The organism is Sphingobium sp. CECT 9361 (assembly GCF_918741285.1).
Taxonomy (GTDB): domain Bacteria; phylum Pseudomonadota; class Alphaproteobacteria; order Sphingomonadales; family Sphingomonadaceae; genus Sphingobium.
Map to the genome: position 1 here is coordinate 173,015 of NZ_CAKKNC010000005.1, position 56,797 is coordinate 229,811.

Sequence of the window (56,797 nt, forward strand, 5' to 3'; positions counted from 1 at the left end):
CCTTGTCGATCTTCTGCCCAACGCCCGGCTGGCGGAAGTGCCGGGAACGCATATGAGTAGTGTTACTGAAAAAGCACTTGGAGAAACAATGGCGGCATTTCTGACGGCCTGAACTTTCTACCAAATATCCGTTCGAAATATGGTGACACTACACAGTTAATCCGTAAAACCCGTCCGCGAAGCTGCGTTGCACCATAACGGGAAGTTACAGAACTGCCGTGAACCCAAATCTTGTCATCTTGTCCGTTCTGTTTTTCAGTAGCGCCATCATGTGTTTCACGCTGACATTGGCGTGGCAACATTTCGGGCGGCAGCGACATGTGATGTTCTGGGCATTGTCTTATGGCATTGCCGTTGTGCAGTGGATTTTTAATACATCGGGGCTCTTTCTCAAAAGCCCTCCGTTGATATTCATTGCAGCCGTATGTGTGCTGGCCAGTAGTTCGCTGGTCGTCATGGGCGCGCGCGTGCGCGCAAACATGCCTGTTCGCTGGCCGCAATTTCTGGTTGGGGCGGGGCTTGCTGTCATCGGCTGCGCAGTGGCCCATAGTCCTATAGGCACGCGGGCAATGCAAAGTGGCATCATCAGCGCCTATACGGGGGTGATGATGGCTGCCGCTGCAGTCGCGATATGGCCGAGAGGGAGGTCGTTCACGGCCCCCGAAAAGGCATTCTTCTCGATGCTGATCGTCTTCGTCCTGTTCGAAGGTCTGGTGACAGTCATGGGGCTGGCTTTGCCGCCGGAAGGCACGGACGCCGCGGTGATGGCATATCGGTATACGCTGGCGCTCGGTTTGCCCGCTATTTATGTCGCAATGGGCGTGACGGCGATCGTCGTTATTGCCGGCGATCTTTCCCTTCAGCTTCGGATGCTGATCAGCAACGATCAGCTAACCGGCTTGCTGAATCGCGGGGGTATCGATGAAGCCGGGGCGCGCGCCATTGCTTATGCAAAGCGGCATGAGCGCAATCTGGCCGCCGTGATGTGCGATATGGATAGCTTCAAGGACGTTAATGACGGTCATGGGCATATTGTCGGCGATGCAGCCTTGCGCGCCTTTTCGCGGGTTCTCATGGGTGCAATCCGCCAGGGCGATCTTGCTGCACGGTTCGGCGGCGACGAATTCTGCGTCCTGTTGCTCGATGCGTCGGAGGCAGAGGCCGCCGAAGTAATGGAGCGCGTGCGTGCGGGTATTGAAAAGCTGGCCGTCGACCGAATGCCCCCGGGCAGCATCAGCGCAAGCTTCGGTGTGACCGCCTTGCGGCCCGGTGACGTAAGCCTGGATGACCTGGTCGCGCGCGCCGATCGCGCATTATACGAATCCAAACAACGCGGCCGCAATCGGGTGACCATTTGGCAGGGGGGGCAAAACGCCCCTAACCAACCGCACCTGGTCCAGGCGTCCGTATAAAATTTATCGGAAGGGCGGCTCGTTGAACGCGCGTAGCTTGCGACTATGAAGGCGCGCTCCCTGTTGTCTTAACAATTCGCACGTTTCCAATCCCACTCTCAGGTGACCGGCAATCGCCTCTTCATAAAAGCGGTTGGCTTGCCCCGGCAGCTTCAATTCGCCATGGATTGGCTTGTCGGACACGCACAGCAGCGTGCCATAGGGCACGCGGAACCGGTATCCCTGAGCCGCAATCGTCGCGCTCTCCATGTCTATCCCGACGGCGCGCGACAGGCTGAAGCGCAACGCCGACTTCGAATAGCGCAGTTCCCAGTTACGGTCGTCGGTTGTGACAACGGTGCCGGTACGAAGGCGCCGCTTGAAATCGTCGCCGCTTCCCAGCACCATTTCAGCGGCATCGGCCATCGCCACCTGAACCTCGGCAATCGCCGGAACCGGTATTTCGGGGGGCAGGACATCATCGAGAACATGGTCGTCGCGCAAATATGCATGGGCGAGAACATAATCCCCAATCCGCTGGCTGGGGCGAAGGCCTCCGCAATGGCCGATCATCAACCATGCTTCCGGGCGCACCACCGCCAGATGGTCGCAGATCGTCTTGGCATTCGAGGGGCCAACGCCGATGTTCACCAGCGAAATACCACTGCGGTCGTCCGCAATGAGATGATAAGCTGGCATCTGGTGCCGCCGCCAGGCGCTGTCCGCTATCATCCGCGCAGGATCGGCGGTTTCGGATGTCACATAGACACCGCCGGCACCGGAAAGGGCGACATAGCGACTTCCCGGCTTCTTCAATTCCGCGCAAGCCCATGCGACGAACTCATCGACATAGCGATGGTAGTTGGTGAACAGGATATACCGCTGCACATGCTCGGCCGGCGTTCCGGTATAGTGCTTCAGTCGAGCAAGCGAAAAATCGGTTCGCAACCCATCGAACAGGGCGAGGGGGCGCTCGCCGCCAAGGCCGGGCAGGAACAAGCCATCGGCTATTTCGTCGCCAATCTCTGCAAGCTCAGTCGCCGGAAAATGGCGGGCCAGTTCTGTGGGCGGTACGCCGTCCAGCGCACTCATATCCAGACCGTCCAGAACATAAGGAAACGGGATTTCCTGATTGCTCAGGCCGACTTCGACTTCGACCCCGTAATCCGCGACGAGCAAGTCGATCTGTTCGGCGAGATAATCGGCAAACATCGCCGGGCGTGTAACGGTCGTGGCGTAGTCGCCCGCATGCGACAAACGTGCAAAGGATCTGCCGGGCGGTGGCGCATCGCCTTCACCCTGATAATGTACGCGAAGCTGTGGGTAGCAAAAGCGGCGATCGACCTTGGATTGCGGCCCTGGCACGGTCCCTGTCCGGGCATATTCCTGCATCGCGTCGCGCAGGGACTGTATCGATGCCTGATAGATGTCGTCCAGTTGGGCGACGATGGCGGTGCCAATGCTCGGTGAGCCGATGATTCTTGTCATCGCGTCCTGTTACCGCGAAACCCGTCGAAACGGAACAGAGTATGTAAGCTGCGCCCCTGTCACGAGGACAGAGGCGCAGATATGATTACAGTTGGCCGAGCATATGTTCGGCGCTGGAGACCTTGAAATCACCGGCGGCTTCCACGTTCAACTCTTCGACGATGCCGTCGTTTACGATCATGGAAAAGCGCTGTCCCCGCGTTCCCAGACCGAATTTGCTCCCGTCCATTTCCAGGCCGACAGCCTTGGCGAAGGCGCCATTGCCATCCGCCAACATGGTAACGGTGCCGTCAGCACCGGCAGACTTTGACCAGGCACCCATCACGAAGGGATCGTTCACCGCCGTGCAGGCAATTTCATCAACGCCCTTTGCCTTCAGATCGGCGGCCTTTTCAATGAAACCGGGCAGATGCTTGGCCGAGCAGGTCGGCGTAAAAGCACCGGGAACGGAGAACAGTGCGACCTTCTTACCGGCGAAATAGTTTGCGCTGTCGACAGGCTCTGGACCATTCTCGGTCATCGTGACGAAGGTGGTTTCGGGCAGTTTGTCGCCTTTTGCGATGGTCATCGAATAATCTCCTGTTGGTGGATGAGCGGAAACGTGACCGGGAGGTCGTGCCTGGATGCGCGTTAGTCAAGCATTCGCGGCAATTAAAGCCAATGAGCGCCTTGTGCGTAAATCTTGTTAAACCGAGCCATTGGCGACCCGGTGAAGCGTCCCTATAGTCGGGGCATGGATCTGCCTCCCTACTATGTTGGAAATTTGCTGCTCGCCATGCCGGGCATGGGTGACCTGAATTTCGACCATGCGGTCATTGCGCTGTGTGTCCATGACGCCGATGGCGCGATGGGTGTCGACGTCGGTTCGGAGATCGGCGGGCTCGGCCTGCGGGAATTGCTGTCGACGTTCGATCTCGACGGCAGCAACGTACCCGACACACCGGTCCTTCGCGGCGGCCCCGTTGAACCGCAGCGCGGTTTCGTCCTCCATTCGCTGGACTGGGGCGGTCAGGACATGGTGCAGGTGGACGATCTATGGGGTTTGTCCGGCTCCCTCGATATTCTGAAAGCCATTGCCGAGGGTCGTGGCCCCAGTCGGTATCTGGTGGCATTGGGATATGCAGGCTGGGGCGCGGGACAGCTTGAAGCGGAAATGACGGGGCATGGCTGGTTTCTTGCGCCAGCGCAAAGCCGTCTCCTGTTCGATACGCCGACACGCAGTCGATGGTCGCGCGCCTTCGCCGCCAGCGGCATCGATGCAGCGATGCTGACAAGCGCACCGGGACAAGCCTGAAATCCAACCAATATAAAGAAATCTTTATATTGCCTTGATTAGTTGCGATGCGATTGGTAGGGAACCTGCATCCGTCGCCATGCCCGCACTTTGTCGGACTTGGGGGCGCCCATGATCAGGAGATTTCTCAGTGGCCACCGCCCCAGCCCTTAACCCGGCCGACTACGTCATTCAGGACATTTCACTCGCTGACTTCGGTCGCAAGGAAATGGACATCGCTGAAACCGAAATGCCCGGCCTGATGGCTCTGCGCAAGGAATTCGGTGCTTCGCAGCCGCTCAAGGGTGCGCGCATCACCGGCTCGCTGCACATGACGATCCAGACCGCCGTTCTGATCGAGACATTGACCGCGCTGGGTGCGCAGGTCCGTTGGGCCACGTGCAACATTTATTCGACGCAGGATCACGCCGCTGCCGCCATCGCCGCCTCGGGCGTGCCGGTGTTCGCGATCAAGGGCGAAACCCTTGAAGAATATTGGGATTATGTCGAACGCATCTTCGATTGGGGCAATGGCGAAACCTGCAACCTGATCCTTGACGATGGCGGCGATGCCACCATGTTCGCGCTCTGGGGCGCCCGTGTCGAAGCAGGCGAAGACCTGTTCACGCCTTCGAACGAAGAAGAGGAAATCTTCGTAAAGACGCTCCGTCGCGTGCTTACCGAAAAGCCAGGCTTCCTGACTAAGACGGTTCAGGCGATCAAGGGCGTTTCGGAAGAAACGACCACCGGCGTGCATCGGCTTTATGAACTGTCGAAGAAGGGCAAGCTGCCTTTCCCCGCCATCAACGTCAACGACAGCGTGACCAAGAGCAAGTTCGACAACCTTTATGGCTGCAAGGAATCGCTGGTCGACGCGATCCGCCGCGCAACTGATGTCATGCTCGCCGGCAAGGTCGCCTGCGTTGCCGGCTTTGGCGATGTCGGCAAGGGCTCGGCCCAGTCGCTTCGCAACGGTGGCGCGCGCGTCCTCGTGACCGAAGTCGATCCCATCTGCGCGCTTCAGGCCGCGATGGAAGGCTTTGAAGTCGTCACCATGGAAGACGCGGTAAAGCGTGCGGACATCTTCTGCACCGCCACCGGCAATGCCGATGTGATCACCGTCGATCACATGCGCGAAATGAAGAACATGGCGATCGTTTGCAACATCGGCCATTTCGACAGCGAGATTCAGATCGGCGGCCTGAACAACATGAAGTGGGTCGAAATCAAGCCGCAGGTCGATGAAGTCGAATTCCCCGATGGCAAGAAGCTGATCGTACTGTCGAAGGGTCGCCTCGTGAACCTGGGCAATGCTACCGGCCATCCCAGCTTCGTGATGTCGACCAGCTTCACCAATCAGGTGCTGGCGCAGATCGAATTATGGACCAACCGTTCGGCCTATCAGAACGACGTTTATGTCCTGCCCAAGCACCTCGACGAAAAGGTCGCGGCGCTGCATCTGGAAAAGCTGGGCGTAAAGCTCACCAAGCTGACCAAGGCACAGGCCGACTATATCGGCGTCCCGACGGAAGGCCCGTTCAAGCCGGATCATTACCGCTACTGATCTGCGGCTGCAGGCTATTAAGAAAGAGGCGTCGGGTTATCCGGCGCCTTTTTCATATGGTTTGCAGAGAATTCAGGATCGGTGAGCGCAACCGCTTCACGCCGTGCAATCTTTGCGATAGGCGGGGAGTATGAAGAGGATCGGTCGAGCAGGGGGAGATAGGCACTGATGCTGTCGCTATCCCCCATTGCCATGGTTCTGATCGGTGTAACGGTGGCACTGTGGCTGGCGGGCGGCGTGTGGGCGGTACATACCGGCCTTAAGATGCGTCGCGAAGGCGCTCATGCCCGCGCGCAGGCGGATCGCCTCGGTAGCCTGCTGCAATCGGCCCCTGCGCTTCCCGTGATGATCCGGCCCGACGGACGCATCGAAACGCCCGAGCGGCTTGCCAATTGGCTGGGGCGGGAGCGTGTGCCTGCCTTCGCTTCCGAACTTACGGCGGCAGACGGCGGGTTGCGGCCGGAAGACGGCGCACAGCTCGCAACAGACATCGCCTCGGCTCAGCGCGCAGGCAAAAGCTTCTCGCGTCCCGTTCGCGCGGTAGGGTCTGCCCGCTCGCTTCTCGTGCGCGGTGCGCCTGCTGGCCCGAGCATGGGCGCACCGGGCAGCGTCATCCTCTGGATATTCGACGCGACCGACGCCCAGGCAGAGATCCATGGGCTTCAGGCGGATCGCGATCAATTGCGCGCGGCGCTCGAATCCCTATCCGGACTGATCGAGGCAGCGCCACTGCCCATGTGGCACCGCACCCCGGACTTGCGCCTCGCACTCGTCAACAGCGCGTATGTCGCGGCGGTAGACGCCGAATCGGCGCAGCAGGTCATCCGTGAAGGCATCGAGCTGGTCGAGGCATTGGACGGCAAAAGCCCGATGGCAGCCGCAGCGCAGGCCGCGGAAAGCGCAGAGCCGCTGGCCCGCCTCGTGCCGGCGACCATCGATGGCGCGCGTCGGGTTATGCGCGTTGTGGACGTTCCGCTTGGAGACGCGGGTATCGCTGGCTTCGCCATCGATATGCATGAGCTTGAGCAGGCGCGCGCTGAACATCGGCGATTTGAAACAGCCCAGCACGACTTGCTCGATCGCCTGTCCGCGGGCGTCGCCCAGTTCGGTGCAGATCGATCGCTGCAATTCTGGAACCAGCCTTTCAGCAGTCTTTTTGGTCTCAAGCCCGAGCATCTGGCGGACACGCCGGAATTCGAGCGGGTACTGGACCGGATGCGCGAAATGGGCCGCATCCCCGAACATCGCGACTTTCCCGCGTGGCGCGCCGAGCGCCGCGACTGGTTTTTGTCCGCCGATGCGCAGGAGGAAAACTGGCTGCTCGCCGATGGCACGCATTTGCGCGTTTTCGCGCAACCCTTGCCCGACGGCGGCTTGCTGCTGATTTTCGAGGATCGCACCGAACAGGTTCAGCTTTCCAGCGCCCGAGATACGCTCCTGCGCGTCCGCACGGCAACCTTCGACAATCTGTTCGAGGCGATCGGGGTATTCGCCTCGGACGGGCGCTTGCACCTTTGGAACAGCCGCTTCCGCCAGATATGGGGTGTCGAGGAGAGCCTCCTCGGCTCCCATCCACGCATCGACGAACTGATGCAGAAGGTAGCGAAGAACCTTTCGAAGCCGCAGCAGGCCAGCCTCGTTCGTGAACTGGTCCGTGCTGCCACTGTAGAACGCAAGCAGCGTGGCGGGCGCGTCGCCTTCGCCGATGGCCGGGTATTCGATTTCGCTGCCATACCGCTGCCCGATGGCAACGCGCTTTTCACGATGCTCGATGTCACGGACAGCCGCCGCATGGAACAGGTCCTGCGCGACCGGAATGAATCGCTCATCGAAACCGACAAGCTGAAGACCGCATTCCTTTCGAACATGAGCTACGAACTAAGGACGCCGCTCACATCGATTTCTGGCTTTGCCGAGATGATGCAGGCAGGGTTCGCAGGTGTGTTGCCCACAGCCGCCGCGGAATATGTCGACGCCATCATGCAAAGCACCGGGCGCCTCGCAGTATTGATCGACAATGTGTTGGATCTTACCCAGGGAGAGGCTGGCGCGCTGCCGCTGGAAAGCCGTTCTGTCGATTTGGCGGCGGTTGCTCGGGAAAGTGCGAAGCGCGTGGCGGATGCTGCCAAGGAAAAGGGGCTCGATTTCGTGATCGATATCAAGCCGTCTTTGGGCCGCATCCAGGGCGATGCGCGTCGCTTGGGGCAAGCGCTGGATCGTGTCCTAGACAATGCCGTACGCTATTGCCCGGCGGGCAGCAGGGTGCTGGTGTATGGCGATGGCCAGCTTCGTACTGCGCGTCTCATCGTTTCGGATAATGGTCCGGGCATGGACGCCACAGCGCAATCGCGCGTGTTCGATCGCTTCAGTCGTGCCGATCAGGCAAAGCGCGGCGAAACGCTCGGTCTCGGCTTGCCGCTCGCCCGACAATTGGTCGATGCGCATGGTGGCACGCTGACTTTGGTGTCCGAGCCGGGGCAGGGGACGCTCATCACCATCGATCTCCCTCGCGAAAGCGCGCCGAGTGCCTGACATGATTGTCGTGGATGATGCCGCGATGCGCGTCCTTGGCGCACGCCTTGCCACCGTCGTTCGCTCGGGCGATGTTATTGCGCTGAAGGGCGGGCTCGGCGCGGGTAAAACCACCTTGGCGCGCGGACTGCTCTCTGCCCTTGGGTTGGAGGAGGACGCGCCTAGCCCAAGCTTCGCTCTCGTTCAGCCATATGACGTGCCGCTGGTGCGACTACCCGTTGCCCATGTCGATCTCTATCGCCTTGAAGACGATGCGGATGTGCAGGAACTGGGGTTGGACGATTACCTGACTGATAGCCTCCTGATGATCGAATGGCCTGAGCGATTGGGCGCGCGCCTGTGGGATCACAGTCTCGTTTTGTCGATTGAAGTAACGCCCGATGGCACCCGCCGCTTGACAGCATTGGTCCCGGACGCTTGGAGAGACCGATGGCCTCCCCAATGACTCCGCCCGCAGCTGCGCCCGCCTTCCTCGCAAGAGCAGGTTGGGGCGATGCGCAGATCTTACCGCTTGCTGGAGATGCCTCGTTTCGGCGCTATTTCCGCATCCACGATACCTCGCGGCAAGCTGTGCTGATGGATGCGCCACCTCCGCATGAAGATCCTCGCCCGTTCTTGCTGATGGCCGATCATCTCATCGCGCAAGGCTTTGCCGCACCTACAGTTTTTGCGCGCGATCTGGACCACGGCCTCGTCCTGCTGGAAGATTTTGGCGATCTCCGCGTCCGTGAATATCTCGATGCGTCCCCGCATGAGGAACACAGCGTCTATACACGTGCCGTCTCTTTGCTGGCCGACCTGCACAAGCTCCCTCCCGCCGCCGTGCCGCCGTATGATCGGTCGGTCTATCATCGCGAAGCTGCGCTGTTGACCGAATGGTTTTGCCCGGCGGTCGGCCTAACCGCGGATGAAGCGGGATACACGAAGGCCTGGGACGCCATTTTGCCGATCGTCGAGAATGACGATGCGCCGAAAGTCACGGTTTTGCGGGACTATCATGCCGAGAATATCATGCTGATTCCCGGTCATGAACAATCGCGTGGGCTTGGCCTATTGGATTTTCAGGACGCGCTGATCGGTCATCCGGCCTATGATCTTGTGTCCCTGCTACAGGACGCACGTCGCGACGTGTCTCCCGAAATCGAAACAGCCATGATCGCGCATTACAAGGCGATTGCTGCCCCTCATGGCGATTTCGACGCCGCCTACGCCGTCCTGGGCGCGCAACGCAATGCCAAGATCATCGGCATATTCACACGGCTCTGGCAGCGCGACGGCAAACCGCGCTATCTCGATTTCCTGCCGCGCATGTGGACATTATTGGAGCGCGACTTAGCGCATCCTGCGTTGGCGCCGGTAGCTGATTGGTTCGCCGCCAACATCCCTACTGACAAACGCCATCAGGCGCTTGCAGGCAAATGAGCGCGCATATCCGCACAGCCATGCTGATGGCCGCCGGTCTGGGCAAGCGGATGCGGCCGCTCACCGCCACTCGCCCCAAACCTTTGGTAAAGGTGGCTGGTAAGGCATTGATGGATCACGCTCTTGATCGGCTGGAGGCAGGCGGCATCGAAAAGGTCGTCGTCAACGTCCACTATCTCGCCAGTACCGTCGAGGCGCACCTCAAGACGCGCAAGGGTTCAATGGAGCTCGTGGTCTCGGATGAGCGCACTAGGCTTCTCGAAACCGGCGGCGGCCTGATGCACGCCAAGGCACTGTTGGGTGACGCGCCCTTTCTGTGCGCCAACAGCGACAATCTCTGGATCGACGGACCGCGCAACAGCGTCGCTCTTCTGGCGGACCATTGGGATGACGCCAGAATGGACGCGCTCCTCCTGATGGTGCCCCACGCCCGCGCCAATTGCCACACTGGTCCCGGCGACTTTCACATGGACACCACCGGTCGCCTGTCGCGCCGCAAACCCGGCCATATAGCGCCGTTCGTCTTTACCGGTGTTCAGATCATGTCGCCACGCCTCCTGATCGACCCGCCCGGCGACGTCTTCTCCACAAATGTCTTCTGGAACCGCGCCATAGAATCAGGGCGCCTCTATGGTGTTTCTCATCAGGGGCTATGGTTCGATGTCGGCACGCCGCAGGCCATCCCGGTAGTGGAAAACGTGCTAGCTCATGGGTGAGCGCACCCGGCCAGCCGTCTACACCATTCCCGCCCACCGGGCATTTTCCGATGCGCTGGCCGCTGGCGTTCTTGCGCAGCATGGCAGCGATCCCATGGCGCTGGCCCGCGGCATCATTCTGGTCCCGACCAACCGCGCGGCCCGTTCCATTTCAGAGGCTTTCGTGCGCCGCGCCGAAGGTGGCTTGCTGCTTCCTCGCTTAGTCCCCATCGGCGACCCGGAACTGGACGAAACGCTTGGCAGTGCGCTCGATCCGATGGGGGCAGGGGCTGACATTCCGCCGGCCATTCCCCCGATGGAACGGCAGATGGTGCTGGCCCGCCTTGTCCAGCATGCGCGCGCGCGCAGCGGTCAGCCAGTCGATGCAGCCGAAGCCATAAGACTGGCGCAGGCCTTGGCGAGTACGCTGGACCAACTGCTGATTGAGCAAGTCGATCCCCGCCGCATCCACGATCTGGAATTGACCCAGGAGCTATCATCGCATTGGCAGAAGTCGCTCGAACTATTTGAGATCATTCTAAATATATGGCCGCAGGTGCTGGCCGATCGTGCTATGATCGACATGGCGGATCGTCGCAACCGCCTGCTGGATCATGTCGCTCGTCGTTGGGCAGAGGCGGCACCACCCGGTTTCGTCATCGCCGCTGGTATCTCCACGACCGCCCCCGCCGTTGCGGCCCTGCTGAAGCAGGTGGCCCGAATGGAGCGCGGACAGGTCGTTCTCGCCGATCTCGATCAGAATATGAATGCGGAGGAATGGGACGCCATCGGTCCATTCCCGCCCGATCCGGTAACGGGGCGCAGCCGCCGTCCGCACGAAACGCATCCGCAATATGCGCTGAAACGCTTGCTCGATCAGATGGGCGTGGCACGCGAAGAGGTCGCGCTCTGGCGATGGGGCGGGGGTCACGACGCCCGCGCCATCCGCAGCCGCAATATCTCGCACGCCATGCTGGTGCCGCAGCTTACTGCCAAATGGCGCGATCTGGAAACGGCGGAGCGTTCTCTGGCAGGCGTAGAGGCGCTCGAAGTCGCGACCCCTGCCGAAGAAGCGCAGGCCATTGCCATCGCCCTGCGCGAAGCGCTGGAAACGCCTGAACGGACCGCTGCCTTGGTCACGCCCGACCGCGCTCTGGCTACCCGTGTCGCTGCGCACCTGCGCCGCTGGGGGATCGATGCGGACGATTCTGCTGGGCAACCGCTTTCGCGCCTTTTGCCCGGCACATTGCTCATCGCACTGGCCGAAGCGGCAGCGGAGCGGTTCGCGCCCGTGGCGTTGCTCAACTTGCTCAAGCATCCGCTCGTCAGGCGCGGGGAAACGCGCTTGGGATGGCTGGAGCATGTGAGGCGCTTTGACCTGTTGCTGCGCGGCCCACGCCCGTCTGCGGGACTATCGGGTGTTGACGCGCTGTTGCTTCCCCGGGAAGATGACCGCCAATCCCACCTTCGCGCGCAAGTCGCAACGTGGTGGCCCGACGCCCGCGCTTTGCTCGACCGCTTGGAGAGCGCCTTCGCTGCGGGCGGCGACCTCGCCACGCTCCTCGCTGCCCTGCGCACGACTGCTAGCATAATGAGCAACGACGCCGTCTGGGCTGGGCATCAGGGCCATGCCGCTGCAGCCTTTTTCGCTGACATGGAAGCTGCCGCCCCGGAAGGGCCGCTCGACGCTTCGCCGCAGTCCATTCCGGCCTTGCTCGAAAGGATGCTGGGACAGGTGGCTATCCGCCCGCCACAGGGCGGCCATCCGCGCATCGCGATCCTTGGATTGGTCGAGGCGCAGTTGCAACAGACCGACCTCATGATCCTGGCGGGGCTGAACGAAGGCACATGGCCCGCATTGCCTGCGCCGGACCCATGGCTCGCACCACGCATCCGACAGGAACTGGGCCTTCCCGGTCTGGAACGCCGGATCGGCCTGTCGGCCCATGACTTCGCGAGCGCGCTTGGTGCGCCGCGCGTCCTCATCACCCGCGCAAGGCGCGATGCCAGCGCGCCTGCCGTCGCATCGCGTTTCTGGTTGCGCCTGAAGGCAATGGCCGGGGCGAACTGGAAAGAGGCGGATCGTTATGTCGCTCTGGCCCGTTCGCTCGACCATGCGGCCACCCATGAACCGGCGGATCGCCCTGCGCCTTGCCCTCCCGTCGATATTCGTCCCCGAGCCATCGCCGTTACCGATGTCGACAGGCTGAAGGCCGATCCCTACGCATTTTATGCGCGCAAAATATTGCGCCTTTCGGTGCTCGATCCTGTTGATGCAGACCCCAGCGCCGCATGGCGCGGCACCGAAGTGCACCGCATTCTGCAGCATTGGGCCGAACAGGATAACCGCGACCCCGCGAAGTTGGCAAAGCGGGCGACGGACATGCTCGCCCGCGCCGATGCCCATCCCCTGATGCGCGCACTCTGGCAACCCCGCCTTCTCGCAGCTATTCATTGGATTGCCGCGCAAGTTGCTGAAGATATGGCCGAAGGTCGAAATATAGGCTTGGTCGAGGCCGCCGGAAAGGCAGTTATCGCGGGTATTACCCTCAATGGCACTGCGGATCGCATAGACCGTCTGCCCAACGGCCAATGGGCCGTTATCGACTACAAGACCGGCAAACCCCCTCGCGCCAAACAAGTGCAGGCGGGCTTCGCAATGCAGCTTGGGCTATTAGGATTGATACTGGAACATGGCGGCTTTGCGGACCGGAATGTGACGGGCATATCCGGATCTTTCGAATACTGGTCACTCGGCAAAAAGGGAGACAGTTTCGGCTATAGGGAAAGCCCCACCGATGCGGCAGGTAAACGCGGAAAGATCGTAACCGCCGATTTTACGACACAAGCGCTCGATCAGTTTGAGGAAGCCGCTGCCCGCTGGCTGACTGGCGCGGACCCCTTCGTTGCAAAACTCCATCCGGAAATTCCCACATATGCCGATTACGACCAGTTGATGCGGCTTGAAGAGTGGTACGGACGTAATGACTAAGCCCGCGACCGCACTTCAGGCTCTCCACGGGGCGCAAGCCATCGCGGCCACGCCGGATAGCCACGTCTGGCTATCCGCTTCGGCAGGAACCGGTAAAACGCATGTGCTTACGGCTCGTGTTTACCGATTGCTGTTAAGTGGCGTCAGGCCCGAAAACATCCTGTGCCTGACGTTTACGAAAGCGGGCGCCGCCGAAATGGCAGAACGCATTCACAATCGCTTGGCGGCATGGGTGCAGATGGACGGTCCCGCGCTTGCAGCCGATTTGCGCGCTCTAGCCGAAGATTACACGCCAGAAGCACAGGATCACGCGCGTCGACTTTTCGCCGAAGTTCTGGAAGCAACGGGCGGCGGCCTGCGCATTCAGACAATTCATGCATTCTGTCAGCAGTTGCTGTCCGCTTTCCCTGTCGAAGCGGGATTGATCCCTGGCTTCCGTCCGCTGGAAGCCCGCGAACAGGCGCAACTGGCGCGGCAGGCATTGGCTGAAATGGTGCTCAATGCCGAAGCGACCGGTAAAGGAGCGCTGATGGGCGCGCTCCAGGCACTGAGCCTACGTCTGGGAGAGGGGGCAGCCGAAGCGTACCTTATGCGCTGTGCGCGCAGATATGACGTCATGACGTCATTGCCTGCAGACATCCGAACATGGCTGTTTCAATCGCTCGATCTGCCCCCCGGCGATGTCGAAGCCGCCATTGCAGCGGAATGCACAGATGATGCCTTCGACATGCACGGCCTTGCGCGGATCGCTGCCGCCAATGCCGCTTGGGGCACAGCCACGGGCTTGGCGGATGCGGACAAGGTAGCCGCCTGGCGTGTTGCGGATGCGGCGGGTCGTGCCGCAGGCCTCGATACGCTACTCAGCATCTTCTGCACCAAGCAGGGAGAGCCCCGCAAATATTCTCCAAAGCTGATTGCAGCAGAAGGCGACTACGCAGGGGTTGCCATCCGGTTGGGCCAAAAATGCCTCGATCTGCTCGCCCTTCGCGAACGCGCCCTTTATGCAGACCTGCTGGCACAGGCGCTCAGCGCGGGACACGCTTTTGCTAAGGCCTATGCCGTTGCAAAGCAGCAAGCGGGCGCGGTCGATTTCGACGACCTCATCGCCCGCGCACAATCTCTGCTCAGCGAACCGGGCATGGGCGACTGGGTCCGCTACAAGCTCGACCAGCAGACCGATCACATTCTCGTCGACGAAGCGCAGGACACAAATGTTCAGCAATGGCAAATAGTTGAAGCGCTTGCTGGAGAGTTTTTCGCCGGAGAAGGCGCCAAAGGCGACAAGGTCCGAACCATCTTTACGGTCGGCGATTTCAAGCAAGCGATCTTCGGTTTTCAGGGGACCAGTCCGCTGGCATTCGAATATGCCCGTCGCCGTTTCGCTGCCTATGCGGCGTCGGCAAACCACAGCTTTCACGACCTTTCATTGGACCGTAGTTTCCGCTCGACCCCAGCCGTTCTGGAAGCGGTCGATGCCACCATCGCTGCTCTCGATCCCGGTGCGCTCGGCTTCGCGTCGGACAGCGTGCACCATGTCAGCGCCAATCGATTTCCGGGTAAAGTCATACTGTTACGACCCGTAGCTGCCGGACTACAGGAGGATGACGAAAGCGAACCAGAGGGCGAGGAAGACTGGCTTTCGGATCAGGACCGCAAACTGGCCGAGAACATAGCCAAGCAGATCCGTGATTGGATCGCAGCGCCCACGATGCTGGAAAGCAAGGGGCGCCCCATGACGGCAGGCGACGTCATGATCCTCGTGCGCAAACGTGGCGATCTGGCCCGCCTAATCGTGGCGCGATTATATGAGGCCGGGGTGCCGGTTGCGGGGATCGATCGCCTGCGCCTCAATGCCCCGCTGGCCGTGCGCGATCTCCTCGCTGCCCTGCGCTTTGCGGTGCAGCCGGAAGACGACCTCAACCTCGCCAACCTTCTTGTCTCCCCCCTGATCGGATGGACGCAGGAGCAATTGTTGGATCGTGCGCACGCGCGACGTGTCGGCTTATGGTCGCATCTGCGCGCAACCGTCCCCGAACCGATCATCCAGCCCCTGCGCGATCTGCTGGCGCAGGCGGACTTCACGACGCCCTATCGCTACCTTGAACAAATCCTGTCCGGGCCGATGCAGGGGCGTCGCGCGCTCATACGCCGCCTTGGCGTCGAGGCGCGCGATCCTATCGAGGAATTGCTCAACGCTGCCCTCGCGTTCGAACAGGATGGCCAGCCCACGCTTCAGCGTTTCGTCGATTGGTTTGACCGGGGCGATGTAGAAATCGTGCGAGATGCCGCCGCGCAAGGCGACGCCGTTCGCCTGCTGACGGTCCATGGTGCCAAGGGGCTGCAGGCGCCGGTCGTGATCCTGGCGGACGCGGCACATGATCCGGACGCGGGCAACCGCACGGATGGGCTGGATTGGGAACTGGCCGAAGGAAAGCTGCCTCTGTTGGCGCCTCGTAAAGCGGAACGCTTCGGCCCAATTGCGGAGGCGTTCGAAGCGACCGCAGCAGCCGACAGGCAGGAACACTGGCGACTTCTATATGTCGCTCTGACCCGCGCGGAAGAAAAACTCGTTATCGCCGGGTCGCTGTCCGCACGGGCCAAAGGCATTGTGCCCGAAGCAAGCTGGCATGCTGCTGTCGAGCGCGGGTTGATCGCCTTAGGCACTGAATGGGAAGCCGATCCGCTATGGAACGCCCGTCGGATCTGGCGAGGTAAAGACGATTTGCCCGCTGCCAAGCCCAGTAAACGGGATGCCACCGTAACCGAAGCCGCGGCAGAGCCGGTGTGGCTTCGCCAGCCTGCACCAGTCGAAGCGCGCCCGCCGCGTCCGCTGGCCCCATCGGCGCCGGTTGAGGACGATACACCTTATCCCCCGCCATCGCCCGCCCAGCGACAGGCTGCCGAGCGGGGTAAGATGCTCCATGCCCTGTTGGAACGACTACCCGATTTGCCTCCCGAACAACGCCGGGAATCTGCGGATCGCTGGCTGAAAAACATTTTTCGCGTGTCGACTTATTCTGACCGATGCACCATAATCGATCATGCGATGTCCGTCATAGACGCACCGGACTTCGCTGACGTGTTCTCGTCCGATGCACTGGCCGAAGCGCCTATTGCTGCTGTTGTGGGTGACATCGTCATCAGCGGAACCGTGGATCGTCTTCTGGTCCGTCCGGACGTCGTTCAGTTGGTGGACTTCAAGACAGGGAACAGGGTGCCGCAGGACGATACCGCCATACCCATCCCACATCTGCGTCAGATGGCCGCCTATGTCGCTGTGCTGTCCGTTATCTTCCCGGGCCGCCGGATCGAAGCCGGTTTGCTGTACACCGCCGGCCCGCGCTTGATCGTCCTGCCCGATGATATGCTCGCTGCGTACAAGCCCGGCTTCCAACCGCCACAGGACAAATTGCTGTGAATAGCCGTTGAGAGCAGCATCCAGACCCCCTAAATAGCTTTTCAACATCAAAGGAGATTTCGCATGGCCACTAAGGCAGTAACCGACGCCAGCTTTCAGTCCGACGTGATTGAGGCCGGTAAACCCGTTCTCGTCGATTTCTGGGCCGAATGGTGCGGTCCGTGCAAGATGATCGGTCCCGCTCTGGAAGAAATCTCCGAGGAATTGGTCGACAAGGTGGATATCGTAAAGATCAACATCGACGAAAACCCGGATGCACCCACAAAATACGGTGTGCGCGGCATCCCCACCATGATCCTGTTCAAAGGCGGGCAGATCGCAGCGACGAAGGTTGGCGCGGCACCCAAGAGCCAGCTCAAAGGCTGGATCGAAGGCGAACTATAAGCGCTCCAGCGCATAGCAAAATAGTGGTGCACCCGACGGGATTCGAACCCATGGCCCCCAGATTAGGAATCTGATGCTCTATCCTGCTGAGCTACGGGTGCGCCACGCAAACCCATAACTTTCGATGCTTTTACGTCAAGGTTTCATCGCGATCGGACCGATGATTACCGTCCGATAGCTGCATTTAGCACAATATTTGCGCGGCCTTGTCCCACATCCGGTGAGAAGACGCGCCCAACAATCCGCGCTTGTTATCGCCAATGATGTAGGGCGTGCCGTCCCGTCGTGCGAGTTTGGCACCGGATTCATTCAGCAGCAACGCTCCGGCGGCATGGTCCCACGGGTGCGAACGTTCGAAGAGGGACACGTCGTTGGTGCCCAGCACCAGTCGGGGATATTGTTCCGCTGCACAACGAGGGATATCGACCAGCGTCAGCTTTCCTTCCGCTTTCACCGCGATTTCCGCGCGTTGTTCGACGGTCAGGAAATACACTGCAAGGGCGGCAATGGGTTTGTCCGCTCCGGTTTCCTTCGCTGCGATCCGTTCCTCATCGATATAGGCACCGCCGCCCAACGCCGCATGGCACATCCGCCCAGTGAGGGGATCGAGTATCCAGCCCGCTTGGATGACGCCATTGTCCACCAAACCGACCATGATCCCGAAAGGAGCGCGACCGGCCGCGAAATTACCGGTGCCGTCGATGGGGTCAATAATCCACTGCAGGCCGTTGCCGACATTATCCATCACGGTGGGATCGGCAGCTACGGCTTCCTCACCAACGACACCCGCCTCGGGCAATATCTTCGACAAACCTTCATGCAGACGTATCTCGCTTTCCTTGTCGGCGATCGTCACATAATCGTCCGCAGCCTTTTCCTCGATCTCCTCGGCAGCAAGGTTCTGGTAGCGCGGCAGCACGATCTCCGCGGCCACGGTTTCCATCAGCGTAGCAACCTGGCGATAAAGTGGGTGCATGGGCGTTAACTCCGATAGTCGGCGTTGATGGTTATGTATCCGTGGGTCAGGTCGCACGTCCAAACCGTAGCGCGGCCTTCACCAAGGCCAAGGTCGACGCCGATATCGATCTCGTTCCCTTTGAGATGCGCGGCCACCGGCGCTTCGTTATAGCCATCCACTGCGAGGCCATCCTTGGCAACTTGCACACCGCCAAAGCGGATAGAGAGCTTGTCCCGCTCGGCGGGTTCGCCTGCTTTGCCGACGGCCATCACGATCCGTCCCCAATTGGCGTCCTCGCCCGCGATAGCCGTCTTGACGAGCGGCGAATTGGCGATGGAAAGTGCCACTTTATGCGCGCTCGCGTCGCTACTCGCCCCTTCGACGGTGACGGAGATGAACTTCGAAGCACCTTCGCCATCGCGCACGACCAGATGTGCCAGTTGCCGACACAGATCGGACAAGGCAGCTGCAAAGGCGTCGCTCCCTGCATCTTCGAAACTGGCCAACGGCACATTACCCGCAGCGCCCGTCGCGAACGCCAAAACGGTGTCGGACGTGGATGTGTCGCTATCGACCGTGATGCACGAAAAGCTGGTGCGATTGGCGGCACTAAGCATCGCTTGCAAGAAAGACGCTTCCACGGCTGCGTCAGTGAAAATATAGCCCAGCATCGTCGCCATATCTGGCGCGATCATACCTGATCCCTTGATAATCCCGACCAGATTGACGGTACGGTCACCGACTACAGCTTGAGTCACCGCTGCCTTGGCGAAGGTGTCGGTGGTCATGATCGTCGAAGCGGCATCTTCCCAACTACAGGGTGCAGCCGCGAAAGCCGCATCCAGCCCTGCCTCGGCCTTATCCACTGGCAAGGGCACGCCGATGACGCCAGTCGATGAAACGAACACGTCGCTTGGCAGGCAATCCATATGATTGGCCACGCGCGCCGCTATCGCTTCGACGGCTGCCCTTCCGCGATTGCCGGTAAAAGCGTTACTGTTCCCCGCATTTACTACGACAGCGCGCGCATTGCCCAACGGTATCGCATCACGGCACCATTCCACTTCCGGCGACGGACAGAGGCTTTGCGTCGTCACGCCAGCAACGGCTGTACCCGTCGCCAACTCGACATAGGTGAGATCGCAACGATCCCACGTCTTGTAGTGCGCCCGTGCCACACGGAGCGTCACGCCACCAATATCAGGCAAGTCGGGAAAAGCGGCCGGAGCGAGGGGGGAGCGGTTTGTCATGCCGTGCGAATAGCGCAATTGCGCGGCGGATCAATGACTCTCCGCATCAGATGTCCTGTGCTATGCGCCCGTAAAGTTCGGGTCTGCGATCGCGAAAGAAGCCCATGCCTGCCCGGTGCGTACGCGCTGCCGCCAGATCGACGGTCGCCACCAGCGCCCCACTTTCGTGAGCGCCAACCTCTGCAATAAAATCGCCCCATTCATCGCTAACGAAGCTGTGGCCGTAAAAGCGCTGCTCTGTGCCGTCGTCTTCGCTTTCGGTTCCGATACGGTTGGCGGCGATGACGGGCATGCAATTGCTGACAGCGTGGCCTTGCATCGCCCGGCGCCACATCCGACTGGTGTCAAGGTCGGCATCATAAGGCTCCGATCCGATGGCCGTAGGATAGAACAGCATCTCAGCGCCCATCAGCGCCATCACGCGCGCGCATTCTGGATACCATTGGTCCCAGCATATGCCGACTCCTATGGTGCCGTATTTCGTTTCCCAAACTTTGAAACCGGTATTACCGGGGCGGAAATAGTACTTCTCCTCATATCCCGGTCCATCCGGGATATGGCTTTTTCGGTATAGACCCATGATCGCGCCGGCATCGTCGATCATTGCAAGGCTGTTGTAATATTGCTGCCCATCTCGCTCGAAAAAGCTGGTGGGGATGTAGACTTCCAGCTCTTGCGCAAGTCGCTGCATCGCAAGGACGGCGGGATGGCTTTCCAGCGGTTGTGCGCGGGCAAACAGCGCCTCATCCTCGACCCGGCAGAAATATGGACCTTCGAACAACTCCGGGGGCAATATGATCTTGGCGCCACGCGCCGCAGCCTTGCGCACGTGCGTTTCAACCAGCGCAATATTCTCGTCGATATCGTCGGTGAAGGCGAGCTGCAGGGCGGCAACGGTCACTTTGGTCATACAGGCTCCGGAAGGTCAGGCGCTCGGCATTTGCTGGCTGGTGCAGTGAAAGCTGCCCCCGCCCGCCAATATGGCATCGCTGCGCAATCCCACAATCTCCCGGCCCGGAAAAAATGGACGCAGCGCATCGAGCGCGGCCTGATCGTTCGGACGACCGTAGATCGGCACGACGACAGCCGCATTGCCAATGTAGAAATTCATGTAACTCGCCGGGATCGCTTCGCCATCTACCAGTACGAGGCCGGGCGAGGGCATCGACGCCACCTCAACCCCATGCGCTTTGGCCCGCGCACGCGCGTCAGCGTAAATCGCCGCGTTGGGATCGTCGGCATCGGTGGCTTCGGGGAGCGCCAGCACACCGGGTGCCACAAACCGCGCCAGATTATCGACATGGCCGTCGGTATGATCGTTGAGCAGTCCGTTGCCCAGCCAGAGCATATCGGACAGGCCCAGGCTTCCCGCCAGCAGCGTCTCGATCTTGCCCTTGTCCAGCGCGGGATTGCGATTGGGGTTCAACAAGCATTGCTCGGTCGTCACGAACAATCCTGTCCCGTCGGTATCCACGGCACCGCCTTCGAATATCCAAGGTGCCTTGGTAAGCGATAGATTGGTCTGTGCGGCCAAACGGGCGCCAACGTCTTCGTCGCCCGCCATCACATATTTTCCGCCCCAGCCATTGAAGCCGAAATCGACCAGCGCGCGCGCCCCGCCATTGGTAACGCAGATCGAACCCGTGTCCCGCAGCCAAACGTCCCCGTGCCTTTCGACCTGCACGACTACGCCAACTCCAACCAATGCGCGCGCAATGGCCGCATTCGCGTCGTCCGCCGCGACCAGCCGCACCTCTTCGCCCTTGCCCCCCGCATGAACAGCATCGGCAAATGCCGCTATCTGCCGTTGCGCATCGGGCAATGTAGCGGACCATTCTTTTTCGTTGCCTGGAAAACCTATCCATACCCAATCATGCAGAGCCCATTCGGCGGGCATGTAATAGGTCATCGGTTAACTCCGGTCGGGATATGAGACTGCCCGCCCTCTACAGGATCACCTCAGTTCAGACAGCCCCAAATTTTAGCAATTCATTGTCGGCCTGCATCATCAATGCAGGTTGCAATATTGGGCCGCGCTCGCAAGATAGGACAACATATGCTCGGGGGAGAAAAATAGGTGCTTCGTTTCGTTACAGGCTGCACGTCGGCTTTATTCATTTCGGCGTCGGCCGCTGCTACGCCCGATTCTCTCGCGGTGGCGTTCGGTGCACGGGAAGGGATCATTTCAGCCAGCATATCGCCGGATGGAAGCAAGATATCGTTGATCGCCGCCGGATCCGGAAGGACCAGCAAGTTATTTATCCTTGATGCCAAGGAAGGCACCGAGCCTAAAGCAGTTCTGACGACAACCGGTGCGCCGGAATCCATGGGCAGTTGCGATTGGGTGTCGAACGATCGGCTGGCATGTCAGGTGTACGGCACAACCCACTATGAAGGCGAAATTTACAATTTCAGTAACGTAGTTGGCGTTGACGCATCAGGCGGACATGTAAAACTCCTTAGCCAGAAGCGCAGCTCGAATTCGTTATGGGCGGATTTCCGTGGTGGCGGCATAGTTGACCTGCTGCCCGAAGAGAACGGCGCCATCTTGATGGCCCGCTCTTACGTTCCGGAGGCCAAAATCGGAAGTCTGGTCGAAAAAAAGCTCGAAGGACTGGGCATAGATCGCGTCGATACGCGAACGGGACAAATAAGCCGTGTGGAAATGCCAAAAACTATGGCCACTAGCTACATTAGTGATGGGTTGGGCAACATACGCATCATGGGCGTTCAAGAAAATGTAGCGGAATACTCAGCAAAAGGTACAACAAAATACTTCTTTCGTTTGAAGGGTAGTCGGGATTGGCTTGATCTTGGCACCTACGATTGGTCCAAGAAAACCGGCTTTTTGCCTGTGGCGGTGGACCCGGCAAAGGACGTTGCATATGGCTTTGAGAAAATCGATGGCCGTTTTGCCATCGTTAGTGCGTCTTTAGGGAGTACCGAAAAAAAGGAGGTTATCTTTGCCCATCCAAAGGTTGACGTCGATGACCTGATCCGGATTGGTCGCCGTAAACGGACTGTAGGCGTAAGCTATGTGCTTGAACATCGCGAAGCTCTGTACTTCGACAAGGGTATAGCTTCGGCAGTGTCGGCGTTGGGCAAAGCGCTTGGTGGGAGAGCCGTCAATGTGGCGGATACCAGCCTGGACGAAAATCGGATGCTTGTTTGGGCGGGTAGCGATCTCGATCCGGGTAACTATTATCTCTTCGACCGAGCAGCCAAAAAACTATCTCCGGTCATGCCCAATCGCCCCTTGTTGGCGAACGTTACGCTGTCTCCGATGAAGGCCGTAACCGTCAAGGTCGCAGACGGAACCGACATGCTGGCCTATCTTACGCTACCGGCCGGGAAAGACCCGAAGGGACTGCCTGCGATTGTAATGCCGCATGGCGGCCCTGAATCGCGCGATGAGTGGGGATTTGATTGGCTGGCGCAATATTTCGCAGCACGCGGTTTTGCGGTTATCCAGCCACAGTTTCGCGGATCGGCCGGATTCGGCGATCAGTGGCTGATGAACAATGGCTTCAGGTCGTGGCGCACGTCGGTCGGCGATGTAACGGACGCGGGGCGCTGGCTGATACAAAACGGCATTGCAGATCCGAATAAGCTTACGATCGCGGGCTGGTCCTATGGCGGATATGCAGCCCTGCAAGCAGGCGTGCTCGCACCCGATCTGTTCAAGGCCATTGTCGCCATCGCACCCGTTACGGACATCAGCGATATGCTTCGCCGCAGTCGCTGGTCGACAACATATGCACTACAAAGAGACTTTCTGGGCACTGGCTCCCAGGCTGATGCAGCATCTCCGGCGCAAAACGCAAAATCGATACGCGCGCCTGTTTTGATGTTTCACGGTACTGAAGACGTAAACGTCGACATAAGCCAGTCGCGTATCATGCAAAGCAAACTGGAAGGCGCGGGTAAGAAGAGTCGACTGGTGGTATACCAAGGTCTGGAGCATAGCCTTGTCGACAGCGATGTACGTGCCGATCTCCTTCAGCAGGCAGGCGACTTCCTGTTAGCTGCCGGACAATAACGGTAACGAAAAAGGGCGGCTCCTGCAGGAACCGCCCTTTCGCATTTCCAGGATCGCGAAACGATCAGCGCGAATAGAATTCCACGACCAGGTTCGGTTCCATCTTCACCGGATAAGGCACTTCGTCCAGCGTCGGAATGCGCGTGTACGTAACTTTGGCGCTGCCATCGGGTGCGATATAGTCAGGAATGTCACGCTCGGCGAGGCCTTGCGCTTCCATGACCAGCGCCATGTCCTGCGCCTTCTTGCCCAGAGTCACTTCGTCGCCGGGCTTCACCAGACGCGATGCCACGTTGCATTTCACGCCGTTCACATAAATGTGACCGTGCGAAACGATCTGACGTGCCGAGAAGATCGTGGGCGCGAACTTGGCGCGATAGACGACAGCGTCAAGGCGACGCTCCAGCAGGCCGATCATGTTCTGGCCGGTGTCGCCCTTCATACGGGCCGCTTCGGTGTAGTTCTTCTTGAACTGCTTTTCGGTCACGTCGCCATAATAGCCCTTGAGCTTCTGCTTGGCGCGGAGCTGAATGCCGTAGTCGGAGACTTTGCCCTTACGGCGCTGACCGTGCTGGCCAGGACCGTATTCACGCTTATTCACCGGGGACTTGGGACGACCCCAGATGTTTTCGCCCATACGGCGGTCGAGTTTGTGCTTGGCGCTTTGACGCTTCGACATATGTATTCCTTAACAATTGCTACAACGTTGGCCGCCTGAAAGGCAGCGTCGATCCCGGTACTCGCTCCGATACGGCAAATGCGTAGCAGGGCCGCTGCTTCACCGGGGTGCAGGGCCAATTGCGAAGGCGCGCGTATGAAGGGGCAGGGGGGTGATGTCAACCCTCGACAGCGTCGCTCCCCTTGCTTAGGGAAGCGGCATGACGGAACCGCTCTTCCCCGCCGATTGCCATACGATGACCGAGGTTCGCGCTGGCGTGGACGCGCTCGACCGGCGTCTTGTCGCGCTGTTCGCCGAACGCTTTGCCTATATGCGCGCTGCTGCCCGGATCAAATCGGAACGCGAGCATGTTCGGGATGAGGCGCGCAAAGCGGAAGTGATTACCAATGCTATTGCAGAGGCAGAGAATTTGAGCATCCCTGCAGAAGCGATTGGCGAAATCTGGGAAACGCTTGTGGAAGCCTCGATTGCCTATGAAATGGTCGAGTTCGATCGGCTGAGGAAATAGACTTTAAGACATTCCTCTGGGCCGGGATTTCGTCAATGCCGACAAAACGCCGCGCAATGTCCGCACTTCTTGACTGTTCCAGCCTGGCTTCGTCAGCACGCTGCGCAAAGCGCGCTTGGTCGCTGGCGTCCGATCAGGGGGAAAGAAATAACCCGACACCTCCAGCATCGTTTCCAGTTGCCCGATCATCCCGTCCAGTTCCTCCTGCGGCGCCGGTTCACCCGGATCATTGAGCGTTGGAGAGACAAGGTCGACTTGCTTCGACCATTCATAAGCGCACAGGATGACTGCCTGAGCCAGATTGAGCGAACCGAATTCCGGATTGATCGGCACCGTTAATATTGTGCGCGCGACAGCCACGTCGTCAGTTTCCAGACCCGACCGCTCCGGCCCGAACACGAACGCGCTCCGCCCTGTTGCGGCATGAATCTCCCGCGCGGCTTCTTCCGGTGTCACGACCGGCTTGGTGACGCCGCGCTTGCGCACCGTGGTTGCATAGACATGCTGACAATCCGCGACGGCCTCCGATAGCGTCTCGAACACCTGCGCGCGTTCCAGCACAATGTCGGCCCCCGATGCGGCAGGCCCAGCGTCAGGATTGGGCCACCCGTCGCGTGGAGAAACGAGTCGCAATTCAGTGAGCCCGAAATTGAGCATCGCCCGAGCGGCCTTACCGATGTTTTCGCCAAGTTGCGGGCGGACGAGGACGATTATGGGGTGGTTATTCTCGACAGGAGCGAACCGAACGGGATTAGGCGTGAGCAACCCTTTCTCTCCCGTTCGGTTCAAGCCACCGTCAAGCGAAGTCGAGACGCGGGGTCGGGAATGGGCTGCCGAATAAACGGCAGTCCAATCGCCACGTATTAGCGCCTCTTTTTTCTTCCGTGACCAGTCCTTGACCTGACGCTCTCGCTCCAGTGCATCGATCTGATCGGCAAAGGTTTCGCTGAACACCAGTTCGACCGGACGACGGTCGTGGGTGTAGCCGGGGAATGTGCCCGACTCATGCTGCGCCACGCGACGCTCAAGATCGTCTGTGTGGCCGGTATAATAAGTGCCGTCCGAGCAACGTAAAATGTAAATCCAGAAGCTCATTTCGTGGACGGTTCTCGACAAGCTCGAATCGAATGGGAGACAAGGCATGGGAATGACATCGGTCGCCGCCCCTCACTCACCCCCGACTTCCTTTACCGTGCTTGCGAAATCCTCAAAATCCCGCGCTTCGCCGAAGTCCTTATAAACACTGGCAAACCGAATATAGGCCACACTGTCGAGGCCTTTCAGCCCCTCCATCACCATCTCACCGATGATCTTGGCTTCGACTTCCGTCTCGCCGCTGGTTTCGAGTTGGCGCTGAATACCCGACACGAGCTTTTCCATCCGTCCCGCATCGATAGGCCGCTTGCGGCATGCGATGCCGATGGATCGTGCCAGCTTGTCACGCTCGAATGGCTCGCGCCGCCCCTCGCTTTTCAGCACCCAGACCTCGCGTAATTGAATACGCTCGAAAGTCGTGAAGCGCGCGCCGCACGCTTCACACTGCCGCCGCCGCCGGATCGCACCGTTGTCCTCGGTGGGGCGGCTGTCCTTTACCTGGCTATCGTCATGACCGCAAAAGGGGCAACGCAAGTCTCAGCCCTCGTAGATCGGGAAACGCGCGCACAAAGCCGACACGCGCTTGCGCACATCGGCTTCCACTGCCGGATCGCCCGCTTCTCCATTGTCGCGCAGTGCGGCGAGCACATCAGCGATCATATCGCCAATGGCTTCAAACTCCGCGATCCCAAAGCCGCGCGTTGTGCCCGCAGGCGAACCTACGCGGATACCGCTGGTCTTGGTGGGGGGCAGAGGGTCGCCCGGTACGCCGTTCTTGTTGCAAGTGATGTGGCTGCGTTCCAGCGCTTCGTCCGCATCCTTGCCGCTAATGCCATAGGGGCGCAGGTCGATCAGCGCGAGATGCGTATCGGTGCCGCCCGAAATTACGTCGAGTCCACGGGCCTTGAGCCGCGCTGCCAGCGCCTTGGCATTCGCCACAACGGCTGCAGAATACGCCTTGAACTCTGGCGTCAGAGCTTCGCCAAATGCAACTGCCTTCGCCGCAATCACATGCATGAGCGGTCCACCCTGCAAGCCAGGGAACACGGCCGAATTGATCTTCTTCGCGATGGCTTCGTCGTCGGTCATGATCATGCCGCCGCGCGGGCCGCGCAGTGTTTTGTGCGTGGTGGTCGTCACGACGTGGGCATGCCCGAACGGCGTGGGATGAACGCCACCCGCCACCAGTCCAGCGAAATGGGCCATGTCGACCATGAAGATCGCGCCCACCTTGTCAGCAATCGCGCGGAACCGTGCGAAGTCGATTTCGCGCGGATAAGCCGATCCGCCCGCAATGATGAGTGTCGGCTTATTCTCGATGGCCAATGCTTCGACGGCATCGTAATCGATCAGGTGTGTCGTCTCATCGACGCCATATTGCACAGCGTTATACCATTTGCCGGAAAGCGCTGGCTTCGCGCCATGGGTCAGGTGACCGCCGGCATCGAGCGAGAGACCCATGATCGTGTCACCCGGCTTGGTCAGTGCCAGCATTACCGCGCCGTTCGCCTGCGCGCCCGAATGCGGCTGCACGTTGACGAAACCGCAACCGAACAGTTGCTTGGCCCGGTCGATGGCGAGCTGCTCGACGGCATCTGAAGGCGCACAACCCTGATAGTACCGCTTACCTGGATAACCCTCGGCATATTTGTTCGTGAAGACCGAACCCTGCGCTTCCAGAACGGCGCGCGAGACGATGTTTTCCGATGCGATCAGTTCGATCTGGCCCTGCTCGCGTTTTAGTTCATCGGCGATGGCGGCTGCGATGGCGGGATCGGTTTGCGCGACCGTGCGCGTGAAGAAGCCTTCTGCTCGGATGGCATCGACGTCGTCGATCGAGGCGTCGGGAGCGGAAGCAAGGGTTGCAGTGCTGCTCATGCGAAAAATTCCTTTCAGAGCGCCAGAGATTAGGAAGCCGGGGAAGAAAGCTTGGCCACGCGATCGGCGTGGCGTCCGCCACCGAAGTCAGTAGAGAGAAATGCTTCAACGCAGGCCTTGGCCATATCGGGGCCGGTCAGTCGCGCACCCATGGCCAACACATTGGCGTCGTTATGCTCGCGTGACAGCGCCGCCGACAATGGCTCGGACACCAGCGCCGCGCGGCAGGCAGGGTTGCGATTGACGGCAATCGAAATGCCGATGCCCGATCCGCACAAAGCAATGCCCCGCTCGGCACTACCACTGGCAATGGCAGCGGCCAGCTTGTAGCCATAATCGGGATAATCCACGCGGTCGGCCGTCATCGGGCCAAGGTCATCGACCTTGTACCCACTCTCCCGCAACCAGTCGGCAAGCAATGCTTTTAACTCAACGGCGGCATGATCGGACGCGATGACGATACGCATGGGATGGGCGATCCTACGGCGGCTATGATTCGGATGCCGTCTCTCTAGTGCCGATCACGGCATTTGGCCATGTTACGATTTTGGGACTGCCGTTTTGGATGGCTGAGACAGATCTGTTTGCAGGCGGCACATCCGTCTTGCCTGATTGTTTCAGGCGTCGAACCTGACCATGCGATGAACTCCCGCTTCGGTTCATCCCATTTGCAGGACATCATAACTATTTGAACAGTATGCATTTTTTACCTGATTTCGGATCGATAATCGGGCAAGGGCGTTCTTTCCGCGAATGAATTGAAAGAAATGTGATTATTTAATGGTCGATCGAAGTTTGAGCAGAAGCAGTGTCATTCTGGAGCTTGAGCGTTGCATGGTTCCCGCGTCCTTGGCTGAGAATTCGTTGCAGGATGATATTCGCTCGCTGACTTTCTATAGTGTCGCTCGCTTACCCCAAGAAACTTTGGAGCAAATGAGCATGCTTCCGCAGCAGTGCCATAACAATGTTCATACCTATGCGAAGGCTGACCCTACGGGCGAATCCAAGGTGGTGCCCGGCTGGTGGAAGCGAGGCGATGTTTTTGTTCTTCACTCAGTCGTTCTATCGCGGGATTTGCTGCACTGTGTAACACCTCATGCAGACGGCGAACCGATATTGTTCGCCCCCGACCCCGCGATTGCTTGGGCGGATGCGGATCAGGTGCTGCGTGATGGCCAGTCTTTCCCGACAATCGTCCGCAATGAGCCTGAAGCCGTCATTGCAAAAGCCAAAAAGGCCAGAGACGCCTTGCTTGCGGGGGCGGATCTTGGTTCTGTGACCTTCCCGTTTTAAAAAGGCCGTGGCGAAGCGTCACCCGGTTCAATGTAAAGGCTTTGACCGTTGATCGAAAACTGACGCTCTTTCCCTATCTCCCGTGCATAGGTATGACGGGTCCATGGTATCTATAACTCAGTCTTACGTGCGTCATTTCCACGTCAAATATAGCGTTCCCGTATGAGCGGGACGATCCTGTCGCTACTTATGCTCGCCGGGCTGGCCTTGCTGGGAGGCGGAACATATCTGCTCTTCAAGAAGCGTGACCGGAAGCAAGCATTGTTGATGCTTGCCGCCGGTGTTGTGATGCTGGGCAATGTAGCGATATGGGCGGTGCCGATGTGATGCCTCCCCTGGTGGGGAGGCGTCACGTTCACCGGATGGGTGAGTCTGGCGAAAGACGCATATCGAGATAATTGTCGACCGACTTCATCAACTGGTCGAGTTCATGTTCGAAAAAGTGGTTTGCGCCACGAATTTCGTCATGGTGGATCGTAATGCCCTTCTGGGTGCGTAGCTTGTCTACCAGCTTCTGAACGGCGCTGGCCGTGACAACTTCATCATTGGTCCCCTGCACAATGATGCCCGATGAGGGGCAAGGCGCCAGAAAGCTGAAATCATACATATTGGCAGGTGGGGCCACCGAGATGAAGCCGCGAATTTCTGGGCGACGCATCAGCAACTGCATGGAAATCCATGCGCCGAAGGAGAAACCGGCAATCCAGGTGGTCTGCGCTTCGGGATGAAAGCTTTGGACCCAATCGAGCGCCGACGCGGCATCGGACAGTTCGCCGATCCCGTTGTCGAACGTGCCCTGGCTGCGGCCAACGCCGCGGAAGTTGAAGCGAAGCACCGCAAAGCCACGCTTCACGAATGTCTTATACAGCGCCTGCGTAATGCGGTCGTTCATCGTGCCGCCGCCCTGCGGATGTGGGTGCAGGATCATCGCCACGGGCGCACGGGGGCGGGGCGGCGGGCTGAAGCGCCCTTCGAGACGACCTTCGGGGCCAGTGAAAATCACGTCAGGCATGGGACTTGCTCTATGTTTTGGGCCGGGGCGGACGGCAGGCGCGGATGCGGTCTGCTTTCGCCTGTGGCTATGGCGGGTTTGCCGCCTATATAGATGTCGCGCCCTTTTTCGCAATCAATGAGTGTATCTTCCCCTTGGATCGTCTCTATCTGGATCACGCCGCCACGACGCCGATGCTGCCTGAGGCGGTCGCTGCGATGGTCGACGCCATGCAAAGCTGGGCCAACCCTTCCAGCCCCCACGCCGATGGGCGCGCAGCCAGAGCGAAGCTGGAGCATACCCGCGCCCGGATAGCAAAAGCGCTGGACTGGCCGAGCCACATCCTTTTTACATCCGGCGCCAGCGAAGCGATCGCCATTGCGCTAACCCGCGCAAAAGCGGAAGCAATCGTAACTTCACCGGTCGAGCACGACGCCGTGTTACGTGTCACGCCCGGGAGCAAGCGGTTGGCGGTAGGGGCTGATGGCTTAGTCATCCTGCCCTCGAATGTTGGAAAGGAAGGACTGAGGGCCATCCAACACGCCAACAACGAAACCGGAGTCGTTCAGCCTCTCGATGACATTCCTCATCTCTTCGCCGATTGCGCCCAAACAGCAGGAAAGCTTTCACTTCCGAACGCCGACATGATCGCGATCAGCGCGCATAAATTCGGTGGTCCGCCAGGTATCGGTGCGCTCCTGATCCGAGACCTCACGGCCATCCATCCCAGCGGCGGGCAGGAACAAGGCTATCGCGCTGGCACAGAGAACCTGCCCGCAATCATGGCCATGGCCGCAGCGCTCGAAGCGCCACGCGAATGGCTCAAGGTCGCCGCAAACCTTAGAATGCAGCTCGACAGCGCCATAGCCGACGCTGGGGGCGATGTGGTGGCCGGAGCGTCGCCCCGCATACCAACCATCGCAAGCTATCGTATGCCGGGCGTCTCGGCCCGCGCGCAGCTTATCCGCTTTGACATGGCAGGCATCTCGGTATCCGCAGGCAGCGCCTGCTCTTCGGGCACGTTAAAAGCCAGCCACGTTCTGACCGCAATGGGCTGGGACGAAACGGCGGCAGGCGAAGTAATCCGCGTCAGCTTCGGTCCGCAAACCAGCGCTGCTGATATCGATCGCTTCGTCGCTACATGGCGGACCATCGCGTCGTGATCTATCTCGATTATCAGGCGACGACGCCCCTCGCGCCAGAAGCGTTCGAAGCGATGGTGCCGTTGCTTCGTGATCAATTCGGCAATCCGCACAGCACCCATCGCGCCGGGCGGCAGGCGGCTGCGCAAGTCGAACTCGCCCGCGACCGAATCCTGATGGCGATGGCTATGCCACTAGGAAAGCTCGTGTTTACCTCCGGCGCAACCGAAGCAATCAACATTTCGCTCATCGGCTTATTACGCTCGGCACCGCCTGCCCGCCGCCGGATCGTGACGCTCGCTACCGAGCATGCCGCTGTTCGCGATACCGTGCTGGCGATGGACGGCTATGAAACGATCCTGCTGCCTGTTGGACCGGACGGCTTGGTCAATCTGGAAACAGCGCGCTCTGCCATCACGTCCGACACTGCGCTAGTTACGGCTATGCTGGTGAATAACGAGATTGGCGTCATTCAACCTGTCGATGCGCTATGTGACCTAGCCCACGCAGCGGGCGCGGTCTTTCTTTGCGACGCCGTACAGGGCTTCGGGCGTGTCCCGCTCCCCCAGCAGGCCGATGCGCTCACGATCAGCGCGCACAAGGTCCACGGCCCAAAGGGCGTCGGCGCGCTTTGGCTGTGCGATGGCATCACAATCCCCCCGCTGCTTCATGGCGGCGGTCAGGAGGGCGGCCTAAGATCCGGCACGCTCTCGCCAGCTTTGTGTGCGGGCTTTGGTGTGGCCGCGGACCTCATGCATCGCCTTCGGGACAGTGACACCCAACATACCGAAATGCTGTGGCAAGCCGCATTGCGCCTGTTCGACGACTGGACGATAAACGGCAGCATGGGTGCGCGTTATCACGGCAATTTGAATATCCGCCGTGACGGAATAGACGGCGCGCGGTTGCTGTCCGAATGCCGCGACATTGCCTTTTCGCTGGGGTCCGCCTGTGCCAGTGGATCGGGTCGTCCCAGTCATGTCTTGCAAGCTATCGGTCTATCCGACAAAGAAGCCCGGGGATCGGTTCGGATCGGCTTTGGCCGGTACACGACTATCGACGAACTGGAGGGTGCAGCGAAGGCGATCACGCAAGCGGCCGAGCGTCAGCTATCGGTCGCCAATGGAGCGCACGGGTCATGACGAAAGTCACATTCATCAGCGCCGACGGCAGGCAGCGGCAAGAGGTGGATGCACCCACCGGCACCAATTTGCTGGATATTGCTCAAGCCGCCGGACAGCCGCTGGAAGGAACATGCGAAGGGCAGATGGCGTGTTCGACATGCCATGTGATTGTCACGCCGGAAGATTTTGCCCAACTCCCCCGCGCCAGCGAGGCGGAAGAGGACATGCTGGATCTCGCTGCATCGGCCACGCGCAATAGCCGCCTTGCGTGTCAGATATTGCTGACCGATGCGATTGCCAGCCTGACCGTGCAAATTCCGCCGGAAAGCCACAACATGCAGGGAATGTAAGGGATATGCGGTACGTTTTCGTGCTGGCAGCCATGGCCGCGACGACCGGCGCGCCGTCGCACGCCCAATCCGATGTAGGCCGTTTTAAGCTCGAAAGTTTAGAGCAAGCCGCCAAACCGGTGGCAGTGGCGAATCCACGTCAGATCGAGGAATCTATTGGCGGGCGCCTGGGCATCGCTCTGGTGGATGCCGAAGGAAAACTGCTCCTTGGCTTCAATCGCGAAGAGCGCTTTGCGATGTGTTCCACATTCAAGGCGCCGCTCGCAGCAGCAGTGCTGATGGGCGCGGAACAGGGTCGCTATGGCATGGATGGCACCCTTCCTGTCGCGCAATCCGATTTGCTCGACTACGCGCCCGTGGTGGCGGCCAATTTGAAAAAGGGCCGTATGCCAATTTCGGAACTAGCGAAGGCGGCCGTTGAAGTCAGCGACAACAGCGCGGCCAACCTACTTCTGCCGCTGGTGGGTGGTCCGGAAGGCTTTACCCGTTTTTTGCGGGCTCATGGCGACGTCGTGACACGTCTGGACCGCACCGAACCCACGCTTAACGAAAATGCCCAAGGCGATGAACGGGATACGACCAGTCCGGCGTCGATGGCAACGGTGATGGCGCGGCTTTTGTTCGAGGATATGCCGACGTCCGCTGCGCAGCAGCTTCGCGGATGGCTGGAAAGCAGTACGACCGGCAAAGCCCGTATCCGCGCCGGTCTGCCCAAAGGGTGGCAGGTAGGGGACAAGACCGGCTCTTGCGGCACGGCTTATAACGACGTCGCGGTGTTGAAATCGCCTGGAGGCAAGGATTACGTGCTGGCGATCTATCTCGACCGTCCGACGGTGGACGCAGAAAATGCTGATGCAGCCATCGCGAGTACGGCGCGCGCCGCTGTAACGATCCTCACTGAGATCGAAAAGCGCGCAGCGCAGTGATCACGGGCTGAATACCAGAATAAGAAACACTGCAAACAAGGTGAGGTGCACTGCGCCCTCCAGCGTAGTGGTCCTCGTTCCTGAAAATGTCAGCGTGTTAAGCACCAGGGTAATCGCCAACAGCACCATGTTGGCCGCAGAAAGACCCAGAACGACGGGTTGGTCTGTAAGCAAGCCGATCAGGAGAACGGCAGGCACGGTCAGCCCAAGGGTCGAAGTTGCCGCGCCAAGGCACAGGTTTATGGCGCGGGTCAACTCGTTCGCCGCCACCGCGCGTAAGGCGGAAATGCCTTCGGGTGTGAAGACGATCATGGCGATGATGATGCCACTTAACGCAGTAGGCGCGCCGAGTTGGCCGATCCCTGCATCCAGCAATTTCGCAAGGCTTTTCGACAGAATGACGATAGGCAGGATGTTGGCTAGCAAAAGGATGACATGCCGACTGACTGGTGCGGAATTTGGGTTGGCATGAGGCAAGGGTGTCGCGCCGGGCGTATCGTTAGCCGCTCCTGCAGCCATAAAGAAACTCTTGTGCCGTCCCGTTTGCAGCCAAAGGAAAAGACCATAAAGCGTGATAGTCAGTATGGAAAACAATGCTGATTGCACTGGCGATAACGTGCCTGCCCCAGTCGAGGTTGTGAAATTCGGCAGCACAAGCGCAATCATCGCCAACGGGATCGTCAATGCCAGATATGCACTGGCTCCCTGGAGATTGAAGCTTTGCTGACCGTGTCGTAGCCCCCCCACGAGAAGGCCCAGCCCGACTACGCCGTTGAGCACGATCATGAGCACCGCGTACATCGTATCCCGCCCTAACGTCGGCACGTCTTTGGCGCTGAGCATCACGGCGGAAATCAGCGCAACTTCGATGATCACGATGGATAAGGTCAGCACCAATGTGCCCAGTGGCTCACCCAGCGCTTCGGCCAATTCTTCAGCTTCATGAACGACGCCAAAGGCCGCCCAGAAAATTACTCCAAGCAGCCAGATGAACAGGCCGAATGCTATGACCGGCGACATATCCATCGGCTTTATGGCAGGGGCGAACATTACGGCGGCTACGGTTAGCCATGCAATGGGAAGGCGGAACGATGTCAATGTCATGCCATGACCCTAGGCAAAACATGCTCGCTTGTCATTGGCCGCATGGCGCCCAGTCTGCAAATATGGTGCGCATCTCGATACTTGCGCAGCGCGGGTAAAGCCGCCATATGCGCGACGGGAGTCGGGCGGACGTGGTCGTCGCCAACCGGGTCAGGTCCTGACGGAAGCAGCCACAACGATTTCGCTGCGGGTCGTTCCGGCTCCCACCTTTAATCCATGTGACGGCGCACCGTTCGTTTCATGATGATGCGTGGTTTACTCGCGCCAAGCCTTCGACAATATCCATCCAACCCGCTACATCCAGTCGATGACCGATTCCTCTCAGCCTTACCGCGTACTTGCTCGCAAATATCGACCAGGCAATTTCCGCGAACTGATCGGTCAGGATGCCATGGTGCAAACGCTGGGTAACGCAATCAAGCGTGGCCGCCTTGCCCATGCCTTCCTGATGACCGGTGTGCGCGGTGTTGGTAAAACCTCGACGGCCCGCCTCATTGCAAAGGCGTTGAATTGCATCGGCCCGGATGGGCAGGGCGGCCCCACCATCGATCCATGTGGTGTATGTGAGCCGTGCACCGCCATTGCGGAAGGTCGCCATATCGACGTCATTGAAATGGACGCCGCCAGCCATACCGGCGTCGATGACGTCCGTGAGATCATCGAGGCTGTCCGCTATTCCGCCGTGTCAGCACGATACAAGGTTTATATCATCGACGAAGTGCACATGCTGTCGAAGAACGCCTTCAACGCATTGCTCAAGACGTTGGAAGAGCCGCCGGAACACGTAAAGTTCCTGTTCGCGACCACCGAAGTAAATAAAGTACCGATCACGGTGCTGTCGCGCTGCCAGCGTTTCGATTTGCGGCGTATCTCCGCGGAAAAGCTCACGGCGCACTTCATGTGTGTTACCGATGCCGAGGGCGTGCGTGCCGAACCGGCTGCGCTGGCTCTGATTGCGCAAGCTGCGGAAGGTTCTGCGCGCGACGGCCTCTCGATACTCGATCAGGCCATCGCGCATGCGGATATGGATGATGGCGGCCCGCTGGTAACGGCTGCGCAGGTGCGCGATATGCTTGGCCTGTCCGATCGTGGGTCCGTGCGTCGTCTTCTGGGCCTGATGCTAGGCGGGGAAGCTGCGCCGATGCTGGAGGCTGTGCGAGAACAGCATGATCTGGGCGTAGAACCGCTGGCATTGATACGCGGACTGCTTGAGATCGTACATGCGGTAACTGTAACCAAGGCCGGCCGGGGCGGAGACGACCCCGCGCAATCGGCCGAGGAGCGCGATGCGCTGGCCGAATGGGCATCCGCACTCAACTTCGCGGCGTTGCATCGGCTGTGGCAGTTGTTGCTCAAGGGGCATGATGAAGTTGCCAGCGCCATTCTCCCGCTGGAAGCGTGCGAGATGGCACTACTGCGCACGGTTCATGCGGCGACTTTGCCCGATCCAGGCGAACTGGCCCGGATGCTGCGCGAGGGAGGTGGCATGCCAATCGCCCCTCAGGCTATCGCTTCCTCGCCATCGCCGGCGGGAAAGCCAATGCCTGACAGCTTCTCGGGACTTATCGAGATGCTGCGTGGCGACCGTAGCTCCGGCAGCGCCAGTATGGCTGTGACACTGCATGATGAGGTTGGTCTGGTGCGCTTTGCACCGCCGGAACTGGTCTTTCGTCCTCGCCGCGCGTTGGAGGCTGGTTTCGTTCAGGACCTGTCAAAGCGGTTGGGTGATATAACGGGGCAACAGTGGCAAGTGATGATCGGCGATGGACCGGTCGAGCCAACCCTTTGGGAACAGGAGCAGGCCGCCGAGGACGCGGCGCGACAGGCGATATTGGCGACGCCGATTGTCAGTGCGGCGATGGCGGCTTTCCCCGATGCCGAACTGCTGAATACCGAAGACACCGAAAAATGGAGCGTGAGCGCATGAAAGACTTGAATGAAATCCTGGGCATGGCGAGCCGTGTGCAGGAAGAATTGACCAAGGCCCAAGAAAACCTGGATCATATCGAAGTTGAAGGCGTGTCTGGCGGGGGCGTCGTAAAGGTGCGCGCGTCGGCAAAGGGCCGCATCATCGGGGTAAGTATCGATGAAAGCCTGCTGGTACCATCGGAAAAGCAGATCCTGGAGGATTTGATTGCCGCCGCGTTGAACGACGCACGCAAAAAAGCCGATGAGGTCAGCAACGCTGAAATGGGCAAATTGACCAGCGGTATCCCGTTGCCGCCCGGTTTCAAGCTGCCGTTCTGAGTAGGTTTTGACGTGTCGGCTTTTCATACCATCGACCGATTGAACCACTTCCGCCGAACGCCCATATAATAGGGAAGGCGCCATGTTGCGTGCCACGGAGATAGCATGACTACCAATTACCCGTTGTTGCCGTTGCGCGACATAGTCGTATTCCCGCAGATGATCGTTCCGTTGTTCGTCGGACGTGACAAAAGCGTCGTGGCGCTCGAAAAGGCGATGGAAGCCGACAAGGAAATTTTCCTTGTGTCGCAGCTTGATCCTGCGGAGGACGATCCGGATCGCGATGCCTTGTACGACACTGGGGTAATTGCGACCGTCCTGCAATTGTTGAAGCTGCCAGACGGCACCGTTCGCGTTCTGGTAGAAGGCAAACAGCGTGCGCGTTTGGACGAATTGGTTACCCTGTCGGACCACCTAACCGCGAGCGTAGTCGTAATCGACGATATCGTTGCGGACACGCCGGAAGCGTCTGCGCTTATGCGCTCCGTTGCGGAGCAGTTCGAAAACTACGCCAAACTCAATAAGAAGCTGCCGGCAGAAACGCCTGTGCAGTTGCGCGAGATCGAAGATGCTGGTCGACTTGCCGATGCGGTGTCCGCCAACATCAATGTGAAGGTCGCTGACAAGCAATCGTTGCTGGTGGAAGCCGATCCCGTCAAGCGGCTGGAAATGGTGTTTGCCTTCATGGAAGGTGAACTTGGCGTCTTGCAGGTCGAAAAGAAAATTCGTGGCCGCGTAAAACGGCAGATGGAAAAGACTCAGCGCGAATATTACCTCAACGAGCAGTTGAAGGCGATCCAGCGCGAACTCGGCAATGGCGAAGGTGAAGATGCCGACGAGTTGGCCGAACTTGCGCAGAAGATCGCCAAGACCAAGCTGAGCAAGGAAGCGCGGACAAAGGCGACGGCGGAGCTGAAGAAGCTCAAGACGATGCAGCCGATGTCCGCGGAAGCCACGGTCGTTCGCAATTATCTCGACGTGTTGCTCGGTCTGCCTTGGGGCAAGCGCGGCAAGGTGAAGAACGACTTGCGGCAGGCGCAGGAAATTCTGGATGCCGATCATTTCGCCCTGGAAAAGGTGAAGGACCGGATCGTCGAATATCTGGCGGTTCAGGCACGGACCAACAAGCTGAAGGGGCCGATTCTGTGCCTTGTCGGACCCCCGGGCGTTGGCAAGACGTCGCTCGGTCGATCGATTGCCAAGGCGACAGGCCGCGAATTTGTGCGCCAGTCGTTGGGCGGTGTGCGCGATGAAGCCGAAATTCGCGGCCATCGCCGTACCTATATCGGGTCGCTGCCAGGCAAGATCGTCACGAACCTGAAGAAAGCGGGAACGATGAACCCGCTGTTCCTGCTCGATGAAATAGACAAGCTGGGTCAGGACTTCCGTGGAGATCCTGCGTCGGCTTTGCTCGAAGTGCTTGATCCCGAACAGAACGGTAAGTTCCAGGATCACTATCTGGAAATCGATGTCGATCTGTCCGACGTGATGTTTGTCACGACGGCTAACAGCCTTAACCTGCCTCAAGCTTTGCTCGACCGTATGGAGATCATCCGGCTGGAAGGGTATACCGAGGACGAAAAGGTTGAGATCGCCCAGCGCCATCTGATCGCTAAGCAGGTCGAAGCGCATGGCCTGAAAGATGGCGAATTCGAAGTCACTGAAGCCGCCGTTCGCGACCTTATTCGTTACTACACGCGGGAAGCGGGCGTTCGCACGCTCGAAAGGGAAATTGCCCGACTGGCGCGAAAGGCGCTGCGGAAGATCCTTGAAGGTGAATACAGCCAAGTCGTCATTACGCCGGACAATCTGGCGGACTATGCCGGTGTACGGAAGTTTCGCCATGGCATGGGTGAAGAAGAAAACCAGATCGGCGCCGTGACGGGGCTGGCATGGACCGAAGTAGGCGGCGAGTTGCTTACCATCGAATCCGTGACTGTGCCGGGCAAGGGCGCAATCCGGACCACCGGTAAGCTCGGCGATGTGATGACCGAGTCGATCCAGGCCGCGTTCTCCTATGTGAAGGCGCGTTCGCCGGGTTATGGCATCAAGCCCAGCATATTTACGCGCAAGGATATCCATATCCATCTTCCCGAAGGCGCTGTTCCCAAGGACGGCCCATCTGCCGGGATAGGTATGGTTACCTCCATCGTCAGTACCCTGACCGGCATCGCGGTGCACAAGGACGTCGCTATGACCGGCGAGGTTACGTTGCGGGGTCGAGTGTTGCCGATAGGTGGCCTCAAGGAAAAGCTTCTGGCGGCGCTGCGCGGGGACATCAAAACGGTATTGATACCGGCTGAGAACGAAAAAGATCTCGCGGAGATTCCTGCGAACATCCTTAACGGGCTCGAGATTATTCCTGTGAGCCACGTGGATGAAGTGCTGGCGCGGGCTTTGGTAACGCCGTTGGAAGCGATCACCTGGACTGAAGAAGACGATCTCGCGGCGCAGCCACGTCCCCTTGGAAATGGGGAAAATGATGTTGCAGTGCGGCATTAAAGGCCGGTTTTTCGGGCTATTGTCTCGAAAAGGGGCATTTTGAAGCTTTGAAACTTCCCAGGCGCAGGATTTTGTCGCTTTCTCTTTGACAGCGGCAAAATCCTGCGCCTTTATTGCCTGCCTAGCCCGCGATTCCCGACGATCAAACCAACAAGGGGTTCCCAGAACATGAATAAACAGGATCTCATTAGCGCAGTAGCGGACAGTAGCGGCCTTTCCAAAAGCGACGCGATCAAGGCAGTCGAAGGCATGTTCGAAGCTGTGACCGGTGCATTGAAGAAGGGCGACGAAGTCCGGTTGGTAGGCTTTGGAACATTTTCGGTCACCAAGCGCAAAGCGTCGACCGGACGTAACCCGCGTACGGGCGAGACCATGACGATCAAGGCATCGACCCAGCCCAAGTTTAAGGCAGGCAAAGGTCTTAAGGACGCCGTCAACTAAACGACCGCTGCCGCGAAAGGCGACAGGCGCAACATCTCTCAGCCGTAGTGATGAGCGGTCGGCGATAATCTCGCCGAACTGTTGGCATGTGTGGCTAGGGCTGGAGAAAAGCGGGGCACAGCGCCCCGCTTTTTCCGTTTTCGGCCCTTCGACGGCACAAGCCGTGCATTGGCCGCAAATGCGTACTTGACGGTTGGGTCCGCTGCGCCCTATGGGCCGTCTTCCCCGCAATTCGCGGGTGTGGCGATCGTAGCTCAGTTGGTTAGAGCGCCGGTTTGTGGTACCGGAGGTCGTGGGTTCAAGACCCATCGGTCGCCCCATTATTTTTATTTTTGCGCATGACGCCGCTGCGCTAAAGCGCGCGGCACATCGCGTTTTCGGGTGGCTTTTCCCGCATCGGCGCATTATTGCGTGGTTCAGTAATTTTATTACGAGGACCATATGACCGCTGCTTGGGATCTGCCGGACTTTGACGACCATGAGGGTGTCCACCTGTTTCGTGACCGGGCTAGCGGTCTGACGGCCGTCATCGCTATTCATTCCACGACTTTGGGTGCGGGTGCCGGTGGCACGCGGTTCTGGCATTATGCCGACCGGACCGACGCAATCACCGACGCGCTGCGGCTGTCGCGCGGCATGAGTTATAAAAACGCCATGGCGGGCCTTCCCATGGGTGGGGCCAAGGGCGTGATCCTGGCAGATGCGGCGAAAACAAAAACGCCTGCAATGCTCGAAGCGTTCGGGCGCGCGGTCGATTCGCTTGGCGGTCGTTACGTGACGGCGGAGGATGTCGGCATTTCCGAAACCGACATGATTACGATATCCAAGGGGACACGGCACGTCTCCGGCTTGCCGGTCGCGGCCGGTGATGCGGGCGGCGATCCGGGGCCGTTTACCGCCTATGGCATCTATCTGGGCGTCAAGGCTGCGGTCGGGCACGCCGTGGGCAAAAGCGACATGGCGGGTGTGCATGTCGCCATTCAGGGCGTTGGCAGCGTAGGCGGCGGTCTTGCCCGCTATCTCGCCAAGGATGGCGCGAAGCTGACGCTGGCCGATGTGAACAGCGACCGGGCCAAGGCGCTGGCGGCGGAGCTGGGTGGCGAGGCCGTTGAAGCGGAGGCAATCATCGGCGTGGAAGCGGATGTGTTCAGCCCCAATGCGTTGGGTGCGATCCTGAATGAATATAGTATTCCTTTGCTTAAGACGGGAATCGTCGCGGGCGGCGCCAACAACCAGCTTGCGACCCCTGCGGATGCAGCGCGGCTCCATGGGCGCGGTATCTTGTATGCGCCGGATTATGTCATCAACGCAGGCGGGATCATCAACGTCGCCCTTGAATATCTGGGGCAGGGCGACCGCGATGAAGTGAACGGGCGGATCGAGATGATTCCCGACCGGCTGCGCGCGATCTGGACCGAAAGCGCCGCCAGCGGCCGACCGGCGGCCGATGTCGCCGATGCGATGGCGCAGAAGCTGATCGGGCGCGGGTAAGCGCGTCGGTCGGTTGCGCGCGGCTTCGTTTTGAGGGCTGTCGATGCTCGGAAGGTTGCAAAGGTGACACTATGTTACCTCCCCGTGGGCGTGTCATAGGGAGGGGCGGCGGGCGGAGATTTTCGCGAAAAGCCTCAAAGGCCCCACTACGTCACCACCCATTGAGGCTGTCCGGGGTTAGATTCCGGATGAAACTCCCCGAAGCCCGACGCGCGCGCTTCCATGTTCCTGTCTGCGCAGGAACATGGTGGACTGTGGTTCTAGGTTGTTCCCCGGCCTTCGCCGGGGAACGGGATGGATCATGTGGTCAGCACCGTCTAATGCCATCATTGCATTTCTCCCTCGCCGCACAGGCTCAGGCCAGCCACAGGCTCCCCGCCTGAGAGACTTAGTGTTGTTGCAGCATGAGGCGCTGCGGTCCTATTCGGCCGCACGAATGTCGCCAGAATGCACATAGTGAAGTCAAATTGCCGCCTGGCTGTCGTGCCTTTGCGTCATGAGCGCAGAGGCGAGAGGGGATACGCGAACAAGGACTTCGTGCAGGGCAACGGGCTAAGCACGGGGGGGGGTTAGCGGAGTGGGGTGTGTGTAGGACAGGGGAATATCTGAGGTTGCCGTTTATCAATTCATGATATATCGATATTCAATAATTTCAGGGATCGGGATTGTCATGCTGCGTGCGACTCGGCTTTCGATTGTGGTGTTGACCTTCGCCAATTGGGTGGCAATTGCGTTCTTCACCTTAACCGTCCTTTGCGTGCTGCTGGACGTTCCGCTTGCTGCAGATCGCGTGAAACGGGTTGCTTTGCCGGGCAACGCTGACACCCTTAAGCAGATTGTTGTGACCATCCTACTGATAGGCATTACGACCAGCGTAGCCGTAGATCGAATTTTCCGCCAAATTCTGTGCATCCTTGATTCTGTCGTAGCAGGTCAGCCGTTTGTGTCGGCAAATGGCTCACGGCTCCGAGCTATGGCGTGGTATTTATTAGTAATTCAGATTCTTGACACCGGCTTCGCTTTTGCAATTCGCACAATCAACCATCTCGTTAATCACGCGCCTTTTGGTTGGGGACCGTCTGCAACCGGATGGATTGCGATACTGCTTCTTTTTGTTCTAGCCCATGTTTTTACACAGGGAGCAGCTATGCAGGATGAACTGGAGGGTACAGTTTGATGCCTGTCAGAGTGCAACTTGACGATCTTCTCTGGCAGCGGCGCATGACGCTCACTGACCTTGCAGATCGCGTCGGCATCACGCTGGCAAACCTCTCGATCCTAAAGACAGGCAAGGCCAAGGCTATCCGTTTTTCAACATTGGAAGCGATCTGTCGGGAGCTTGGCTGCCAACCGGGAGATTTGCTGAGTTTCGAGCTGGAGTGAACGCCATGCTATGGTCGTTACGGAGCGTCTATGTGCGTTGCTGGCGCTATGCTTTTGCTTGCCCTGTGCTATTCAGCTTACCGATCGTGACCGAAGCGATGCAGCACGTCGCTGAGTATAGCCAAGGCTTTTATGCCGATCTCGCCAGCGCCAAGGCAAACGAGCATAGCATGCTCAGGATGGCGTTCGGCACCGTGAAAATATTGTCGGTGGTGATAGCGCGCTATTGGGTTATTCGCTGGTTAGAATGGGGCGATGGCAAACGAACTTTCGGTTTTGATGGTCGAAGCATTGCGACATTCACGCCTTGGCTGATTTTCGAAGCTGCAATCACCTTTCCAACGATCTGGCTACCCGTTTTTGCGCCCTCGCTCGGTAGACCTGTCATGATTCTTAGCATCATCTCATTTGTTCTTAGTCTGCTCTTTTCCGATTGGAGCCGAGCAGCTTCAATAGGTCAGAGCGGCGGTCCGGTCCGTTCAGCCCGAAAGGTCGCACCAATATTTCTTTGGGCGTTAGCGTTCAATCTAATTGCATTGCTGCCTATAATGACAATGCATTACGCATTGATGATGGTCGCAATGAACGGACACCACGTAATACGATGGATAGTATTAGCGGCAGACACAATAGTCGTAGGATACTTAAGCGCTATCGTTTGTGGCGTACCTTGGTTTGTTTCCGAGCATGCTTTAGCGCGGTTCGATGTTAGGCACGCTAAACTGCAGTAACTGAAATAGCAGCATCTCGCCAACCCATCAGTTATATCGCCGCAAAAGCCCCGCCAGTTTGCCCTGGATGCGGACCTGTTGCGCGTTGTAGATCTGCGGTTCGTAAGCGCTGTTGGCGGGGTCCAGGCGGACGCGGGGGCCGTCTTTGCGGAAATATTTTAGGGTGGCTTCGGCATCGTCGATGAGAGCGACGACGATCTGGCCGTCGCGCGCAACTTCGGTACGCTGGATGAGTGCGAAGTCACCGTCGAGGATGCCGGCTTCCATCATGGAGTCGCCGGAGACTTCCAGCGCATAATGTTCGCCTGAACCGAGCAGGGCCGCAGGGACGGACAGCATGTTCTGCCCCTCCATCGCTTCGATGGGAACACCGGCGGCGATGCGACCGTGCAGCGGGATTTCGATCACGTCGTTGGCGGCGATGGGAATATGCGGCACGGACACTTTGGGCGGAATGACCGCAGGGGTCGCGGCCAGCAGCGCAGCAGCCTTTCGCGCGCGTTCCAGTCCTTCGGGCAATTTCAGCACTTCGAGCGCACGGGCGCGGTTGGGCAGGCGGCGGATGAAGCCACGTTCCTCCAGCGCGTTGATGAGGCGATGGATGCCGGACTTGGAACGCAAGTCGAGCGCTTCCTTCATCTCCTCGAACGACGGGGAAACACCGCCTTCCTCAAGGCGATTGTGGATGAACGTGAGCAATTCTTGCTGCTTGGGCGTTAGCATATCAGACCTCATCCTTTGGAACGGACGGGGAACGTATAGGAAACGCATGGGGTCACGTCAAGCGTTTGGCGATTATGCGCGTTAGGACATGCAAGATGCCGTTCCCCTGCGAAAGCAGGGGGCCAGAGGGCAACAAAGCACTGCGCGTGAGACCCTAGACCCCTGCTTTCGCGGGGGAACGGCTTCCTACGAGCGCGTCGCGATTGCCGATTATATCGGCAGGATCGTGACCGGGGTGCCTTTTCCGGCAATGGCGGCGCCTGCGGGGCGGACGATCAGGCAATCGGCGGCGGCGAGGGCGCGGGTGGCGGCGCTGTCCTGCGCGGTGAGGGCGACTGCCCCTTCCTGCGTCATCCGGGCGCGCAGATATTCGTCGCGGGTGCCGGTGGCGCCCAGATCGGTGGCTAGCGGTGCCGTGGTGAGGCGCGGCAAGGGCGTGGGATCGCCGGACAGATGACGGGCGAGCGGGAGCAGGAACAAGGTTGCGGTGACGAAGGCAGATACCGGATTGCCGGGAAGGCCTAGGAAGGTCGCGCTGCCCAGCGTTCCGGCGATCAACGGCTTGCCGGGGCGCATCCGGATCTTCCAGAAGTCGAGCGTACCGCCTGCCGCTGCGAAGGCAGGGCGGACGAGGTCGTGATCGCCCACCGACGCGCCGCCAGTCGATACGATGATATCGGCGTGGCGGCAGGCATCGAAGGCTGACGTCATGGCGGCAAGATCATCGGGAATTATGCCCATATCGTCGACATCGCAGGGGAACGCGGCGAGCATGGCGGCGAGGAGTATGGCGTTGGAGGAGGGCAGCTTGCCCGCCGGAATAGGCGCGCCGGGGGCCACGAGTTCGTTGCCGGTGGACAAGATGGCTATGCGGGGGCGTCTGTGGACGGGGAGAGCGCCGTATCCGCCGAGTGCGGTGAGGCTGAGTTGTGCGGGGCCTAGGCGGGTTCCAGCGGGGAAGAGCAGATCGCCGCTGGCAAAGTCCGATCCGCGCGGACGGATGTGGAGGCCGGGGGGCAGGGGGTCGTCGGTCGCGCGGGTAAGGGTGTCGCCCTCACGTGTTGCATTTTCCTGGATGAGTATGGCGTCCGCGCAGAACGGAACGGCGGCGCCTGTGAAGATGCGCGCGGCTTCGCCTGCGCCGAGCGGTCGGGGGAGCGGGCCGCCTGCGCAGCTTTCCTGCGTGACATGCCAGGGGCCATCGCCCGCCGCGAGCGCATATCCGTCCATCGCGGACAGGTCAGCGAAGGGTTGATCGCGTAGGGACGCTATGTCGGATGCGAGCCAGCGGTTGGTGCAATGGGCGAGGGGCGCGTCCTCGTGGGGTAGCGGACTGGCCAGCGCGAACAGTCGCGCCTGTGCGTCCGCTACGGGGAGCAGGCTCATCGTGCTGCGTGCCAATCGCCCGACTTGCCGCCGGTTTTGGATAGCAGGGCGATGCTGTGGATTGTCATGCCCTTATCGAGCGCCTTTGCCATGTCGTATACGGTAAGCAGGGCGACCGAGACAGCGGTGAGCGCTTCCATTTCCACGCCCGTTTGCGCGGCGGTGCGGGCGGTGGCCTTTGCGGAGACGCCGGTGTCGTCGAGGTCGAAGTCTACCGTCACGGCGCTGAGCGGGAGCGGGTGGCACAGGGGGATGAGATCGGCGGTCTTCTTCGCGGCCATGATCCCGGCGACGCGCGCGACGGCGAGGACATCGCCCTTTTTCACCAGCCCCTGCGCGATGGCCTCGGCAGCTTCGGGGATCATGTCGATACGGCCAGTGGCGACGGCTTCGCGCACGGTGGTCGCCTTGGCCGAGACATCGACCATGCGAGCGGCGCCTTCGGCGTCGAGATGGGTGAGGCCTGTCATGCGCCGAGCAATTCGCGGGTGGCGGCTTCGACATCGGGCTGGCGCATCAGCGCTTCGCCAATGAGGAAGCAGCGGACGCCGCGCTCCGCCATGGCGTCGAGATCGGCGCGTGTCGTGAGGCCGCTTTCGGCGACGAAGGTGCAGCCTTCCGGGGCGCGATCGACCAGTTCGTAGGTGCGGGCGAAATCGACGGAGAAATCGCGCAGGTCGCGATTGTTGACGCCGATGAGCCGTGATTTGAGTTTGAGGGCGCGTTCCAGTTCGGTAGCGTCGTGGACCTCGACCAGTGCGTCCATGCCGAGCGCGAGGGCGGCATCTTCGATATCGGCCATCTGTGCATCGTCGAGCGCGGCGGCGATGATGAGGATCGCGTCGGCACCGATGGCGCGGCTTTCCAGCACTTGCCAGGGATCGACCATGAAGTCTTTCCGCAGGACGGGGAGCGTGCAGGCCGCGCGGGCGGCGATGAGATAATCCTCATGCCCCTGAAAATAGGGCGCGTCTGTCAGGACCGAGAGACAGGCCGCACCGCCCGCTTGATATGCGGCGGCGTGGGAGGCTGGGTCGAAATCGGCGCGGATCAGGCCTTTGGAGGGGCTGGCTTTCTTGACTTCGGCGATGAGGCCGTAGCCGGTGGCGGCCTTGCGGTCGAGCGCCTGACGGAAGCCGCGCGGTGGCGTCTGGTGCAGCGCCCGGTCATGCAGGTCTGCAACGGTGATGGCGCTGCGGCGCGCGGCGACTTCCTCGCGCTTGGTTGCGCAGATTTCGGTGAGTTTGTTGGTCATGTGTACGCTATCCAGCAGTTCAGCAGGGCATTGGCCAGCCCTTTGTCGATGGCTTCGGCAGCTTCTTCGACGCCCGTGGGCAAGTCCGGCACGGCGCCCGCGACCATCAGCGCTGCGGCGGCGTTGAAGAGGACGGCATCGCGATAGGCACCGGGTTCGCCCTGTAACAGTGCGCGCAGGGCAGCGGCGTTGTGGGTGGCATCGCCGCCACGGATGGCGTCTATCGAATGGCTGGGAAGGCCCGCATCGGCAGGCGACCAGCGGCGCATGGAAACGATACCGCTGCCGGTGACATCGGCGATGTCATTGCCGCCCACCACGGAAAGCTCGTCCAGTCCTTCGTCGCCCGAAACCACCATCGCCCGGTCCGCGCCCAGCATCGCGAGCGCTTCGGCATAGATCGGCACATAGGCAGGGCGCGCTATGCCGATAAGTTGGCGACGCACTTTGGCCGGATTGGCGAGCGGACCCATGAGGTTGAAGATGGTGCGGCGGGCCAGAGCCTTACGGATCGGACCAAGGCGTTTGAGGGCAGGATGGTGATTTTGCGCGAACAGGAAGCAGATGCCCAGATCGGCCAGAGAGCGTTCGGCAAGTTCTGCGGCGCGGGTGAGATCGAGGCCGAGGGCTTCGAGCGTATCAGCGGCACCGGATTTGGACGAAGCGGCGCGGTTGCCATGTTTAGCGACTGGCACATCGCAGGCGGCCACGACCAAGGCTACCGCGGTGGACACGTTGAGCGTGTGGTGCCCGTCGCCGCCGGTTCCACACACATCGATGGCATTTGCAGGTGCGGAGATAGGGATCATCCGGTCGCGCATTGCCTCGGCAGCGGCAGCGATCTCAATGGAGGTTTCCCCCCTATCGCTCATGACGATCAGGAAATGGGCGATGTCTTCGTCCGACGAGCCGCCGTCGAGCATGGTTGCGAAAGCCTGCGCGGCGGTAACCGGATCTAGGGGCAGGGACGGATCGGGAAGCGCGGACATGGTTGCTCCCTTAGCCACAGCGCGCGAATCCTGTCGAGCGATAAACCGCTCAATCTCAGGCGCGCTCTTTGACCTTCATGCCTGCAGCCGTCATGAAATTGGCGAGCATTGCGTGGCCATGCTCGGTGGCAATGCTTTCGGGATGGAACTGGACGCTGTGGATGGGCAAGTCGCGATGGCGAAAGCCCATGACCGATCCGTCATCGCTGGTGGCGTTGACGAGCAGGCAGTCGGGAATATCCTCGACGATGAGCGAGTGATAGCGCGTCGCGGTAAAGGGCGAAGGGAGACCAACGAAAAGCCCGGTGCCGTCATGGGTGATCGGCGATGTCTTGCCGTGCATCAGGCCGCCGCGCACCACGCGCCCGCCGAAATATTGTCCGATGGACTGATGGCCCAGACATACGCCCAGCAACGGCTTGCGCGCATCGGCGCAGGCACTCACGATGTCGAGGCTGATCCCGGCTTCATTGGGGGTACAGGGACCCGGCGAGAGCAGGAACGCCTCTGCGCCGGAGGACATGGCCTGTCCGGCAGACATGGCATCATTGCGGACGACTTCCACTTCGGCGCCCAGTTCCATGAGATAATGGACGAGGTTCCAGGTGAAGCTGTCGTAGTTGTCGATGACAAGGATCATGACCGTATTACTGCCCGAAACCAGCGGAGCGTGCAATCGCGACCGCTTCGCGCGCTGCGGCAAGAAGTGCCCCACTCTTGGCTTCGCATTCGCGCTGTTCATATTCGGGCACGCTGTCTGCGACGATGCCTGCCCCTGCCTGAACGTGCATCACGCCGTCTTTGAGGACTGCGGTGCGCAGGACGATGCAGCTATCCATATTGCCGTCCGGGCTGAAGTAGCCGACGCCGCCAGCATAAGCGCCGCGCGTTTCCGGTTCCAGTTCGGCGATGATCTCGCACGCGCGCACCTTTGGCGCGCCGCTGACGGTACCTGCGGGGAAGCCCGCGAACAGCGCGTCGAGGGCGTCTTTGCCCGATGCAAGCTGACCCACGACGTTGGAGACGACGTGCATGACGTGGCTGTAAAATTCCACGCCATAGCTGTCGGTCACGGTGACCGTGCCTGCGCTGGCAACGCGGCCGACATCGTTGCGACCAAGGTCCAGCAGCATCAGATGCTCGGCGCGTTCCTTGGGATCGGCGAGCAGGCTGTCGCGATTGGCTGCGTCCTCGGTTGCCGTTTTGCCGCGCGGTCGGGTGCCGGCGATGGGGCGAATAGTGACTTCGCCGTCACGTGCGCGGACGAGGATTTCCGGGCTGGACCCGATCAGCGCAAAGCCGGGGAGATCGAGATAATAGAGGAAGGGCGACGGATTGATCCGGCGCAGCGCGCGATAAAGCGCGATCGGCGGGAGTGTAAATGGGCTGGTGAAGCGTTGGGCCAGCACGACCTGAAAGATATCGCCCGCGACGATATAGTCCTTTGCCGCGTTCACCATTTCGCCATAGCGGCCATCGGGCAGGATCGGTGTGACGACGACGTCAGGCAGCTCGATAGATGGCGCGGCGTCGGGTATTGGCCCGGCGAGACGCGCCGCTGCAGCATCGATGCGATCATGCGCGGCGCCTATGGCTTTGTCCGGTTCGGTGAAGCTGCCCTTCCAGACAGGCGCAACGAGAAAAAGCGCATCGGCCAATCGGTCGAAGATCAGAATGACGGTCGGACGGACGAACAGCATGTCCGGCACGTCGATAGGATTGGCCGAAGGGCGAGGCAGCTTTTCGACCAGCCCGATGGTTTCATAGCCGAAATAGCCGACGAGACAGGCCAGCGCCGAAGGCAGCGCGGGGTCCATATCTGCCTTGCATTCTTCAACCAGGGCACGAAGCGCGGCAAGTGCGCCATGGTCGGTCGGCACGAACGCATCGCGATCGGTCTGCCAATTCCGGTTGATTTCCGCTTTGTCACCGACAGCGCGGAACACAAGGTCGGGCGCGAGGCCGATAAGACTGTAGCGCCCACGCACCGCGCCGCCCTCGACGGACTCCAGCAGGAAGTCGCCGCGATCCGGCTCGAACAGTTTCAGCGCAGCGGAAATCGGCGTGTCGGTATCGGCAATCTGGCGACGCCAGATGAGTGCCGACCGGCCCTCCGCCAGCGCTTGCCGTGCCGAAGCGTTCCCTTCCAGCTCCGTCGTCATAGGATCAGGGGGTCACACCGTTGGCGGCGCGCAAAGCCTGCTTCACGGTTGCGAGCGCAGCGGCATCGCGCTTCACACCAAGTTGCTTTTCCATCGCGCGTTCAAACTGATCGGCATATTCGCTGCCCGCGACCTGCGAAAGCTGCCCGCGGACATTCTCGACCAATGCAGGTTGCTTGGCTGCGTCGGCGCGCTGAATGGCGTCAAGCTGGACGATGAAGGTGCCTTGATCGTTCGGAATGGCCAATGTCTTGACGCTTTTGGGTGCCATGGCAAAGAGCAGCGCGATTTCCTCGGGCGGGCGTTCCTGACCGCGCATCAGATCGGCGCGGCGACCGGCAACCTTTTGTGGCGCAGGAAGGGGAGCGCCGACAGACTTGATCGCATCGTCGAGCGACATGCCCTTGGCAATCTTCGTCCGTAATTCCTCGGCAACGGCCTTGGCTTTGATCGCACCCTGATTGAGCTGATACTGCCTGGCAACGATGTCCCGGACCTTCGCCAGCGGGGGCGGAGCAGCGGGGATGATTTCGCTCACATCCAGCAGGGCATAGCGCTGATTGGGAATGATCGGCACAAGCTGGCCGTCGTCGTCTGCCGTCATGTCGAAACCGGGCTTCAAAAGCGCCTGCAGATCGGCGCTTGGTTTGAAAATGCTATCCTGCACAGCCTGACCGGTGGAGATAACCGCTGGCGAGGTTTCGATGGCAAGGCCGTTGTCCTTTGCAACTTCATCGAATGTTGCGCCTTCGGCTACCTGATCTTCAATCCTGCCAGTGAAATCGCTTATGAGCTGGGCCGTCTTCTGCCCCTTAAGTGTTGCGATCAATTCCGGGCGAACCTGTGCCAGCGTACGTTCTGCTACCGTGTCGATTGCGGTGACACGCAACACTTGCCAGCCCAGCCCGGTACGAATGGGGCCGACGACGCCATCCTTAGGTGCAGCAAAGGCGGCTTGCACAACGGCATCGTTGCCGTCCTTCGCCAGCATCGCCTTGGTCTGCTTGGTCAGCGTGGCGACAGCCAGTCCGGCTGCGCGCGCGGCGTCCGCCATTGACTTACCGGCCTTCACATCGGCGGCAATCGTCTTCGCGGCTGCTTCGGTCGGCAAAACGAGGCGGTCGAAATTGCGTGTCTGAGTGGCGGCGTAGCTTACTTTGTTCTGATTATAGGCCGCAGCAATTTCCGCATCGGTAGGATTGGCGGCACCGGCGAAGCGGGCGGCGTCGATCACCGCATAACGCAACTTGCGCTGTTCCGGGATCGAATAGCGATCCGCGTTCTTCGTGTAGAAGTTCTGTAACTGCGCATCGGTGGGTGCGGTTTTTGGCGCGAACGCCGCCGCCGGGATCGCGGCGATGCGGCCAGCGCGTGCTTCCAGAAGCAGCGACGCATAGGGAAGCACGAGGCTGTCGCCCAATCGCACGCCAAGGCTGGCAGGACCGACAAGCTGCTTGCCGATCAGGTCGCGAGACATGTCATCGCGCAACGCCTGCTCGCTGATCCCTTCACGTGCCAGAAGCTGACGGAACAAATCCTGGCTGAATTTGCCCGACGCATCCTGAAAAGCAGGAATGCCGGCGATCTGGCCATCGACCATACGCTTCGACACGCTCATGCCCTGATCGTCGGCATAGGCGCTGACGGTCAGGCCTGCCACCATCTGGTCATAGATTTGCTCGACGGCTCCCTTGGCGATGAACTCGCCAATCTGCAGCCCGGGGTTTTGCTTGCGCTCCTGCTCGAACGCCCGCTGCACACGCGACTGTAGCTCCGTGACGGAAAGCTTCTCTCCACCGACTTTCGCCGCTGTGCCACCGCCTCCGCCAAGATTGCCGAGACCGCCGGTGTTGGTGATATCGCCAGCCGCAAAAGCAAAAGCAATGACGCCCAAAAATGCCAGCGCAATGAATGCGCCGACTTTGGAACCGAGAAAACGACGAAAAAAACTGAGCATAAGGGTCCGGAACTGAGGGCCAAAGACAAGTCGACCGCCGCTTTAGGGTCGAATCCGGCTGCTGTCGAGTGCGGGCGACGAGATCGGGCGGCGGGGGTGGACAATATGGCATGAGCCGCTATCGCTGCGCCGCAACATCCCATTTCGTGCAGGAGATCAGGGGTAATGACAAGACGTAAGCTGGTTGTCGGCAACTGGAAAATGAACGGACTGCGCGCGCATCTGCCGCAGGTGGCAGCGATTGGCGCGGAAGCCAGCGCTCATGGCGCAGTCGAAGTAGGCCTGTGTGTGCCCGCGACGCTGATCGGCATGGCGAACGAAGCGCGAGGCGGTGCCTTCATCGGCGGGCAGGATTGCCACGTCAAGGCTACGGGCGCGCATACCGGATGCCTGTCCGCCGAAATGCTCAGGGAAGCAGGAGCGACTTGGGTGATCGTCGGCCACAGCGAACGCCGCGCCGACCAAGGCGAAACGGATGCCGATGTGGCTGGGAAAGCGTTGGCTGGCCATGCGCAGGGACTGAAGGTGATCCTGTGCGTCGGCGAAAGCCTCGAAATACGCGACAGTGGGGAGGCCGTTCCCTTTGTGCTGGCGCAACTGGAAGCTTCCCTACCGGAAGGGGCAGCAGCACAGTGGCTGTCAATTGCCTATGAGCCAGTGTGGTGCATTGGTACGGGCCGCATTCCGACCATGGAGCAGATCGCCGAAATGCACAGCGCCATTCGCGGCGCTCTGGTCAAGCGGATCGGGGAAGACGGCAACGCGATGCGCATCCTGTATGGCGGGTCGGTCAATGCCGCCAACGCCGCCGAAGTCTTTGCCGTGGCAGATGTCGACGGCGGTCTGGTGGGCGGCGCAAGCCTGAAAGTCGACAGCTTCGGACCGATCATCGAAGCTGCGGCAGCGTAACGATACGCCAGCGCGAGGTTGAACCGAAAGGACAACCTCGCTATGTGCGCGGCAACAGATATTATCCGGACAGCATAGTCGCATGATTTTCACGTTTCTTCTCGTCGTTCAGGCGATCATCGCAGCCGCCTTGGTCACCGTTATCCTGATGCAGCAGTCGGAAGGCGGCGGCTTGGGCGTTGGCGGCAGTCCTTCGGGGCTGATGTCGGCGCGCGGTGCGGCAAACTTTCTGACGCGTGCGACGACGATTCTTGCGACCATGTTTGTCAGCCTCAGCGTCGTTCTGGCGGTTATCGCATCGGTTCAGCATGCGCCGAGCAGCATTGATACGTCGCTGGCCAAGACGGCTCCGGCAGCCCCTGCAAACAACGCCGCGCCGCTGGCGGGTGGCGATCCGCTTGCCGGGGCGGCGCAGTCCGTCGGCAATAGCGCAGCGCCCGCAACCAACGAGAGCGTTCCGCTCGCCAACTAACCTTCGCGTTTCGACGTAAAACTTCTTCGCTCGAAACTATTTTTGCGAGCGTGCGGATTCGCGCGCTTGCCCAACACGTTCGTAAAAGGCTAAGCCTCTCATCCCATGGCGCGGTATATATTCATAACCGGCGGCGTGGTCTCCTCGCTTGGCAAGGGCCTTATGGCCGCCAGTCTTGCAGCATTGCTGCAGGCACGAGGATATCGCGTGCGAATCCGGAAGTTCGATCCTTATCTCAACGTCGATCCCGGCACGATGTCGCCGTATCAGCATGGCGAAGTTTATGTGACCGACGACGGGGCGGAGACCGATCTCGACCTCGGTCATTATGAGCGCTTTACCGGCGTCCCCAGTCGGCAGTCGGACAATGTGACGCAGGGTCGCGTCTATCAGACGATCATTACCAAGGAACGGCGCGGCGATTATCTGGGCGCGACGGTGCAAGTCATTCCGCACGTCACCGATGAGATCAAGGCGTTCGCGACGGCTGACACCGATGGCATCGATTTCGTGCTGTGCGAGATCGGCGGCACGGTGGGCGATATCGAAAGCCTTCCGTTCATGGAGGCGATCCGCCAGTTGCACAACGACCTCGGCCGTTTGCAGTCGATCTTCGTCCATGTGACGCTGGTGCCGTACATTGCGGCAGCGGGTGAACTGAAGACAAAGCCCACCCAGCACAGCGTGCGCGAACTGACGTCGCTGGGCATACAGCCGCACATCCTGCTGTGCCGGTGCGAGCAACCCTTGCCTGACAGCGAACGCGCGAAGATCGCGCTGTTCTGCAACGTACGCAAGGAAGCGGTGATTCCCGCGCTCGACGCGCCGAGCATCTATTCGGTGCCGACGCAATATCATGCCGAGGGACTGGATGACGAAGTGCTGCGTGCCTTCGGTATCGAGGGGGCCAAGGAGCCGGTGCTCGATCGCTGGATCGACATCATGGACCGTCATGCCAATCCCGAAGGCGAAGTGACTATCGGCGTTGTCGGCAAATATGTCGGCCTGCCTGACGCCTACAAGTCGCTCCATGAGGCGCTGGTGCATGGCGGCCTGCATAACCGGGTGAAGGTGCATATCCGCTGGATCGATGCGGAATTGTTCGAGAAGGACGATGACAGCATCACTGCTGCGCTTGAACCGCTGCACGGCATTCTGGTGCCCGGTGGCTTCGGTGTGCGCGGAAGCGAAGGCAAGATCGCGAGCGTCCGTTTTGCGCGTGAGCGGAACGTGCCGTTCTTCGGCATTTGTCTGGGTATGCAGATGGCCTGCATCGAAGGGGCGCGGAACACGGCGGGCATTGCCGATGCGTCCACGACCGAATTTGGTGAAACGAGCGAGCCGGTCGTCGGCCTGATTACCGAATGGATGGGATCGGCAGGCCTGCAGAAGCGGCAGGAAGGCGGCGATCTGGGCGGCACCATGCGGCTCGGCGCGTATCCGGCCAAGCTGAGCGGCAACAGCGTCGTCGCTGGCATTTATGAGACCGATGAAATCAGTGAGCGGCATCGTCACCGATATGAGGTGAACGCAGGCTATCGCGAACCGCTGGAAAAGGGCGGCCTCATCTTCTCGGGCATGTCCCCGGATGGCACTTTGCCCGAAATCGTCGAGCGGCCCGATCATCCCTGGTTCGTCGGAGTGCAGTTCCACCCGGAATTGAAATCCAAGCCTTTCGATCCGCATCCGCTATTTGCCAGCTTCATCGGTGCAGCGCTGAAGCAAAGCCGCCTCGTCTAAGAGGGGCTTGGATTCGCGCGCGCCTCGCCGCATAACGGCGGCGAGGGGGCCTCATGGACATTACAGCACTTTACGCAAAGCTGCCGGAACATAGCTTGCTTCGGTCATTGGGGCCGGACGATCTGGCTTATCTGCTGACCGATGCGCGCGAGCATAAGGCGAAAAAAGGCGCGGTCCTTCTGCAGCAGGGCGATCCGGGGGATTTCCTGCTGATCCTCATGGAGGGGCGCGCGCGCGTGACGGTCTATTCCGCCAATGGGCGGGAAATCGTGCTGGAATATGTCGAGGCTGGCACAGTGCTGGGCGAAATCGCGCTGATCGACGGCGGCTTGCGCACAGCCAGCGTCATCGCCCTTGGTCCTGTTCGCTACCTGACCTTGCCGCGCGCGGTGTTCGAGCGCGTGATTGCCGCCAATCACCGCATTGCGCTCCGCCTGATGCGGGAGCTGGCGATGCGGTTGCGGCTCGCCAATGAGACCATCGAAACGGACCGGGCCTATGGGGCCGCACCGCGTCTCGCGCGGTTCCTCCTTCGATTGCTCAAGAACAGCGAAACCGGCGTCATCAGCCTTAGCCAGACCGAATTGGCGATGTTTGCCGGCATCAGCCGTGAGAATATCAACCGGCAACTCGCGCTGTGGGCACAGGGCGGTATCGTCGAACTGGAGCACGGCAAGATCCGCGTGATGGATGTCGATTCGCTGGAGGAAATAGCCGACGCGATTGAATGAGCGGTGCGCCGCACGCTTGACAGCCCCGCAGCACAATGCCAATGCGCGGCTCCCTTCGGGGGCGCGTAGCTCAGTGGTAGAGCACACCCTTCACACGGGTGGGGTCGCAAGTTCAATCCTTGCCGCGCCCACCATTTGCAAATCCGGAAGCTTCCAGACGCTTCCGCATTTTTCCAAAATACCAAAAAGTGTAGACGTGGCTGCTTCGCGTCCGCATGCGCCCGGGGGTCTTGAACATCCAGACGAATTCGCTGTGGGCATTCTGTCGCGGAGTATAGGAAAGGCGAAATCTGAAGCGGTCTCGCCTTCATGGTCGGTTTGGCGGCTAAGTTAAGCTAATCCCTGATGTAGTTTATGCCCCCCCCCCATGACCTGATTGCCTGTTCCGACGGTAGGCCTCGACCGGGGTTCTCCCGGCCAGGCCCGAGTGCCGACGCTGCGTGTTGTAATAGGTGATCCACCGGCCAAGGCCGACCCGCAGTTCCGAGCCGGTTTCGAAGGCATGGAGGTACACACACTCGTACTTCAGGGATCGCCAGATGGGTTCAATACAGACATTGTCCATCCATCGGCCCCGGCTTTCCATGCTGATACCAATATCGGCGTCAAGCAGCACGCTGGTGAAGGCTTGCGACGTACATTGGCTGCCCTGATCGGCATTGAAGATCTCTGGCTTGCCGAAGCGGGCCAGTGCCCCCTCCAGCGCCGCGACACAGAATCCAGCGTCCATCGTATTCGACAGCTCCCAGGCCAGCACCATGCACATTGCCATCTTCACTTGCGGCAATTGCTGAGAAACTGGAGGCCAGATTCCAGATATGCGTGATCCAGTTTTATTGATCTTACGCAAAGTCGCGACATTGGCCACTGGCCTAAGCTGGCGGGGCATAAATTGGAGGATGTGATAGCAATGGAAACTCGAGGATATACAACCGCAGCAGAGCATGTCGACGTGATCATCGTCGGCGCCGGAATTTCCGGAGTCGGCTCGGCCTATCGCTTGCAGCAGGACTGCCCGGAGAAAACCTATCTGGTGCTCGAGGGCAAAGATACTTTCGGCGGAACCTGGGAAACCCACAAATATCCCGGCGTGCGCTCGGATTCCGATCTCTACACTTTCGGCTACAGCTTCCGGCCATGGCTTGGCAACCCGATCGCGAGTGCCGAGGATATTCTGGCCTA

General features: G+C 60.0%; 52 protein-coding genes, 3 tRNA genes, 1 other RNA gene and 2 pseudogenes (2 of these 58 cut by a window edge). 35 read left to right on the forward strand and 23 right to left on the reverse strand.

Translation table 11 applies throughout. The features are described 5' to 3' along the window. Together LQ220_RS10070 and LQ220_RS10075 are read left to right on the forward strand one after the other, a co-directional pair. A protein-coding gene (locus LQ220_RS10070; protein WP_230188226.1) for an alpha/beta fold hydrolase crosses the window boundary here: on the forward strand, positions 1–112 show its end. 623 nt of this gene lie to the left of the window's left edge; the window shows 112 of its 735 coding nt (coding positions 624–735); its start codon lies off the left edge, out of view; its stop codon occupies positions 110–112. 157 nt (positions 113–269) lie between these two features. After that, positions 270–1,412, forward strand: coding sequence for a GGDEF domain-containing protein (locus tag LQ220_RS10075; protein ID WP_230188151.1), 1,143 nt, complete (start codon positions 270–272; stop codon positions 1,410–1,412). A 3-nt stretch (positions 1,413–1,415) separates the two neighbouring features. Here LQ220_RS10075 and LQ220_RS10080 read toward each other — a convergent pair whose 3' ends face one another. Further along, positions 1,416–2,879, reverse strand: coding sequence for an AMP nucleosidase (locus tag LQ220_RS10080; RefSeq protein ID WP_230188152.1), 1,464 nt, complete (start codon positions 2,877–2,879; stop codon positions 1,416–1,418). A gap of 85 nt (positions 2,880–2,964) precedes the next feature. Continuing rightward, positions 2,965–3,447 (reverse strand): peroxiredoxin, encoded by a 483-nt coding sequence (locus LQ220_RS10085; RefSeq protein ID WP_230188153.1) that lies wholly within the window; start codon positions 3,445–3,447, stop codon positions 2,965–2,967. A 165-nt stretch (positions 3,448–3,612) separates the two neighbouring features. Between LQ220_RS10085 and LQ220_RS10090 the strand changes: the two genes are divergently transcribed. From LQ220_RS10090 to trxA, 9 genes are all read left to right on the forward strand, one after another. After that, positions 3,613–4,173, forward strand: a complete 561-nt coding sequence (locus tag LQ220_RS10090) for a YqgE/AlgH family protein (protein ID WP_230188227.1) — start codon at positions 3,613–3,615, stop codon at positions 4,171–4,173. A 130-nt stretch (positions 4,174–4,303) separates the two neighbouring features. Beyond that, the gene (gene ahcY / locus LQ220_RS10095) at positions 4,304–5,716 is read left to right on the forward strand and encodes an adenosylhomocysteinase (RefSeq protein ID WP_230188154.1); all 1,413 of its coding nucleotides are present in this window, start codon (positions 4,304–4,306) and stop codon (positions 5,714–5,716) included. Between the two features lie 168 nt (positions 5,717–5,884). Continuing rightward, complete coding sequence (locus LQ220_RS10100) at positions 5,885–8,248, forward strand: PAS domain-containing sensor histidine kinase (protein WP_230188155.1); 2,364 nt, start codon at positions 5,885–5,887, stop codon at positions 8,246–8,248. 1 nt (position 8,249) lies between these two features. After that, positions 8,250–8,693 (forward strand): tRNA (adenosine(37)-N6)-threonylcarbamoyltransferase complex ATPase subunit type 1 TsaE, encoded by a 444-nt coding sequence (gene tsaE, locus LQ220_RS10105; RefSeq protein WP_230188228.1) that lies wholly within the window; start codon positions 8,250–8,252, stop codon positions 8,691–8,693. Continuing rightward, positions 8,690–9,670 (forward strand): phosphotransferase, encoded by a 981-nt coding sequence (locus LQ220_RS10110; RefSeq protein ID WP_230188156.1) that lies wholly within the window; start codon positions 8,690–8,692, stop codon positions 9,668–9,670. Before tsaE ends, LQ220_RS10110 begins: the two co-directional genes overlap by 4 nt. After that, complete coding sequence (locus tag LQ220_RS10115; protein WP_230188157.1) at positions 9,667–10,386, forward strand: nucleotidyltransferase family protein; 720 nt, start codon at positions 9,667–9,669, stop codon at positions 10,384–10,386. The genes LQ220_RS10110 and LQ220_RS10115 overlap by 4 nt, the downstream gene beginning before the upstream one ends. Continuing rightward, entirely contained in the window at positions 10,379–13,357 is a 2,979-nt protein-coding gene (gene addB, locus LQ220_RS10120; protein WP_230188158.1) for a double-strand break repair protein AddB, read from the forward strand. Before LQ220_RS10115 ends, addB begins: the two co-directional genes overlap by 8 nt. Further along, positions 13,350–16,775 (forward strand): double-strand break repair helicase AddA, encoded by a 3,426-nt coding sequence (gene addA, locus LQ220_RS10125; protein ID WP_230188159.1) that lies wholly within the window; start codon positions 13,350–13,352, stop codon positions 16,773–16,775. The genes addB and addA overlap by 8 nt, the downstream gene beginning before the upstream one ends. 63 nt (positions 16,776–16,838) lie before the next feature. Next, complete coding sequence (gene trxA / locus LQ220_RS10130; RefSeq protein ID WP_230188160.1) at positions 16,839–17,159, forward strand: thioredoxin; 321 nt, start codon at positions 16,839–16,841, stop codon at positions 17,157–17,159. A gap of 24 nt (positions 17,160–17,183) precedes the next feature. On the opposite strand, the gene LQ220_RS10135 is transcribed toward trxA, so the two are convergent. From LQ220_RS10135 to LQ220_RS10155, 5 genes are all read right to left on the reverse strand, one after another. Then, positions 17,184–17,260 (reverse strand) — tRNA-Arg (locus LQ220_RS10135). Between the two features lie 83 nt (positions 17,261–17,343). Continuing rightward, on the reverse strand, positions 17,344–18,135 hold the full coding sequence (locus LQ220_RS10140; protein ID WP_230188161.1) for an inositol monophosphatase family protein: 792 nt from the start codon (positions 18,133–18,135) through the stop codon (positions 17,344–17,346). A 5-nt stretch (positions 18,136–18,140) separates the two neighbouring features. After that, positions 18,141–19,367, reverse strand: a complete 1,227-nt coding sequence (gene argJ / locus LQ220_RS10145; RefSeq protein WP_230188162.1) for a bifunctional glutamate N-acetyltransferase/amino-acid acetyltransferase ArgJ — start codon at positions 19,365–19,367, stop codon at positions 18,141–18,143. Positions 19,368–19,413: 46 nt separating this feature from the next. Further along, the gene (gene aguB, locus LQ220_RS10150; protein ID WP_230188163.1) at positions 19,414–20,277 is read right to left on the reverse strand and encodes an N-carbamoylputrescine amidase; all 864 of its coding nucleotides are present in this window, start codon (positions 20,275–20,277) and stop codon (positions 19,414–19,416) included. Between the two features lie 15 nt (positions 20,278–20,292). Next, the gene (locus LQ220_RS10155) at positions 20,293–21,276 is read right to left on the reverse strand and encodes an agmatine deiminase family protein (protein ID WP_230188164.1); all 984 of its coding nucleotides are present in this window, start codon (positions 21,274–21,276) and stop codon (positions 20,293–20,295) included. A gap of 168 nt (positions 21,277–21,444) precedes the next feature. On the opposite strand from LQ220_RS10155, the gene LQ220_RS10160 reads away from it, so the two are divergent. Further along, a complete protein-coding gene (locus tag LQ220_RS10160; protein WP_230188165.1) occupies positions 21,445–23,406 on the forward strand; it encodes an alpha/beta fold hydrolase in 1,962 nt (653 codons plus the stop codon). A 64-nt stretch (positions 23,407–23,470) separates the two neighbouring features. Here LQ220_RS10160 and rpsD read toward each other — a convergent pair whose 3' ends face one another. After that, a complete protein-coding gene (rpsD, locus tag LQ220_RS10165; RefSeq protein ID WP_230188166.1) occupies positions 23,471–24,085 on the reverse strand; it encodes a 30S ribosomal protein S4 in 615 nt (204 codons plus the stop codon). Between the two features lie 199 nt (positions 24,086–24,284). Between rpsD and LQ220_RS10170 the strand changes: the two genes are divergently transcribed. Beyond that, the gene (locus tag LQ220_RS10170) at positions 24,285–24,593 is read left to right on the forward strand and encodes a chorismate mutase (protein WP_230188167.1); all 309 of its coding nucleotides are present in this window, start codon (positions 24,285–24,287) and stop codon (positions 24,591–24,593) included. Between the two features lie 3 nt (positions 24,594–24,596). Here LQ220_RS10170 and LQ220_RS10175 read toward each other — a convergent pair whose 3' ends face one another. The 4 genes from LQ220_RS10175 to rpiB all read right to left on the reverse strand — a co-directional run bounded on the left by LQ220_RS10175 (position 24,597) and on the right by rpiB (position 28,033). Continuing rightward, positions 24,597–25,688: a TrmJ/YjtD family RNA methyltransferase gene (locus LQ220_RS10175; RefSeq protein WP_230188168.1), complete on the reverse strand. Its 1,092-nt coding sequence runs from the start codon at positions 25,686–25,688 to the stop codon at positions 24,597–24,599. Between the two features lie 72 nt (positions 25,689–25,760). Further along, positions 25,761–26,222: a transcriptional regulator NrdR gene (gene nrdR / locus LQ220_RS10180; RefSeq protein ID WP_230188169.1), complete on the reverse strand. Its 462-nt coding sequence runs from the start codon at positions 26,220–26,222 to the stop codon at positions 25,761–25,763. A 3-nt stretch (positions 26,223–26,225) separates the two neighbouring features. Next, entirely contained in the window at positions 26,226–27,566 is a 1,341-nt protein-coding gene (gene glyA / locus LQ220_RS10185; protein ID WP_230188170.1) for a serine hydroxymethyltransferase, read from the reverse strand. A gap of 29 nt (positions 27,567–27,595) precedes the next feature. Next, positions 27,596–28,033 (reverse strand): ribose 5-phosphate isomerase B, encoded by a 438-nt coding sequence (gene rpiB / locus LQ220_RS10190; protein WP_230188171.1) that lies wholly within the window; start codon positions 28,031–28,033, stop codon positions 27,596–27,598. A 313-nt stretch (positions 28,034–28,346) separates the two neighbouring features. Here rpiB and LQ220_RS10195 point away from each other — a divergent pair, with 313 nt between their 5' ends. Together LQ220_RS10195 and LQ220_RS10200 are read left to right on the forward strand one after the other, a co-directional pair. Continuing rightward, positions 28,347–28,859, forward strand: coding sequence for a hypothetical protein (locus LQ220_RS10195; protein ID WP_230188172.1), 513 nt, complete (start codon positions 28,347–28,349; stop codon positions 28,857–28,859). A 162-nt stretch (positions 28,860–29,021) separates the two neighbouring features. After that, positions 29,022–29,186 (forward strand): LPXTG cell wall anchor domain-containing protein, encoded by a 165-nt coding sequence (locus tag LQ220_RS10200; RefSeq protein ID WP_230188173.1) that lies wholly within the window; start codon positions 29,022–29,024, stop codon positions 29,184–29,186. A gap of 28 nt (positions 29,187–29,214) precedes the next feature. On the opposite strand, the gene LQ220_RS10205 is transcribed toward LQ220_RS10200, so the two are convergent. Further along, positions 29,215–29,871, reverse strand: coding sequence for an alpha/beta hydrolase (locus LQ220_RS10205; RefSeq protein ID WP_230188174.1), 657 nt, complete (start codon positions 29,869–29,871; stop codon positions 29,215–29,217). A 5-nt stretch (positions 29,872–29,876) separates the two neighbouring features. Here LQ220_RS10205 and LQ220_RS10210 point away from each other — a divergent pair, with 5 nt between their 5' ends. The 4 genes and pseudogenes from LQ220_RS10210 to bla form a co-directional block, all read left to right on the forward strand. Next, complete coding sequence (locus LQ220_RS10210; protein ID WP_290369028.1) at positions 29,877–31,013, forward strand: aminotransferase class V-fold PLP-dependent enzyme; 1,137 nt, start codon at positions 29,877–29,879, stop codon at positions 31,011–31,013. After that, complete coding sequence (locus LQ220_RS10215; protein WP_230188175.1) at positions 30,992–32,134, forward strand: cysteine desulfurase family protein; 1,143 nt, start codon at positions 30,992–30,994, stop codon at positions 32,132–32,134. The genes LQ220_RS10210 and LQ220_RS10215 overlap by 22 nt, the downstream gene beginning before the upstream one ends. Beyond that, positions 32,131–32,466, forward strand: coding sequence for a 2Fe-2S iron-sulfur cluster-binding protein (locus LQ220_RS10220; protein WP_230188176.1), 336 nt, complete (start codon positions 32,131–32,133; stop codon positions 32,464–32,466). The genes LQ220_RS10215 and LQ220_RS10220 overlap by 4 nt, the downstream gene beginning before the upstream one ends. Positions 32,467–32,597: 131 nt before the next feature. Then, positions 32,598–33,392 (forward strand): annotated as a pseudogene (gene bla / locus LQ220_RS10225) (class A beta-lactamase); the annotation flags it as partial. Here bla and LQ220_RS10230 read toward each other — a convergent pair. Further along, on the reverse strand, positions 33,393–34,496 hold the full coding sequence (locus tag LQ220_RS10230; protein WP_230188177.1) for a calcium:proton antiporter: 1,104 nt from the start codon (positions 34,494–34,496) through the stop codon (positions 33,393–33,395). It abuts the pseudogene before it with no gap. Between the two features lie 113 nt (positions 34,497–34,609). On the opposite strand from LQ220_RS10230, the gene ffs reads away from it, so the two are divergent. From ffs to LQ220_RS10280, 10 genes are all read left to right on the forward strand, one after another. Then, positions 34,610–34,707, forward strand: an RNA gene (gene ffs / locus LQ220_RS10235) — signal recognition particle sRNA small type. 96 nt (positions 34,708–34,803) lie between these two features. After that, positions 34,804–36,423 carry a DNA polymerase III subunit gamma/tau gene (locus tag LQ220_RS10240; protein WP_230188230.1) on the forward strand — a complete coding sequence of 540 codons (1,620 nt, stop codon included), beginning with the start codon at positions 34,804–34,806 and terminating at the stop codon, positions 36,421–36,423. Continuing rightward, positions 36,420–36,743, forward strand: coding sequence for a YbaB/EbfC family nucleoid-associated protein (locus LQ220_RS10245; protein WP_230188231.1), 324 nt, complete (start codon positions 36,420–36,422; stop codon positions 36,741–36,743). Before LQ220_RS10240 ends, LQ220_RS10245 begins: the two co-directional genes overlap by 4 nt. A gap of 105 nt (positions 36,744–36,848) precedes the next feature. Further along, on the forward strand, positions 36,849–39,245 hold the full coding sequence (gene lon / locus LQ220_RS10250) for an endopeptidase La (RefSeq protein ID WP_230188178.1): 2,397 nt from the start codon (positions 36,849–36,851) through the stop codon (positions 39,243–39,245). A 168-nt stretch (positions 39,246–39,413) separates the two neighbouring features. Beyond that, positions 39,414–39,686 carry an HU family DNA-binding protein gene (locus tag LQ220_RS10255; protein ID WP_230188179.1) on the forward strand — a complete coding sequence of 91 codons (273 nt, stop codon included), beginning with the start codon at positions 39,414–39,416 and terminating at the stop codon, positions 39,684–39,686. A 243-nt stretch (positions 39,687–39,929) separates the two neighbouring features. Next, positions 39,930–40,006: transfer RNA gene (locus LQ220_RS10260), tRNA-His, on the forward strand. 121 nt (positions 40,007–40,127) lie between these two features. Beyond that, the gene (locus LQ220_RS10265) at positions 40,128–41,177 is read left to right on the forward strand and encodes a Glu/Leu/Phe/Val dehydrogenase dimerization domain-containing protein (protein WP_230188180.1); all 1,050 of its coding nucleotides are present in this window, start codon (positions 40,128–40,130) and stop codon (positions 41,175–41,177) included. A 670-nt stretch (positions 41,178–41,847) separates the two neighbouring features. Further along, positions 41,848–42,354 (forward strand): DUF2975 domain-containing protein, encoded by a 507-nt coding sequence (locus LQ220_RS10270; RefSeq protein WP_230188181.1) that lies wholly within the window; start codon positions 41,848–41,850, stop codon positions 42,352–42,354. Next, positions 42,354–42,560, forward strand: coding sequence for a helix-turn-helix transcriptional regulator (locus LQ220_RS10275; RefSeq protein WP_230188232.1), 207 nt, complete (start codon positions 42,354–42,356; stop codon positions 42,558–42,560). Before LQ220_RS10270 ends, LQ220_RS10275 begins: the two co-directional genes overlap by 1 nt. Before the next feature lie 86 nt (positions 42,561–42,646). Beyond that, on the forward strand, positions 42,647–43,291 hold the full coding sequence (locus tag LQ220_RS10280) for a hypothetical protein (RefSeq protein ID WP_230188182.1): 645 nt from the start codon (positions 42,647–42,649) through the stop codon (positions 43,289–43,291). Positions 43,292–43,318: 27 nt separating this feature from the next. Here LQ220_RS10280 and lexA read toward each other — a convergent pair whose 3' ends face one another. The 8 genes from lexA to LQ220_RS10320 all read right to left on the reverse strand — a co-directional run bounded on the left by lexA (position 43,319) and on the right by LQ220_RS10320 (position 51,763). After that, the gene (lexA, locus tag LQ220_RS10285; RefSeq protein WP_230188183.1) at positions 43,319–44,014 is read right to left on the reverse strand and encodes a transcriptional repressor LexA; all 696 of its coding nucleotides are present in this window, start codon (positions 44,012–44,014) and stop codon (positions 43,319–43,321) included. Positions 44,015–44,224: 210 nt separating this feature from the next. After that, positions 44,225–45,400, reverse strand: a complete 1,176-nt coding sequence (locus LQ220_RS10290) for a molybdopterin molybdotransferase MoeA (protein ID WP_230188184.1) — start codon at positions 45,398–45,400, stop codon at positions 44,225–44,227. Next, the gene (gene moaC / locus LQ220_RS10295; protein WP_230188185.1) at positions 45,397–45,870 is read right to left on the reverse strand and encodes a cyclic pyranopterin monophosphate synthase MoaC; all 474 of its coding nucleotides are present in this window, start codon (positions 45,868–45,870) and stop codon (positions 45,397–45,399) included. The genes LQ220_RS10290 and moaC overlap by 4 nt, the downstream gene beginning before the upstream one ends. Beyond that, a complete protein-coding gene (gene trpC / locus LQ220_RS10300; RefSeq protein ID WP_230188186.1) occupies positions 45,867–46,655 on the reverse strand; it encodes an indole-3-glycerol phosphate synthase TrpC in 789 nt (262 codons plus the stop codon). The genes moaC and trpC overlap by 4 nt, the downstream gene beginning before the upstream one ends. After that, positions 46,652–47,644: an anthranilate phosphoribosyltransferase gene (gene trpD, locus LQ220_RS10305; RefSeq protein WP_230188187.1), complete on the reverse strand. Its 993-nt coding sequence runs from the start codon at positions 47,642–47,644 to the stop codon at positions 46,652–46,654. Before trpD ends, trpC begins: the two co-directional genes overlap by 4 nt. A 55-nt stretch (positions 47,645–47,699) precedes the next feature. Continuing rightward, positions 47,700–48,284, reverse strand: coding sequence for an aminodeoxychorismate/anthranilate synthase component II (locus tag LQ220_RS10310; RefSeq protein WP_230188188.1), 585 nt, complete (start codon positions 48,282–48,284; stop codon positions 47,700–47,702). 7 nt (positions 48,285–48,291) lie between these two features. Further along, positions 48,292–49,806 (reverse strand): anthranilate synthase component I, encoded by a 1,515-nt coding sequence (gene trpE, locus LQ220_RS10315; RefSeq protein ID WP_230188189.1) that lies wholly within the window; start codon positions 49,804–49,806, stop codon positions 48,292–48,294. Between the two features lie 4 nt (positions 49,807–49,810). Then, on the reverse strand, positions 49,811–51,763 hold the full coding sequence (locus LQ220_RS10320) for a peptidylprolyl isomerase (protein ID WP_230188190.1): 1,953 nt from the start codon (positions 51,761–51,763) through the stop codon (positions 49,811–49,813). A gap of 165 nt (positions 51,764–51,928) precedes the next feature. Between LQ220_RS10320 and tpiA the strand changes: the two genes are divergently transcribed. The 5 genes from tpiA (at position 51,929) to LQ220_RS10345 (ending at position 55,749) form a co-directional block, all read left to right on the forward strand. Then, the gene (gene tpiA, locus LQ220_RS10325) at positions 51,929–52,672 is read left to right on the forward strand and encodes a triose-phosphate isomerase (RefSeq protein ID WP_230188191.1); all 744 of its coding nucleotides are present in this window, start codon (positions 51,929–51,931) and stop codon (positions 52,670–52,672) included. A gap of 85 nt (positions 52,673–52,757) precedes the next feature. Beyond that, entirely contained in the window at positions 52,758–53,144 is a 387-nt protein-coding gene (gene secG, locus LQ220_RS10330) for a preprotein translocase subunit SecG (RefSeq protein ID WP_230188233.1), read from the forward strand. 105 nt (positions 53,145–53,249) lie between these two features. Beyond that, entirely contained in the window at positions 53,250–54,884 is a 1,635-nt protein-coding gene (locus tag LQ220_RS10335) for a CTP synthase (protein ID WP_230188192.1), read from the forward strand. A 53-nt stretch (positions 54,885–54,937) separates the two neighbouring features. Further along, complete coding sequence (locus tag LQ220_RS10340) at positions 54,938–55,615, forward strand: Crp/Fnr family transcriptional regulator (protein WP_230188193.1); 678 nt, start codon at positions 54,938–54,940, stop codon at positions 55,613–55,615. A gap of 59 nt (positions 55,616–55,674) precedes the next feature. Next, positions 55,675–55,749 (forward strand) — tRNA-Val (locus LQ220_RS10345). Positions 55,750–55,967: 218 nt separating this feature from the next. Here the strand turns inward: LQ220_RS10345 and LQ220_RS10350 are convergent. Beyond that, positions 55,968–56,372: pseudogene (locus LQ220_RS10350) on the reverse strand (integrase core domain-containing protein); the annotation flags it as partial. Positions 56,373–56,525: 153 nt separating this feature from the next. On the opposite strand from LQ220_RS10350, the gene LQ220_RS10355 reads away from it, so the two are divergent. Further along, positions 56,526–56,797, forward strand: partial view of an NAD(P)/FAD-dependent oxidoreductase gene (locus tag LQ220_RS10355; RefSeq protein ID WP_230188194.1) — the 5' portion only. Its footprint extends 1,252 nt past the window's final position; only the first 272 of its 1,524 coding nucleotides appear in the window; its start codon is at positions 56,526–56,528; its stop codon lies off the right edge, out of view.

Bases quoted from the DNA above. Each gene is read 5' to 3' on its own strand.
- LQ220_RS10075 (WP_230188151.1), top strand. From the start codon at position 270: ATGTGTTTCACGCTGACATTGGCGTGGCAACATTTCGGGCGGCAGCGA.
- LQ220_RS10080 (WP_230188152.1), bottom strand. From the start codon at position 2,879: ATGACAAGAATCATCGGCTCACCGAGCATTGGCACCGCCATCGTCGCC.
- LQ220_RS10085 (WP_230188153.1), bottom strand. From the start codon at position 3,447: ATGACCATCGCAAAAGGCGACAAACTGCCCGAAACCACCTTCGTCACG.
- LQ220_RS10090 (WP_230188227.1), top strand. From the start codon at position 3,613: ATGGATCTGCCTCCCTACTATGTTGGAAATTTGCTGCTCGCCATGCCG.
- LQ220_RS10100 (WP_230188155.1), top strand. From the start codon at position 5,885: ATGCTGTCGCTATCCCCCATTGCCATGGTTCTGATCGGTGTAACGGTG.
- tsaE (WP_230188228.1), top strand. From the start codon at position 8,250: ATGATTGTCGTGGATGATGCCGCGATGCGCGTCCTTGGCGCACGCCTT.
- LQ220_RS10110 (WP_230188156.1), top strand. From the start codon at position 8,690: ATGACTCCGCCCGCAGCTGCGCCCGCCTTCCTCGCAAGAGCAGGTTGG.
- LQ220_RS10115 (WP_230188157.1), top strand. From the start codon at position 9,667: ATGAGCGCGCATATCCGCACAGCCATGCTGATGGCCGCCGGTCTGGGC.
- addB (WP_230188158.1), top strand. From the start codon at position 10,379: ATGGGTGAGCGCACCCGGCCAGCCGTCTACACCATTCCCGCCCACCGG.
- addA (WP_230188159.1), top strand. From the start codon at position 13,350: ATGACTAAGCCCGCGACCGCACTTCAGGCTCTCCACGGGGCGCAAGCC.
- trxA (WP_230188160.1), top strand. From the start codon at position 16,839: ATGGCCACTAAGGCAGTAACCGACGCCAGCTTTCAGTCCGACGTGATT.
- LQ220_RS10140 (WP_230188161.1), bottom strand. From the start codon at position 18,135: ATGCACCCACTTTATCGCCAGGTTGCTACGCTGATGGAAACCGTGGCC.
- argJ (WP_230188162.1), bottom strand. From the start codon at position 19,367: ATGACAAACCGCTCCCCCCTCGCTCCGGCCGCTTTTCCCGACTTGCCT.
- aguB (WP_230188163.1), bottom strand. From the start codon at position 20,277: ATGACCAAAGTGACCGTTGCCGCCCTGCAGCTCGCCTTCACCGACGAT.
- LQ220_RS10155 (WP_230188164.1), bottom strand. From the start codon at position 21,276: ATGACCTATTACATGCCCGCCGAATGGGCTCTGCATGATTGGGTATGG.
- rpsD (WP_230188166.1), bottom strand. From the start codon at position 24,085: ATGTCGAAGCGTCAAAGCGCCAAGCACAAACTCGACCGCCGTATGGGC.
- LQ220_RS10170 (WP_230188167.1), top strand. From the start codon at position 24,285: ATGACGGAACCGCTCTTCCCCGCCGATTGCCATACGATGACCGAGGTT.
- LQ220_RS10175 (WP_230188168.1), bottom strand. From the start codon at position 25,688: ATGAGCTTCTGGATTTACATTTTACGTTGCTCGGACGGCACTTATTAT.
- glyA (WP_230188170.1), bottom strand. From the start codon at position 27,566: ATGAGCAGCACTGCAACCCTTGCTTCCGCTCCCGACGCCTCGATCGAC.
- rpiB (WP_230188171.1), bottom strand. From the start codon at position 28,033: ATGCGTATCGTCATCGCGTCCGATCATGCCGCCGTTGAGTTAAAAGCA.
- LQ220_RS10195 (WP_230188172.1), top strand. From the start codon at position 28,347: ATGGTCGATCGAAGTTTGAGCAGAAGCAGTGTCATTCTGGAGCTTGAG.
- LQ220_RS10200 (WP_230188173.1), top strand. From the start codon at position 29,022: ATGAGCGGGACGATCCTGTCGCTACTTATGCTCGCCGGGCTGGCCTTG.
- LQ220_RS10205 (WP_230188174.1), bottom strand. From the start codon at position 29,871: ATGCCTGACGTGATTTTCACTGGCCCCGAAGGTCGTCTCGAAGGGCGC.
- LQ220_RS10215 (WP_230188175.1), top strand. From the start codon at position 30,992: ATGGCGGACCATCGCGTCGTGATCTATCTCGATTATCAGGCGACGACG.
- LQ220_RS10220 (WP_230188176.1), top strand. From the start codon at position 32,131: ATGACGAAAGTCACATTCATCAGCGCCGACGGCAGGCAGCGGCAAGAG.
- LQ220_RS10230 (WP_230188177.1), bottom strand. From the start codon at position 34,496: ATGACATTGACATCGTTCCGCCTTCCCATTGCATGGCTAACCGTAGCC.
- LQ220_RS10240 (WP_230188230.1), top strand. From the start codon at position 34,804: ATGACCGATTCCTCTCAGCCTTACCGCGTACTTGCTCGCAAATATCGA.
- LQ220_RS10245 (WP_230188231.1), top strand. From the start codon at position 36,420: ATGAAAGACTTGAATGAAATCCTGGGCATGGCGAGCCGTGTGCAGGAA.
- lon (WP_230188178.1), top strand. From the start codon at position 36,849: ATGACTACCAATTACCCGTTGTTGCCGTTGCGCGACATAGTCGTATTC.
- LQ220_RS10255 (WP_230188179.1), top strand. From the start codon at position 39,414: ATGAATAAACAGGATCTCATTAGCGCAGTAGCGGACAGTAGCGGCCTT.
- LQ220_RS10265 (WP_230188180.1), top strand. From the start codon at position 40,128: ATGACCGCTGCTTGGGATCTGCCGGACTTTGACGACCATGAGGGTGTC.
- LQ220_RS10270 (WP_230188181.1), top strand. From the start codon at position 41,848: ATGCTGCGTGCGACTCGGCTTTCGATTGTGGTGTTGACCTTCGCCAAT.
- LQ220_RS10275 (WP_230188232.1), top strand. From the start codon at position 42,354: ATGCCTGTCAGAGTGCAACTTGACGATCTTCTCTGGCAGCGGCGCATG.
- lexA (WP_230188183.1), bottom strand. From the start codon at position 44,014: ATGCTAACGCCCAAGCAGCAAGAATTGCTCACGTTCATCCACAATCGC.
- LQ220_RS10290 (WP_230188184.1), bottom strand. From the start codon at position 45,400: ATGAGCCTGCTCCCCGTAGCGGACGCACAGGCGCGACTGTTCGCGCTG.
- moaC (WP_230188185.1), bottom strand. From the start codon at position 45,870: ATGACAGGCCTCACCCATCTCGACGCCGAAGGCGCCGCTCGCATGGTC.
- trpC (WP_230188186.1), bottom strand. From the start codon at position 46,655: ATGACCAACAAACTCACCGAAATCTGCGCAACCAAGCGCGAGGAAGTC.
- trpD (WP_230188187.1), bottom strand. From the start codon at position 47,644: ATGTCCGCGCTTCCCGATCCGTCCCTGCCCCTAGATCCGGTTACCGCC.
- LQ220_RS10310 (WP_230188188.1), bottom strand. From the start codon at position 48,284: ATGATCCTTGTCATCGACAACTACGACAGCTTCACCTGGAACCTCGTC.
- trpE (WP_230188189.1), bottom strand. From the start codon at position 49,806: ATGACGACGGAGCTGGAAGGGAACGCTTCGGCACGGCAAGCGCTGGCG.
- LQ220_RS10320 (WP_230188190.1), bottom strand. From the start codon at position 51,763: ATGCTCAGTTTTTTTCGTCGTTTTCTCGGTTCCAAAGTCGGCGCATTC.
- tpiA (WP_230188191.1), top strand. From the start codon at position 51,929: ATGACAAGACGTAAGCTGGTTGTCGGCAACTGGAAAATGAACGGACTG.
- LQ220_RS10335 (WP_230188192.1), top strand. From the start codon at position 53,250: ATGGCGCGGTATATATTCATAACCGGCGGCGTGGTCTCCTCGCTTGGC.
- LQ220_RS10340 (WP_230188193.1), top strand. From the start codon at position 54,938: ATGGACATTACAGCACTTTACGCAAAGCTGCCGGAACATAGCTTGCTT.